Raw genomic sequence first — 54,735 nt, 5'->3', positions numbered from 1 at the left:
CGCCGGGACGTACGCGGTCGCCAGCCACGGCACGGCGGCGCGCGGATCGGCGTCGACCACGGCCGCGGTGTAGAAGCCGGACACGGCGCGCGCCGCCTCCACCTCACGGGTGAAGCGGACCCGGAACAGCTGGTCCTCGGCGAGCTCGGTCCGCACCGTCTTGATCGCCACCCGGCGTCCGGATGCCGACCGCGCGAGATAGACCAGCCCCATGCCGCCGGCGCCGAGCCGTCCCAGCACCTCGAAGGGGCCGATCCGTCTCGGGTCGTGCTGCGTCAGCTGCTCCACCACTCGCCTCACAATCCCCGTACGGGTCCTTGCCGGGCCCGTTCCCACCTGCACGCGCGCCGGCACGGCGGTCGGCCCCGTGCAGCGTCTCACCCCGGGCGCCGCCCGGGGTCGCGCAACCCCGATTCTGTCAGGCCCGCGCCGGGGCCGTGTCGTCACAGTCCTGGCGGGGCGGCCGGAGGTACGGCGGACGGACGACGGACCGCAGACGTACGGGCGGACGACGTACGGCGCCGGGCAGGCCCGCCGCCCCCGCCCGGCGGCCGCTACTGCGTCGGCCCGGTACGGGGCTCCGAGAGCAGCGCGAACACCGCGCCCTGGTTGTCGGCGACGACCGCGATCCGTCCGTACGGCGTGTCGAAGGGGTCGGCGGTGACGCGGCCGCCGAGCCGCTTCACGGTCGCGACGGACTCGTCGCAGTCCGGGACGGCGAAGTACACGAGGAAGTGCGCCGGCATGATCTCCGGGAACGCGTCGGTGATCAGGCTGCGCCCCATCACGGCGGTCTCCGCGCCGGGCCGGCTGCCGGGCGGGGACCACAGGCGGTACTCGACGCCCGTGCCCGCGTCGTCCTGGTCCTCGGGGACGTAGCCGAAGACGTTGGCGTAGAACACGTCGACCGCGTCGCGGGCCCGCGTGTAGAGCTCGCCCCAGCAGTACGTGTACGGCTCCTGCTGGGCCTCGAAGCCGTGGTGGGTGCCGGGCTGCCACAGGCCGAAGACGGCCCCGCCGGGGTCGGCGGCCAGCGCGGCGCCGCCGTACGGGCCCACCGGCTGGGGGTCCATGACCATCTGGCCGCCGGAGGCGCGGATGCGGGCGGCGCACGCGTAGGCGTCGACGGTGTAGAGGTAGATCCCCCAGACGGTGGGCATGCGGCCGTCGGGCTTGGGGGCGAGGGCGGCGACGTTGCGGCCGCGGCTGTAGGCCTGGGTGTAGCCGCCGTACTCGGGGCCGGCGCCGGCGCCGAAGGTCCACCCGAAGAGCTCACCGTAGAAGCGCTTGCCGGCCTCGACGTCCGGAAGCGAGGCGTCCACCCAGCAGGGTGTGCCCTCCGCGAATGCGGCCATGGCCCGTTTCCTTCCGTTGTGCCCTTTGCCCCGTGCCCCTCAGCCATGATCTGCCCGAAAACTTGTCCACAGCCTGTTGACAAGACTAATCGGGGGATACCGAGAGGAAGCGGTCGGGTCACCCGGGCGGGCGTCCGCTCGGATTTCGCACCGGATCCGCCCGGGATCCACCCCCGATCCGCCCGGGACATACCCGGAACCAGCACCTCCTCAGGGCCTCGCCTGCCCGGATTCCGGGCGGATCCCGGCAGGATCCCGGCCGGAAACGACCACCCGGGAGGGCCCGGGGTCCGGACTTCGCCCAGGCCAGGTGTCGCGTAACCCCATTTGCAGGCGGCCGAATCGCGCGCAGATCACCCCTCGGTAAGCTGACGGCATGACAGGACAAGTACGCACCGTCGACGGCCGCGTTGCCGGCCGGCGCGGTCAGGCGACGCGGCAGAAGCTGCTCGACTGCCTCAGCGAGATGCTCAGCTCCTCGCCGTACCGCGACGTCAAGGTGATCGACGTCGCCCGCAAGGCCGGCACCTCCCCCGCGACCTTCTACCAGTACTTCCCGGACGTCGAGGGCGCCGTCCTGGAGATCGCCGAGCAAATGGCCACGGAGGGCGCGCAGTTGACGGCGCTCGTCGAGGGCCGCAACTGGGTCGGCAAGGCCGGCTGGCAGGCCGCCGAGGAGCTCGTCGAGGGATTCCTGGACTTCTGGCGGCGCAACGACGCGATCCTGCGGGTCGTCGACCTCGGCGCGGCCGAGGGCGACAAGCGCTTCTACAAGATCCGCATGAAGATCCTCAACTCCGTCACCAACTCCCTCACGGAGTCGATGAAGGAGCTCCAGGCCAAGGGCAAGGTCGACAAGGACATCAGCCCGGCGGCCATGGCGGGTTCGCTGGTCGCGATGCTGGCCGCGGTGGCCTCGCACCAGAAGGGCTTCCAGACCTGGGGCGTCAAGCAGGCCGAGCTCAAGCCGAACCTGGCACTGCTCGTCCACCTGGGCATCACGGGCAAGAAGCCGACCAAGTAACGGCGGACCCTCACCGGGGTCCGCCGCCCTCCCCGCACGTTCTCCCCCGCCCCTTCTCCTCCCCTACCTCCCCGTTCTCCCCGTTCTCTCCGTTCTCTCCCTCGACTGCCGGCCGTCCGCCCCGATCAGCGACGCTCCAGGCGGAACAGCCGGATCTCGCGCTCGATGCGCGCCTGGTACGTCGCGTACGGCGGCCAGAACCTCAGCACGGCCTGCCACGCCGCCGCGCGCTCCTCGCCCTCCAGCAGCCGGGCCCGTACGGCGATGTCCCGGCCCTTCCAACTCACATCCGCGTCAGGGTGCTTGAGCAGGTTCCCGGTCCACGCCGGGTGCCCGGGGCGGCCGAAGTTGGAGCCGATGAGGAGCCAGCTGACGCCTCCGTCCTCCGGCATGCAGGCGAGCGGCGTGGTGCGCGGTTCGCCCGTCCTGGCGCCCTTGGCGGTCAGGATCACGCCGGGCAGCATCTGCGCGCTGAGCATGACCTTGCCGCGGGTCAGCTTGTGCACCGCCTTGTCCATGGCGGGGATGAAGTGCGGTGCGATCTTGGCGAACAGCATGGTCGAGGAGACCTTCTGCATCAGTTTGACGCCGGCTGCCATGGCCATCAGACGGCCACCTTCTCTTGTGGGGTGGTGAACAGGCCCGCGCGGTGGGCGGCGTGCGCCCGCAGCCGGTGGACCGGGCCGAACAGCAGCTCGTCGGCCGCCGCCCGCTTGAAGTACAGGTGTGCGTCGTGCTCCCAGGTGAAGCCGATGCCGCCGTGCAGCTGGATCGCCTCGCCGGCCGTGACCCGCAGGGCTTCGAGGGCCTGGGCGAGGGCGAGGCCGCCCTGCTGCGGGTCCCAGGCGGCGTAGTAGGCCGCCGAACGGGCCGCCTGTACGTGGACGTAGAGGTCGGCGAGGCGGTGTTTGACCGCCTGGAACGAGCCGACGGGCCGGCCGAACTGCTCGCGCTGGCGTACGTACTCCACCGTGCGGGCCAGCGCCTGCCCGGCCGCTCCGACGGCCTCGGCGGCGAGGACGGCGGCGGCGGTGCGCCCGGTGGCGGCGAGTGCGGCGAGGACGCCGCCGTCGGCGCTGTCTCCGGTATCCGCCCCGAGCAACTCGGCGGGGGTGTCGCGGAGTTGGATGCGGGCCTGCGGCCGGGTCTCGTCCAGGGTGGCCTGCCGCGACCGGACGAGCCCGGGGGCGTCCTCCCGTACGAGGAACAGCAGGGTCCGGCTCCGGGCGAACCCGCCGGTGTGCGCGGCGACCAGCAGCAGGGAGGCGCTGTGCCCGTCGAGCACCTGCGCGACCTCCCCGTACAGCCGCCAGCCGCCGTCCTCGCCGGCCTTGGCCTGGACGCCGCCGGCCCGGCCCCCGCCGGCCCACTCCCCGGGGGTGTTCTCGCCGGTCAGCGCCAGCGCGGTGGACAGCGCCGGGCCGGGGACGGCGAGGGCCGCGGTGAGCCCGCCGGCGGCGAGCGCCGGCAGCAGTGCGCAGTGCTGGGCCGCGGTGCCGAGGGCGGTGATCAGCGGTACGGCGAGCACGGCGGTGGCCAGCAGCGGCGAGGGCAGCAGCACCCGCCCGGTCTCCTCGCAGGCCAGCGCCAGGTCGGCGGGGGTGCAGCCGACGCCCCCGTACTCCTCGGCGACGGCCATGCCCGGCAGACCGAGCTGCGCGGAGAGCTGCCCCCACAGCTCGCGGTCGTGTCCGGCGGCGGTGCGGACGGCGGCTTTGACCTCGTCCGGGCCGCAGCGTTTGCCCAGGATCTCGCGCAGGGTACGGCGCATCTCGTCCTGCTCCGCGGTGAAGGCGGCATCCATCGTCGGGCTCCTCCCCGTATCTGACGGGCCGTCATGTTAGGCCGGGCGGCGACAGATGCACAGGGGGCGGGGGGCTCGGGTGCCGGGCGGACCGGTTTGCGTGGACTAGAAACTGACGGTACGTCAGATGTACGGTCTGATGCATGCCTGGACCCACGCCTGAACCTCGCAACGGACGCCGCCGGGTCGCCGTCGTCGGCGTCGCCCTCTCGGACTGCGGCCGGGTGGACGGCCCCACCCCGTACGCCCTGCACGCACAGGCCGCCCGGCGGGCGCTGGCCGACTCCGGCCTGGACCGCTCCGTCGTCGACGGCTTCGCCTCGGCGGGCCTCGGCATCCTCGCGCCGGTCGAGGTGGCCGAGTACCTGGGACTGCGCCCCACCTGGGTCGACTCCACCTCGGTGGGCGGATCGACCTGGGAGGTCATGGCGGCGCACGCGGCGGACGCGATAGCGGCCGGCCACGCCAACGCCGTGCTGCTGGTCTACGGCTCGACGGCGCGGGCCGACATCAAGGCCCGGCGGCGCACCTCGAACCTCTCGTTCGGGGCGCGGGGGCCGCTGCAGTTCGAGGTCCCGTACGGGCACACGCTGGTCTCCAAGTACGCGATGGCGGCGCGGCGCCACATGCACGAGTACGGGACAACGCTCGAGCAGCTCGCCTCGGTGGCCGTCCAGGCCCGGGCGAACGCGGCGACCAACCCGGACGCGATGTTCCGCGACCCGATCACGGTGGACGACGTCCTGTCCGGCGAGATGATCGCGGACCCCTTCACGAAGCTGCACTGCTGCATCCGCTCGGACGGCGGCTGCGCGGTGCTGCTGGCCGCGGAGGACTACGTACCGGACACCGCCAAGTCCCCGGTGTGGATCCTGGGCACGGGCACGTCCGTCTCCCACACCACGATGTCGGAGTGGGAGGACTTCACCGTCTCCCCGGCGGCGGTCTCGGGCCGCCTGGCGTTCGAGCGGGCGGGCCTCACCCCCGCGGACGTGGACCTCGCGGAGATCTACGACGCCTTCACGTACATGACCCTGGTCACCCTGGAGGACCTCGGCTTCTGTGCGAAGGGCGAGGGCGGGGCCTTCGTGGAGAAGGGCCGCCTCCTACGGGACGGGGAACTGCCGGTCAACACCGACGGCGGCGGCCTCTCGGCCTGCCACCCGGGTATGCGCGGCCTGTTCCTGCTGGTCGAAGCGGTCCGCCAACTCCGGGGCGAGGCAGGCCCGACCCGCCAGGTCACCAAACGGGACGGCCGCCTCCCGGAGGTGGCCCTGGCATCGGGCACGGGCGGCTGGTTCTGCTCGTCGGGGACGGTGCTCCTGGGACGGGGGTAGGGACGCCGCGGTCAGGGACCCCGGGGATACGAAAACGGGCCTGTCCCGCACCGCGCCCCGGGGGTGCGGTGCGGGACAGGCCCGTGGATTCTCAGCCCCGGCCGAAGCCGATGTACTTGGAGGCGCACTGACGCCACTCGTTCTGGAACGTGTTGTTCATGTTGCCCAGGTTCCCGCCGTGCGAGCGCAGGTACCCGAAGAGGCCCTCGCAGTTCTGCGCCGTCGGCTCGAAGTACGACGTGCAGCGGTCACCGGCGCCACCCCCGAGGTCGCAGCTGCCGGCCGCCGCGGGCGAGGCCGTCATCAGACCGAACACCGGCACGGCGATGGTGGCCGCCAGGGCGACGGCGCCGGTCTGCAGCTTGCGCGAAATGTTCATGGTGGTTCTTCCCCTCGTTGTCCACACTGGATCGCCCCCTGCACCGCCGTTTGCATCACCCCTGGTCAGGGGGTAGAGGCGGCGCGGGAACTGGCTTGATCATGGCGACCTGAACCAGCGGGTAACAAGAGAGTTGAGGGAGTTCAGAGCTTTGTCGCCCGCGAGCCGGCCTCGGGCCGGCGGGCCGGTCGCGGGCGCGCGGCACCCGCCGGTCAGTACTGCCAGCGGGGCTGGGCGCCGTCCAGACGGCAGTGGATCAGGCGGCCGTTCTCGGCGTGGGTGGACCTGCCCAGGTCGGCTTTGCGGCAGAACTGGCCCGCTTTGTAGCAGTTCCCGGCGTTCGAAACGATCTCGCACGTGCCGCTCGCGGGCTCGGCCGGTTCCTCCGTCGGCGCCTTCGTGGCGGGCGGCTTCGGCGCGCTGCCGCTGCCCCCGGTGGAGCCGGAGGAGAGCGTACGGGTGGGGGCCGGCTTCGCATCGGGTGTCCGTACGGACGGCTCGGCGGTCGGGGCGGACGGCGTCGGCGTGGCCGTGGGGGTGGCGGACGGCGTCGGTGTCGGCGTTGCGGAGGGGGACGGGGTCGGGGAGGCCGACAGGCTCGGCGGCGGCGATACCGCGGGGCCGCCGCCCCCTGCGGGGCCGCAGGCCACCGCCGTGCAGGCCACCAGGACGGCCACCACCGTGCGCCGGAGCGCACCGCCGCGCCGTCTGCCGCGTATCGCGCTCGTACCGCTCGCTCTGCCGCCGTTGATGTGCATGAGGGGCCCCCACCTCGAGTCGTTGAAGGCTGCACATCATAGGGACGGCGGGGGACGGGATTCCGGCGAACGCCGAAGCTGCCCCATGGTGTTCGATGGGCGGTATGACCCGCGAGATCACGAGCGACGAGATGGACGAGATCGAGGCGTTCCACGCCACCCTGCACTCGCTGCGGGTGTGGGACGGCCCGCTGCCCGGCTTCGACGTCGAGGCCGCGCCGCCCGAGCCGGTGGCGCTGTTCCGGCAGTGGTTCCTGCATGCCGCCCGGGCCGGGCAGCCGGAGCCGCACACGATGAGCCTGGCCACGGTGGACGGCGACGGGCGGCCCGACGTGCGGATCCTGATGCTGCACGGAGCCGACGGGCACGGCTGGCACTTCGCCTCGCACGCCACCAGCGCCAAGGGCCGCCAGCTGGCCGGGCACCCGGACGCGGCGCTCGGGTTCTACTGGCCGGCCGTGGCCCGGCAGGTCCGGATCCGCGGCCGGGTCACCGCCTGCGGACCGCAGGAGAGCCGGGCGGACCTGGCGGTCCGTTCGCGGGGTGCGCTGGCGGCGGCGCTGACGGGGCGCCAGAGCGAGGTGCTCGGCAGCGTGGAGGAGCTGCGGCGCGCCTCCGAGGCCGCCTGGGAGCGGGCGGGCACCGAGCCGGACGCCCCGGCCCCGACCTGGACCCGGTACGTCCTCGACCCGGCCGAAGTCGAGTTCTTCCAGGGCGACGCCTCCCGCCGGCACGTCCGGCTGCGCTACCGCCGCACCGGCGACGGCAGCGGCTGGATCCGCGAGCTGCTCTGGCCGTAGGGAGTGTCCCGCCGATCCCTCGATAGCCTTTCGCCGCATGACACGCATTTGGATCCAGCCGGTGCTGCTGGTGCTCTGCGGCTCGCTCATTGCGGCCGGGCAGTTGTCCAGCGGGGCCCCCGCCGCAGCGGCGGCACTCCTGGTGACGTTCGTGCTGCTCGCGAGCGTGAACTCGCCCCTGGTCTTCCCGAAGTCGATCAGTGCGCCGGAGGCGCGGCGCCGCAGCGCGGCCGACGGCCGACCGGTCGTCTACTGGCGCCCGGGCTGCGGCTACTGTCTGCGGCTGCGCATCCGGCTGGGCCGCGGCGCCCGCCGGGCGCACTGGGTCGACATCTGGCGCGACCCGGCGGGCGCGGCGGCGGTGAGGGCGGCCAACGACGGCAACGAGACCGTGCCGACCGTCGTCGTGGCGGGCCGGCCGCACACCAACCCCGATCCCGCCTGGGTGCGTGAACAGCTCTCCCGCCCCGCCTGATCGGGAACGGCGCCCTACCCGAGGTCCGGCCGGAAGACCGCGACGCTGACGCCCTCCGCCGCCTCGCGGAACGTCACCCGGAGCGGCATCCCGATGCGCAGGTCCGCCGGGGCGCAGTCCACCACCTCGGTCATCATCCGCGGGCCTTCGGCCAGGTCGACCACGGCCGCCGTGTACGGGACGCGCGTGCCGAACGGCGGGAGGTCGTTGCGGTGGATCACGGACCAGGTGTAGAGGGTGGCGCGGCCGCCCGCCGGCTCCCAGGTCACCCGGTCCTCGCCGGCCCAGCAGAACGGGCAGAACTCCCGCGGGTAGTGGTGGGCCCGCCCGCAGTCCGTGCAGCGGCGCAGCAGGAGCCGGCCCTCGGCGGCCGCGTCCCAGTAGGGGCGGGTGAAGTCGTCGGTCTCGGGGAGGTCGTAGCGGGTGGTCACAGGAACAGTCCCGTCGCCGCGTCGAGGGACCAGGTCTGCCAGGCCATCGCGAAGAGGGCGACGAGCGAGATGAGGGCCATCATCGCGTTCTGGCCCTGCTCGGCCCAGTCGTGGATCATCAGGATCAGGTAGAGCAGGTTCAGGAGCAGGCCGCCGACGAGGGCGATCGGCGTGAGGAAGCCGAGGACCAGGCCGAGGCCCAGGGCGAGTTCCGCGTAGACGACGATGTACGCCATCAGGCGCGGGCGCGGCCGGACGATCTTCTCGAAGCCGCCCTTCACGAACGGCCAGCGGTGCTTGCCGGCGACGTCGGCGGCCCAGGCGATGCCGGTGCCGCGTTCGAACCAGCCCTTCTTGTCCTTGTGCCGCCAGCTCTCCAGCCACCACAGGCCGAGGCCTATCCGGAGCACGGCGAGCCATTCGGCCCCACTGAGCCAGACGGTCTGCATCGGGCCCTCCTCCCTTGATCTGACGGTACGTCAGTTCAGCGGATCCGGGGCGATCCCGCAAGGGTCCCGCCCGGGCCCGGAGGCGGTCCGTGATCGATCCGCAATCGATTCCCTCCTTGTCCGAGACCCATCAACGCTGTGTGTCGATACGCTCACTCCTCATGCCCGGAGTCCCCACATCCCCTGACTTGACCACCCAGCCCCGCCCCGTGTACGTGGTCGGCGCCGGCCCCGGCGGCCTCGCCGCAGCCGCCGCGCTGCGCGCCCGCGGGGTCCGCGCGGTGGTCGTCGAGAAGTCCGACGAGGTCGGCACCTCCTGGCGCAGCCACTACGACCGCCTCCACCTGCACACCACGCGCCGGCTCTCCGCCCTCCCCGGGCTGGCCATGCCGCGCCGCTTCGGCCGGTGGGTCTCGCGTGACGACGTGGTGCGGTACCTCGAGAAGTACGCCGAGTTCCACGAGCTGGAGCTCGTCACCGGCGTCGAGGTGACCCGGATCGACCCGGCCCCCGGCGGGGACGGCTGGCTCCTGCACGCCACCGGCGGGCGGGTGCTCGACGCCCGGGCCGTCGTCGTCGCCACCGGGTTCAACCACACGCCCGCACTGCCCGACTGGCCGGGCCTCGACGCGTACGCCGGGCAGCTGCTGCACGCCCGCGACTACCGCAACGCCTCGCCCTTCGAGGGCCGGGACGTGCTCGTCGTCGGCGCCGGGAACACCGGCGCCGAGATAGCCGTCGACCTGGCCGAGGGCGGGGCCGCGCGGGTGCGGCTCGCCGTGCGCACCGCGCCGCACATCGTGCGCCGCTCCACCGCGGGCTGGCCGGCGCAGCGCACCGGGATCCTGGTGCGCCGGCTGCCCGTACGGCTCGTGGACCGGCTCGGCGCGCTCGTCGCCAAGGCGTCCGTCCCCGACCTGACGGCGTACGGGCTCCCCCGCCCCGGCGCCGGCCTGTACAGCAGGGTCAGGGAGGGCGCGATCCCGGTCCAGGACGTCGGCCTGATCGATGCCGTGCGCACGGGCAGGGTCGAACCGGTCGCCGCCGTGGCCTCCTTCGAGGGCGCCGAGGTGGTGCTCGCGGACGGTTCGCGGATCACCCCGGACGTGGTGGTCGCGGCCACCGGATACCGCCGCGGCCTGGAGGGCCTGGTCGGGCATCTGGACGTACTCGACGGGCGCGGGCGCCCCCGTACGCACGGCACCCGCACCCCCGCACAGGCCCCCGGCCTCTACTTCACCGGTTTCACCAACCCCATCAGCGGGATGTTCCGCGAGATGGCCCTGGACGCCGAGAGGATCGCCAAGGCCCTGGCCCGCCGGCTCGGCCCCCGGACCGGCCTGCCGCCGGCCGAGCCCCTCCCGGACACGGGCCTGCGCCCGGTCGACCCGCTCGCGTAGCGGGGGTGCGGGCGGCCGGATCCGCCCTTTTCCGGTCTCCCGAAGAACAGGCCGAATCCGGTCCTGGACCCGTCCCGCCGGGATCTGGGACCGTTCCACGCATCACCTCCACCAGCTTTCCTACGCAGCACTGTTCCTGACGGCACGTCAGTTCAGTAATCTGACTACGCGTCAGTTATTGAGGTTCATCGAGCAGGAGCGGGCGGAACGATGCTTGGATCTACTCACGGCACCCTCACCACCGACTTCCGCGCACGTGTCGAGGCCTGCGGCGAGTCCCCCAGGACGGCCGTCCACTCCACGGCGGCGCCGTCCGCCGCGGACACGGTCGCGGTGGACGTCAGCGGACGGCCCCTGCACGCCGATGTCCCCGACCTGGACCGGTTCTTCCGGCCCGAGTCCGTGGCCGTCATCGGCGCCTCCGACGCCGAGGGCAGACCGAACACCGGCATCACCCGCCAGCTCATCGCCTGGGCGGAGCGCGTCGGCGCCCGGATCCACCCCGTGCACCCCACCCGCCCCTCGGTCTTCGGGCTGGCCTGCCACGCGTCCGTGGCCGACCTGCCCGAGCAGGTGGACCTCGCCGTCCTCCTCGTCGGCGATCCGCTGCCGGTGATCGAGGAACTGGCCGAGGCCAAGGTGAAGTTCGCCGTCGCCTTCGCCTCCGGCTTCGCCGAGACCGGAGACGCCGGCGCCGCCGCCCAGGCCCGGCTCGCCGCCGCGGTCCGGCGGTCGGGCCTGCGCCTCCTCGGCCCCAACACCAACCTCAACGCCTTCGAGAAGTTCCGCGACGACCTCGACGGCCCGGCCATCGCCCTGATCACCCAGTCCGGCCACCAGGGCCGGCCCGTCTACACCCTCCAGGAGCTGGGCATCCGGCTCTCCCACTGGGCTCCCACGGGCAACGAGGCCGACCTCGAGACCTCCGACTTCATCTCCTACTTCGCCGAGCAGCCCGAGGTCGGCGCCATCGCCTGCTACGTCGAGGGCCTCAAGGACGGCCGGTCCTTCCTGCTGGCCGCCGACCGGGCCGCCCGCAACGGCGTCCCCGTCGTCGCCGTCAAGGTCGGCCGCACCGAGACCGGCGCCCGGATGGCCGCCTCCCACACCGGGAAGCTGACCGGCGCCGACACCGTCGTGGACGCCGCGATGCGGCAGTTCGGGGTCATCCGCGTCGACGGGCTGGACGAACTCCAGGACACCGCCGCCCTGCTCGCCCGGGCCCGTAAACCGCTGGCCGACGGGGTCGTCGTGTACTCCATCTCGGGTGGCACGGGCGCCCACTTCTCCGACCTCGCGACCGAGGCGGGACTCAGCCTGCCCACCCTCTCCCAGGCCAGGCAGGACGAGCTCCACCAGTGGATCCCGGAGTACCTGAACGTCGCCAACCCCGTCGACAACGGCGGCCACCCGGTCGGCGACTGGCGCGGCCGGAAGATCATCGACGCGATCCTCGCCGATCCGGCGGTGGGCGTGCTGATCTGTCCGATCACCGGGCCCTTCCCGCCGATGAGCGACAGGCTCGCGCAGGACCTGGTGGACGCGGCGGAGGCCTCGGACAAGCTCATCTGCGTGATCTGGGGTTCCCCGGTCGGCACCGAGGAGGCCTACCGCACCACCCTGCTCGGCTCCTCCCGCGTGGCCACCTTCCGCACGTTCGGCAACTGCATCACCGCCGTCCGCGCCTACCTCGGCCACCACCGGTTCACGGCCGCCTACCGCTCCCCCTTCGAGGACGCGCCGCGGAGCCCGTCCCCCTCGTACCGCAAGGCGCAGGCGCTCATGCGCCCGGGCCAGCAGCTCAGCGAGCACGCGGCGAAGCAGCTGCTGCGGGCGTACGGGATACGGGTCCCCCGCGAGCAGCTCGTGACCAGTGCGGCGGCTGCGGTACGGGCCGCGGGGCTGGTCGGCTATCCGGTGGTGATGAAGGCGTCGGGCCCGCAGCTCGCCCACAAGACGGAACTCGGGCTGGTGAAGATCGGCCTGACCTCGGCGAGCCAGATCCGCGACGCGTACCGGGAGCTGACGGACATCGCCCGCTACGAGGACGTCCCGCTCGACGGCATCCTGGTCTGCCAGATGGTGGAGCGGGGCGTGGAGATGGTCGTCGGCGTCACGCAGGACGACCTCTTCGGCCCGACGGTGACGGTGGGGCTGGGCGGAGTCCTGGTGGAGGTCCTCCACGACGCGGCGGTACGGGTCCCCCCGTTCGGCGAGGACCAGGCGCGGGCGATGCTGACGGAACTGCGCGGGCACGCGCTGCTGGAGGGGGTCCGGGGGGCGCCGCCGGCGGATGTCGACGCGCTGGTGGAGGTCGTCCTGCGGGTGCAGCGGATGGCGCTGGAGCTGGGCGACGTCCTCTCGGAACTGGACATCAACCCGCTGATGGTGCTCCCGCGCGGGCAGGGGGCGGTGGCCCTGGACGCCCTGGCCATCTGCCGCTGACGCCGCGCGCCCCGGGCCCGCCCCGGACCTGACCGGGCCGCCGCTGCGCGGGGAGGAGGCTCCGCGCAGCGGCGACCTGCACCCGCGACCCGCGAATCCGCATCGACGACCCTCACCCCGAACGGGAGTTCAACCGATGACCAGCGCCCCCGCCGACGAAGTCCTCCACCGCATCGAGAGCGGTGTCTCGTGGATCACCCTCAACCGGCCGGAGGCCATGAACGCCGTCACCTGGGACCAGCGGGAACGCGTCATCGCCCTCCTCGCCAAGGCATCGGCCGACCCCGCCGTGCGCGCCGTCGTCGTCACCGCCACCGGCAAGGGCTTCTGTGCGGGCGCCGACCTGCGCGGCGCCCCCGCCGCACCGGGCGAAAGGGTCGCGGGCGACGTGGCCCGCATGATCCGGCTCGGCGCGCAGCGCCTGATCACCGCCGTGCTCGACTGCGAGAAGCCGGTCCTCGCCGCCGTCAACGGCACGGCCGCCGGCATCGGCGCCCACCTCGCCCTTGCCTGCGACCTCGTCATCGCCGCCGAATCGGCCCGCTTCATCGAGGTGTTCGTCCGCCGCGGCCTGGTCCCCGACGGCGGCGGCGCGTACCTGCTCCCGCGCCTGGTCGGCCCGCAGAAGGCCAAGGAGCTGATGTTCTTCGGCGACGCCGTCCCGGCGGCCGAGGCCGAGCGGCTCGGCCTGGTCAACCGGGTCGTTCCGGCCGAGGAGTTGGAGGCCGCCGCCCGGGAGTGGGCGGAGCGTCTCGCGCAGGGCCCGACCCGCGCCCTCGCACTGACGAAGCAGCTGGTCAACGCCTCCCTGGACGGTGGCCGGGCGGCCGCACTGGCCGCTGAGGCCACCGCTCAGGAGATCAACATGACCACCGCCGACGCGAACGAGGGCGTGGCGAGCTTCGTGGAGCGCCGCTCCCCCAAGTACCTCGGGCGCTAGGGGGTGTCGCTCACATCCCGGGGTTGGGCTTCAGCAGGGCGAACACCGCGCCGTACGGGTCCGCCACCCACGCGATCCGGCCGACGTCGGGCACGTCCGCCGCGGGCATGAGCACCGACCCGCCCTTCCCGCTCGCCGCGGAGACGGTGGCGTCGACGTCCGCGACGTTGAAGTACGGAACCCAGCGCGGCTTCTCGACGCCGCCGCCGCCCGCACCGTCACCCATGGGCGCGATCCCGCCGAACGAGGTCTGCTGCTGGTCGCCGTCCTTGAGGCTCAGCACGCGGTAGGTCATCCCGGGGGTCTCCATGTCCTGGCTGCGCCAGCCGAAGACGCCGTTGTAGAAGGAGACGGCCGCGGCCGGGTCGGGTACGTGCAGCTCCGCCCAGACCAGGGTGTTCTCGGCGGAGGCCAGCCCGAACCCGGCGGTCTTCCCGGGCTGCCAGAGGGCGAACTCGGCGCCCTGCGGGTCGGTGGCCTGCGCGAGCCAGCCCTCGCCCATGACGTCCATGGGTTCCATGCGGATCTTCCCGCCGCCGGACTGGACGGCCTCGACGGTGGCCTGGACGTCCGGGCTCATGAAGTGCACCATCCAGGCGGTCTTCGCCCCGTCCTCGGTGAGCGGCCCGAGCGCGGCGACGGTCTTGCCGTCCACCTGGAAGAACCCGTACCCGCCGGCCTCGGGCCCGGCGGAGGTGAACTGCCAGCCGAAGACCGCTCCGTAGAAGGCGGCGGCGCCGTCGGTGTCGGGGCTGCCGAGGTCGAGCCAGACGGGCGATCCGATACGGAAGTCGGTGCCGAGCATGCGGGTCCTCCTGGAAGGCGGGTGGATCGGGCCGGGGGCCACGATGCCGACCTCCCGCGGGGCTGTCCGCCGTACGGCTCCCGGCGGGGCAGTGGATTCACCCGTACGGGCGAACGCCCCGGCCCGCCCCGCGGCTACACGCGGTGCACGGTGACGGCGTGCCGGGGGTGGAGGTCCTGCGTATCGCCCAGTACGGAGAACAGCTCGGGCCGTTCGGCCGTGCCGGCCACCTCCCAGTCGCGCATCGGGCCGCAGCCCTCGATCGAGAGCGTGACGCGGTCCCGCGGGCCGCGGTGGAAGAGGCCACCGGACTCGTGTTCCGGCTCGAACTTCCACGTCCCGGTCCCCGAGCACGTGTCCCACAGCTCCTTCGGCGCGACCAGCGGCATGTTCCCGGCCACCGCCTCGCCGTTCTCGCCCAGCCGCAGGTGGTACGCGCCCCCGCCGCCGATCCAGTCCCCGGCGTACTGCTCCCGCGACAGCCGGGGCGGCTCGTACGCGCCGAGCCCGGTCCGTTCCTGGAGGAACGCGCCGAACGCGCAGACGAGCAGGGCGATCCCGGTGGCGGCGCCGACCCGGGCCGCCATCCCGCTCCAGCCCAGCGACCGGTGGTGCGCGTACGAGGCCGCAACGACCGGGAGCGCCCCGGGGCCCGCGATCCAGAGCGCCGTCCAGCCGTACGGCAGGTCCCAGGCGGAGGCGGCCCACCCCGTGTAGGCCGCGGCGACGGCCGCGGCCCAGAGCGGCGCCCACCACGGGCTTCCCAGCGCTCGCGTCAGCGCCATCACCGGCAGGGTGAACAGCACCCGGTGCAGGTACCCGGCCAGGAGCACCACGAGGAACATCACGGGAATCGCGGCGAAGACGCCGGGGTCGGTGCCGAGGCCGTGGTCGTCGCGCATGCCGGAGGTGGCGAGGAAGACCCCTCCCGCCACGATGGACTGCCCGACGAAGGCCAGCTCCGACCCGGTCGACAGACGTGACCGGCTCCCGGCCTGCGCGGCCGGTCCCGTGTGCACCTCCGGCATCCCCATGCCCCACCCCCACAGCAATTGAACATGTTCAATCAATCGCGACGATACACCCTCCCCATTTCCGAGTCACCCGCCCGCGCCCCTTCCCATCTGACGGGCCGTCAGCTTCAATCGTGAACGTGATGGGACACGCAGGGATGGCGGCCACCGTCGTCCGATACCTCAGGTCAGTCGGCTCCCCCACCTCCGCCCCGTCGGAGCAGGAGCCGGCCCCCGGCCACGTCGATGCGCTGCCGCGCCCCGAGCTGCGGGCCGTCGGCGACGACGAGCGCGCGCCCGTCAGCCCCGCCGAGTTCCGGGCCGTGCTCGGGAACTTCGCCAGCGGTGTCACCGTCATCACCGCCCCGCCCGCCGACGGCGAGGAGGGTCCGGCCGGGTTCGCCTGCCAGTCCTTCGCGTCGCTGTCCCTGGACCCGCCCCTGGTCACGTTCATGGTGGCCCGTACGTCGACCACCTGGCCGCGGATCGCCCGCGCCGGGGTGTTCTGCGTCAACATCCTGGGCGCCGAGCAGGGCGGGCTGTGCCGGGCGTTCGCCGTCAGCGGCGCCGACAAGTTCGCCGGGATCGCCCACACCCCCGCCCCGGTGACCGGGTCACCGCAGCTCGAGGCCGTGCCCGCCTGGATCGACTGCCGGATCCACGCCGTTCACACCGGCGGGGACCACCTGATCGTGGTCGGCCGGGTCGAGGCCATGGGCGCCGCCGGGGAGGACGGCCCGCTCCTCTTCCACAAGGGCCGCTTCGGCCGCCTGGCCGATCCCGCCGACTGAATCCGCCGTCACACGGCAGAGGCCGGGTACCCGCCCACGGCGGGTACCCGGCCTCTGCCGTGACCGGCTCAGAACGTCAGGACTCCCCGTGCCACCCGCCCGTGCTGCGCGTCGTCCACGGCCTTCGCGAAGTCCTCGATCGGGTAGGTCTCGGTGACGAGTTCGTCGAGCAGCAGCTTCCCCTGCCGGTAGAGCTCGGCGTACAGGGCGATGTCCCGCTGCGGGCGGGAGGAGCCGTACCGGCAGCCCATGATGGTCTTGTCCAGGTACATGGACGAGACCTGGAACGAGGCCTCCTCCTTGAAGCCCGGCACCCCGAGCAGGACCGCCTGTCCGTGCCGGTCCAGGAGGTCGACGGCCTGGCGGATCAGCTTGACGTTGCCCACGCACTCGAAGGCGTGGTCGGCGCCCGTCGGGAGGATCTCGCGGACCGCCGCCGAGGAGTCCGCCACGGCCGAGGCGTCGATGAAGTGCGTGGCCCCGAACTGCCGGGCCACCGCCTCCTTCGCCGGGTTCGCGTCCACCGCCACGACGGTGGACGCGCCCGCGATCCGGGCCCCTTGCAGCACGTTGAGCCCGATGCCGCCCGTGCCGATGACGACCACCGATTCGCCGTGGTCCACCCGGGCCCGGTTCAGTACGGCCCCCACGCCGGTCAGGACACCGCAGCCGATGAGCGCCGCCGAGGTCAGCGGGATGTCGGCCGGTATCTTCACCGCCTGGACGGCCTTGACGATCGTCCGCTCGGCGAAGGCCGAATTGGACGCGAACTGGAACAGCGGCTTCCCGCCCCGCGAGAACGGCTGCCCCGGCATCCCGATCGCCTTGCGGCACATGGTCGGCCGTCCCCGGTCGCAGTCCGCGCAGGCCCCGCAGTTCGCCAGGGTCGACAGGGAGACGTGATCGCCCGGCGCCACGTGCGTCACTCCGGACCCGACGGCCTCCACCACTCCCGCGCCCTCGTGCCCGAGCACCACCGGCGGCGGAAACGGGATCGTCCCGTCGATCACCGACAGGTCGCTGTGGCACAGCCCGGCCGCCGCGATCGCGACCAGCACCTCCCCCGGACCCGGGTCGCGGATCTCGAGGTCCTCGACCACCTGGGCCTGCTTGCCGTCGAACACGACGCCTCTCAACTGGGCTCCTTAGGCAGGCCGAGCACGCGCTCGGCGATGATGTTCCGCTGGATCTCGTCCGAGCCGCCGTAGATGGTGTCGGCACGGGTGAACAGGAACAGGCGCTGCTCCTCGTCGAGTCCGCGTTCGTACGGGAGGCCGGGCGCCCACGGCGCCGGCCCGGCGGAGGCCGCGGCTCCGCGGACCGCCACCGCCAGCTCGCCGAGCCGCCGGTGCCAGCCGCCCCACAGCAGCTTGGCCACGCTCGGCGCGCCCGCATCCGCGGTGGTGCCCAGCGTCCGCAGGGCGTTCCAGCGCATCGTGCGCAGCTCGGCCCACTGCCGTACGAGGCGCTCGCGCAGTACGGGATCCCCATCGGCCGCGCCCGGGGCCGCGCCCGCGGCCACGTGGGCCGCGAGCACGCGCTCCAGCTCCGCCGCGAACCCGATCTGCTGGACGAGCGTCGAGACCCCGCGCTCAAGGGCGAGCAGTCCCATGGCCACGGTCCAGCCGTTGCCCTCGCCGCCGACGACCTCCGCCGCCACCGCCCCGTCGAAGAACACCTCGTTGAACTCCGAGGTCCCTGACATCTGGCGGATCGGCCGGACGTCGACCCGCCCCGGCTGGTCCATCCGTACGAGCAGGAAGGACAGCCCGTGGTGGCGCCGGGAGCCGGTCTCGGTGCGGGCCAGCACGAAGCACCAGTCCGCGTCCCGGGCCAGCGAGGTCCAGATCTTCTGCCCGGTGACGCGGAGGGGGCCGCCGGTTCCGGGGCGGGGTTCCCGTACCGCCGTCGTCCGGATCCCCGCGAGGTCGGATCCGGCGCCCGGCTCGCTGTACCCCTGGCACCACAGCTCCTCGCCGCGTGCGATGCCGGGCAGGAAGCGGCCTTGCTGCTCCGGGGACCCGTACGCGATCAGGGTCGGCGCGAGGAGGTTCTCGCCGATGTGGCCGACCCGGCCGGGGGCGCGCAGCGCCGCGTACTCCTCGGCCCAGACGACCTGGCCGGTCAGGGAGAGCCGCCGGTTGCCGTACCCCTCGGCCTCCCAGCCCTGGCCGATCCAGCCGCCGCGGCCCAGCTCGCGCTCCCACGCGCGCCGGGCGCCGACCCCCTCGTGCTCGCTGCCGGGCCCGCCGAGGCCGCGTGCGTCCGCGTACGGGCCCACGAGGTGCTCGGTGAGCCAGGCCCGGGCGCGGGTGCGCAGTTCCTCGTCCTCGGCCCCGAAGCTGAAGTCCATGTCGTCGGGGCTCCCCTACGCGTTGGGGCGGTCCTTGGCGGCCGCCGCCTTGGCCATGGCCTCCAGCTGCGCGAGCATCGGCATCGGGTCGGTGCCCACCGTCCCGGGCAGGAAGTCGGCGATCTTCTCGGGGGTCCAGGAGCCCTCGGCGTAGCCGGCACGCAGCTCGCGCGGCTGCGCCCAGACGGCGATCTTCGGGCCGGCGATCGTGTAGACCTGCCCGGTGATCCTCTCGCCGCCGACGGCGACGGCCTTGTCGGAGAGCAGGTAGGTGACGAGCGCCGCGACGTCCTCGGGCTCGCCGATCTCCTTGAGCTCCATGGGGACGTTGGCCGACATGCGGGTGCGGGCGACGGGTGCGACGGCGTTGGCGGTGACCCCGTACTTGGCCAGCCCGAGCGCGGCGGAGCGGACGAGGGAGATGATCCCGCCCTTGGCGGCGCTGTAGTTGGCCTGGGCGACGGAGCCCTGGTGGTTGCCGCTGGTGAAGCCGATGAGGGTGCCGGAGCCCTGGCGGCGCATGACGGCGGAGGCGGCGCGGAAGACGGTGAAGGTGCCCTTGAGGTGGGTGGCGACGACCGGGTCCCACTCCTCCTCGGACATGTTGAACAGCATCCGCTCGCGCAGGATGCCGGCGACGCACACGACGCCGTCGATGCGGCCGTACCGGGCGAGGGCCGTGTCGACGATGCGCTGGCCGCCCGCCATGGTGGAGATGTCGTCGGCGACGGCGACGGCCTCTCCGCCGGCGGCCTGGATCTCCTTCACCACGCCGTCGGCGATCTCGCTCGTCGGCTCGCCGCCCTCGATGCCGACTCCGTAGTCGTTGACGACGACCTTGGCGCCCTCGGCGGCCGCGGCGAGTGCCACGGCCCGCCCGATGCCCCGGCCCGCGCCGGTGACGGCCACGACCTTGCCTGCCAAGAAGTTCCCCACGCCCGACCCCTTCCCGCGTTTTCTGACGGACCGTTAGATTCTATGGGCAGTCAGACACGAGAGCACAAGCCCCAGTTCGTCTCGCATCCACAGGGAGCTGATGAGATCCATGGGCATGCCCCCCGAGTTCCACGACATCGCCAAGCGCGTCAACAACTGGGGCCGCTGGGGCGCCGACGACGAGATCGGCACCCTGAACCTGATCACCGACGAGGTGGTCCGGTCGGCCGCGGCCGAGGTCCGCTCGGGCCGCCGGATCCCGCTCGCGCTCCCGCTCAAGGAGGACGGGGTCCAGGCCGGCCTGATCCCCGGCCGGATCAACCCGCTGCACACGATGGTGCAGATCAACCAGGAGCTGTTCGGGCCGGGCACGGTGGCGTGCAGCGACGACGCCGTGACCATGGGGCTCCAGGCCGGCACCCACTGGGACGCGCTCACGCACGTCTCGCACTCCGGGAAGATCTACAACGGCCGCCCGGCCGGCACCGTGACGGCGCACGGGCGGGCCGAGTTCAGCGGCATCGACAAGGCCGGGCACATCGTCTCGCGGGGCGTCCTGCTGGACGTGGCCCGCGCGAAGGGCTTGGACCGGCTGCCCGGGGGCCACGCGGTGACCCCCGAGGACCTGGCGGAGGCCGAGGAGTTCGGCGGGCTCACGGTCCGGGCGGGCGACATCGTCCTGGTCCGCACCGGCCAGATCCAGGTCTACCTGGCGGGCGACAAGCACGGCTACGGTTTCCCGTCGCCCGGGCTGTCCGTCCGTACGCCGCAGTGGTTCCACGCACGGGACGTGGCTGCCGTCGCCAATGACACCCTGACCTTCGAGATCTTCCCGCCGGAGATCGACGACCTGTGGCTGCCGGTCCATGCGCTGGACCTGGTCGAGATGGGCATGCACCAGGGCCAGAACTGGAACCTCGAAAAGTTGTCCACAGCCTGTGCAGAAGAAAACCGTTACAGCTTCCTCCTCGCGGCCATGCCGGAGCCCTTCGTCGGAGGCGTCGGCACCCCGGTCGCCCCGGTGGCCGTCCTCTGAGCCCGGCCCGCCCGACGGGTGCGGTTAAGGTGTGCGACCGTGCCCCACCTCGAGATATCCGACCTGATCACCGTCACGGACCCGGCGAACGGAGCGCGTCTGCCGGTCCGCCGGGCCGAGGTGGTCCGCCGGCTGCGCGAGGCGGGCGATCCGCGCGCGGCCCGCATCGTCGCCGCGCTGCCGGCCGACCGCGACGGCGTGCTCGACCCGCACGCCGTGGACCGCCTGATGATCGGCGTGCACACCGAGCTGCAGCGGCTCAGCGAGGAGCTGCGCATCGGCGAGCGCCTCGTCCACGTACTGCGCCCGCTCTTCGCCGCCCTGCGCGCGACCGCCGGGCAGGGCGGGCCCGCGGAGCCGCTGCGCCTGGTCGACATCGGATCCGGCCTCGGCTACCTCGTCCGCTGGCTGGCGGCCACCCGCGCCCTCGGTCCGGGCGTCGAACTCGTCGGCGTCGACCTCGACGCGGCGCTGGTCGGCGAGGCCGACCGGCTGGCCCGAGCGGAACGGCTCGACTGCCGATTCGTCCACGGCAACGCCTTCGACCTGCCGGAAGCCGCCACCGTCTACGTCTCCACCGGCGTCCTGCACCACTTCCGCGGCCCCGCCCTCGCGGAGTTCTTCCGCGCCCAGGCCGCCTCGCCGGCCCTCGCCTTCTGCCATTTCGACATCGCCGCCACCCGGCTGGCCCCCCTCGGCGCCCGCGTCTTCCACCGGGCCCGGATGCGCCACCCCCTCGGCCGCCACGACGGAGTCGCCTCCGCCCTGCGCGCCCACACCGACGAGACGCTGCTGAGCGCCGCGGCCGCCCCGGGCATCCGGCCCCTGCTGTACGAGCCCCGCGGCCTGGCGAACCCCTTCTGCACCACCCTGCGCCCCGTCCTCGGCGTCCGCCCCCACCTGGAGGCGCCGCTGCGCCAGGCCATGGGCCGCGCCTCCCGGCGTCTGGTGGGTCCCGAGCAACTCGCCGGGACGCCGCGGTGAACCCGGCCGTCCCGGCGCTGGCGCTGGGCGCACTCGGCCTGGTCGACGCGGCCTTCAGCGGCTTCCGGGCCTACGCCGGGCGCGATGCCCGGATCCGCAAGCACCGCGCCGTCACCCGGGCGGCGCTGCGGGGCCTGGCCGTCGGCGCCGCCGCGCTGCTCGCGCCCGCGCTCACCGCCGGCTGCGTGCTGCTGGCCGCCGACGACCGGGCCCGCGCGTACGCCGTCCTGGCCGACGGCGCGATCGGCTACCTCGCGCCGCTCGCGCTCTACGCCGCCGCGGTCCTGCTCTCGCTCGCGGCCTACTTCGTCCTGCCGTTCCGGGCGAGCACGCTCGCCGTGGTGGTCGGCCTGGGCCCGCTGACCCTCCTGCGGCCGGTCGTCGTGGGCATCGCCTGCCTCGGCGCGTTCGCGGGCGGCGGGCCCGCCTCCCTGCTGGTCGGCGCGGTCGCGGGGCTCGCCGTCCTGTACGTCGAACCCTTCGTGCACCGCCGCTGGTACGCCGAGGCACTCACGGCCGACCGGAGCCTGCGGCCGCCCCGTCAGCGGTAGCGGGCTGCGGCCGCCGCGAAGGCGGGGGCCTCGGCGGGGGTCAGGGCGGCCACGGCGACCCAGGAGAGGTCGGCGAACTCGATGTTCATACGGCCCTTCTGGAGCAGGCCCGTCGCGTTCGCGCGGACGACGGTGATCGCCGATCGCGGGACCTCCCAGTACTGCCTCATCTCGGGCGTCGACTGCCACAGCGGCGAGACGTCCGTCAGGGCGAACCAGCGCCGGTCCGTCACCACGAGGACGTCCGTCGCCGAGCCGTGCGCGTTGGCGCGACCGATCAGGAACCGGCCGGCCGCGCTCTGCCAGCCGCCCTCCATGCCCGTGCCGTCCGCCGGGCCGGGGATCCGGTCGGCCGGATCCCGGCGTGGATCGTGCGCACGGGCCTTGAAGAGCTGCTGGAGGGAGCGCGGGAGCTTCTCCTCGATCCGCCGGCCGAGCGCCGCCGGCTCCGGCGGCGCGAGCAGGTCCTCCGGAGGGCTCGGCACGCCCGGACCCGGTTCGCAGGCACATACGGCGATCAACTGCTCGTCGGGCTGCAGGAATTCCTCGGCCTGGCGACGCCTGTCCTGATTCAACGCGCTTGCTCCTACTGCTGAGTAACATCGGTGCGTCCCCAATTGTCCTCGAAGCGGAATGCCTCGTTACCACCGGGCCCCACACCCTCCTGCGGGATGCATCCCGCAGGCCGATGCCGGTGCCGCGCACGGTCGTTAGGGTCGCGGCATGAACACCTCATCAGGGCAGACGGACAGGGGCCGGCCCGCCGTCCGGTGGCAGACCGCGGCCCTCTGGGCAGGCGCCGGGCTGGGCACCCTCGCGCTGTCGAACCTCGCGTTCCGCGTACCCCTCGGCGTCGGGGACCGGATCTTCGCAGTGGGGCCGCTCCTCGCGGTCATCGGCGTGGCGACCGGCGCCCTCCTGGTGCGGCGGGCACCGCTCAGCACCCTCGCCCTGATGCTCCTCGGCACCTACCTCATGCTCTTCCTCGGCCGCGCGCCCGCGCTCACCCTCGCCATGGTGCTGCCCGCCGCGGTGGCGCTCGGCATGGTCGCGGCCACCCGGTCGCGCCGGGTGACCCTGTCGGCCGTGGGCATCACCGTCCTGCTGCTGCTCACCGCCCAGTTCGCCCTGCCCGTGACCGGCCCCGCGCGCATCCTCACCCAGAGCCAGCTGCCGATCGTCGTCCTCGCCTGGCTGATGGGGGACTCCGTACGGCGCGCCCGCGAGGCCGCCGCGCAGGCGCAGGCCCGGGCCACCGAGCAGGCCCTCACGGACGAGCGGCTGCGCATCGCCCGCGAGTTGCACGACATGGTCGCCCACAGCATCGGCGTGATCGCCATCCAGGCCGGGGTCGGCAGCCGGGTCATCGAGACGCAGCCCACGCAGGCCCGCGAGGCCCTCCGGGCCATCGAGGCCACCAGCCGCGAGACCCTCGCCGCCCTGCGCCGCACGCTGGTCGCCCTGCGCCGCAGCGATCCGGCGTCGGTGGCGCCCACACCGGGCCTGGACGGCATCGAGCGGCTGGCCGCAACCACCGCGAGCGATACGGGCGTACGCGTGGACGTGGTGTGGGCCGGGGAGCGGCGGCCGCTGCCGGCCGACATCGAGCTGGCCGCGTTCCGCATCGTGCAGGAGGCGCTGACCAACGTGGTCCGGCACGCGCACGCCGACGGCTGCCGGGTGGGCATCGCGTACGGGCACCGGGAACTGGCCCTGGAGATCACCGACGACGGGCGGGGCATCATGCAAGACGGCGCGGCGGGCGCCGGATTCGGCATCACGGGCATGCGGGAGCGCACCGCCCTGCTGAACGGCCGGTTCGAGGCCGGGCCGCGGGCCGAGGGGGGCTTCCGGGTGGCTGCGGTCCTGCCCGTGGAGCAGCCGGAACAGCCGGAACGGCCGGAACAGCCCGTGGTACGGGATCGGGAGGAGAAGCGATGAGCAGCGGCAGCGGCAGCGTCCGCGTACTGCTCGCCGACGACCAGCCCCTGGTGCGCTCGGGACTGCGCGTCCTGATGGCCGACACCCCTGACCTCGAGGTCGTGGGCGAGGCCGCGAACGGCGCCGAGGCGGTCCGGCTGACCGCCGAGCTCGCCCCCGACGTCGTGGTGATGGACATCCGGATGCCGGAGATGGACGGCATCGAGGCCACCCGCCGGCTCACGGCCGGCCCCGGCGCCGCCCGCGTGCTGATCCTGACCACCTTCGACGAGGACGACCACGTGTACGGGGCACTGCGCGCCGGAGCGAGCGGTTTCGCCGTGAAGGACATGGCGCTGGACGACATCCTCACGGCGGTGCGCGTGGTCGCGGCCGGCGACGCCCTCATCGCGCCGGGCGTGACGCGCCGCCTGATAGCCGACTTCGTCGCGGGCCCGGCGCCCACCCCGGAGCGCGCCCCGGCGATCACGAGCCGGGAGCAGGAGGTGCTGACCCTGGTGGGGCGGGGCCGGTCGAACAGCGAGATCGCACAGGACCTCTTCATCACGGTGGCGACGACGAAATCGCACGTGGCGCGGCTGCTGACGAAGCTCGACGCCCGGGACCGGGTGCAACTGGTGATCAAGGCGTACGAGATGGAGCTGGTCACGCCGCCCCGGTGAAGGCGGCGCGGTCCAGCGGGTGGCGGCGCGCGGTCGTGCACGCCCCGAGCGCGGCACGGCAGCCGCCACCCCACGACCCGCACTCGTCAAGGTCTGCCCTTGGCGTCCCCTCGCGACGAATCGCTCAGTACAAGGGTGATCAACAGTTGACGAACCGTCAACACCTCGTTAGAGGTACACGCGCGGTTCCCGCGTCGACCCACACACTCTGTTCGAGCCTTCACCCCGCTCGGACGCACAGTCCGCGGGCTTGTCGGCGCGGTCGATCTCGCACCAGATCCGCTTGCCCGCGCCCTCGCGCTGCCAGCCCCAGCGGTCGGCCAGCCCGTCCACCAGCTCGAGCCCGCGCCCGCCCGTGTCGTCCCCGGCGGCCTGCCGCCGGGCCGGGCCGCGGGAGCTGGCGTCGGCGACCTCGACCCGCACCCCGGGCTCGCCGAACAGCATCCGCAGGACGGCCGGGCAGCCGGTGTGCACGACGGCGTTGGTGACCAGCTCGGAGATCAGCAGGATCAGCGTCTCGGCGAGCGGTTCGTCGTCCCCTATGCCCGACCCGGCCAGCCGGGACCGCGCCCAGCGGCGGGCCCGGCCGACCTCGGCGGGATCCGGTCCTACCTCCAGCTGAACCTGAAGCACCTGCACCGCTCACACCATCCGAACCGGCGGACACTTCGCCTCGCGACAGGATGGGATCACCGAGTGTGATCCCCTTGTGGAGCAGCATGGTTGACATACAGTCACGACAACAAGCGCTTCGGGCATATTCCAGCGCGAAGGAGTAGGCGTGGTGCATACTGCGCGACGCTCGCGCCGCTCAGCCGCTCGCATTCCCGGGAGCGTACCGGAGCAGGCCCCCGACTCCGGGCCGCAATGAGGCGGGCCAAGGACACAAACCGATATCAACTCTCTGTAATCGGACATGCGTCCCGGTCCGTCCCGACCGTGCCCCGTTCCGTGACAGCGAGCTACTGTGCAGCCGTCGGCAACTCCGCTGCGAGGAGCTCCCCGGCGAGCAGTTCCTCCGCCTCCCCCGCCGTCCGCCACTGCTCGGCCCGCACCCACGCCCGCTTGAGGTGCAGATGGACATCGGCCTCCCAAGTGAAGCCCATCCCGCCGTGCACCTGCAGGCAGTCCCGGGCATTGCGTACGGCGGCCTCGTCGGCCAGCAGCTTGGCCCCGGCCACCTCCGCCGGGTCCACCGTCACCGCCGCCGCATAGACCGCCGTACGGGCCACCTCGGCCCGCACCAGCATCTGCGCGCACAGGTGCTTGACCGCCTGGAACGCCCCGATCGGCTGCCCGAACTGCTCGCGCTCCTGCGCGTAGCGCACCGCCAGCTCCACCGTGCGCAGCGCACTGCCCGCCTGGAGGGCGGCCGTCAGCAGCGCGCCCTCGTCGCGGTACGCCGCGGCCGCGCTCCCCGGTCCCGCCACCCGGTGCAGCGGGGTGAGGGGGTCCGCCGAGCGCACCGGCTCGCCCGAAGGGAGCGACGGGGTACCGAGCACCGCGTCCGCGTCCCCGAGGTGGGCCACCAGCCGCCCGCCAAGGCCACCCGGGCCGCCCGGACCGCCCAGGTCGAACGCGGTGACCACCGCGGTCCCCGCCGCCGCCCCCGGGACCGTCCCGGCCGCCAGGTGCGTGGCGACCAGCGGCCCCGGCAGCAGCGCCCGCCCGGCCTCCTCGAAGACGAGGACCGCCTCCGGCAGCCCGAGCCCGACCCCGCCGTCCGCCTCCTGGAGCCGCAGCGCGAAGAACCCGGCCTCGCCGAGCTCCCGCCACAGCCCCCGGTCCAGGGCTCCGCCCGCGTCCACCGAGGCCCGCAGCGCCTCGCGCCCGTACCGGCCCGCGAGCAGGTCCCGTACGCCGGCCCGCAGGTCCTGCTGCTCCTCGGTCAACCGGAAGTCCACGGCCCTCACCGGCCCTTCGGGAGGCCGAGGATCCGCTCGGCGACGATGTTGCGCTGGATCTGCGAGGTGCCCGCCGCGATGGTGTACGACAGGGACGAGAGCCGGTCGAGCACCCATTCCCCGTCCAGCGCGAGGGAGTCCGCTCCCAGGACCTGCGCCGCCGTGTCGTACAGCTCCTGCCGCGCGTGCGAGTAGGCGAGCTTGAAGACGGAGCCGCCGATGCCGGGGACCCCGCCGGTCCCCTCGGACTCGCTGACGTTCCACTGGGTGAGCCGCCACAGGGCGCCGAACTCCCCGTACAGCCGCCCGAGCCGGCGCCGCAGCACCGGATCGTCCCACCGGCCGTTCGCCTTCGCCGTGCGCGCGAGCTCGCCCAGGGTGCGGCGGCAGGCGACGACCTCGCCGACGAAGGCGGTCCCCCGCTCGAAGGAGAGGGTGACCATGGTGACGCGCCAGCCGTCGTTCTGCGCCCCGACCCGGTTCGCGACGGGCACCCGGACCTCGTCGAGGAACATCTCCGCGAACTCCGTGGACCCCGCGAGGGTGCGCAGCGGCCGGACCGTCACCCCGGGGGCGTCCATGGGCATGGCCAGCCAGGAGATCCCGCGGTGCTTCGGGGAGGCCTCGCTGATGGGGGCGGTCCGTACGAGCAGTTCGCACCAGTCGGCGACCTCCGCGTGCGAGGTCCAGATCTTCGAGCCGGTGATCACGTAGTCGTCGCCGTCGCGCACGGCGCGCGTGCGCAGCGAGGCCAGGTCGGAGCCCGCGTCGGGCTCGCTGAACCCCTGGCACCACACCTCGTCCCCGCGCAGTACGGGCGGCAGCCAGCGCGCCCGCTGCGCCGCGGTGCCTTCGGCGGCGATGGTCGGGCCGGCGTGCAGCAGTCCGACGAAGTTGGCGCCGACGTACGGGGCCCCGGCCCGCTCCGTCTCCTCCAGGAAGATCAGGTGCTGGGTCGGGGTGGCCCCGCGCCCGCCCGCGTCGACCGGCCAGTGCAGCCCGGCGTACCCGGCGTCGTACAGCCGGCGCTGCCAGCCGGCGTCGTACGCGCGGCGGCCGGGCCAGTCGTCGGGGGACGGCCTGGCGGGCAGCTCGGGCAGCACCTTGGCGAGCCATGCGCGCAGGCAGGCGCGGAACTCCTGCTCCTCGTCGGTGTACGTCAGGTCCATCAGCGGTTCTCGTCCAGGGACAGGCCCAGCATGCGGATGGCGTTGCCGCGCATCAGCTTGTAGACCGTCTCGTCGTCCAGCCCCTTCACGTGGTCGAGGGCGACCTCCTTGGTGTGCGGGAAGGTCGAGTCCACGTGCGGGTAGTCGGTCTCGAAGGTGGCGTTGTCGCGGCCGACGACGTCGAGCGAGGCGATGCCGTGCTTGTCGCGGAAGAAGCAGCAGAACATCTGCCGGTAGTAGTACGTGGACGGCGGCTCGGGGATCAGGTCGCGGACCCCGCCCCAGGCACGGTGCTCCTGCCACACGTCGTCGGCGCGCTCGAGGGCGTACGGGATCCAGCCCATCTGGCCCTCGCTGTACGCCAGTTTCAGCGTCGGGAACCTCACCAGGACCCCGCTGAACAGGAAGTCCATCATCGAGGCCATGGCGTTGTTGAAGCTGAGCGAGGCCTGGACGGCGGGCGGCGCGTCGGGGGAGGCGGCCGGCATCTGGGAGCTGGACCCGATGTGCATGTTGACGACGGTGCCGGTCTCCTGGCAGACGGCGAAGAAGGGGTCCCAGTAGCCGGAGTGGATGGAGGGGAGCCCGAGGTAGGTGGGGATCTCGGAGAAGGTCACGGCGCGCACCCCGCGGGCTGCGTTGCGGCGGATCTCGGCGACGGCCAGGTCGATGTCCCAGAGCGGGATGATGCACAGCGGGATCAGCCGGCCGCCGCTGTCGCCGCACCACTCCTCGACCATCCAGTCGTTGTACGCGCGCACGCAGGCGAGGGCGACCTCCTTGTCCCGGGCCTCCGCGAAGGTCTGCCCGCAAAAGCGCGGGAACGTCGGGAAGCACAGCGACGCCTCGACGTGGTTGAGGTCCATGTCGGCGAGGCGTGCCTTGGGGTCCCAGCAGCCGCGCCGCATCTCCTCCCTCGTGATCCCCTCGAGGGTCATGTCGTCGCGGTCGAAGCCGACGGCGGCGATGTTGCGCTTGTACGGGAACTTCAGGTCCTCGTAGATCCACCAGTCGGTCGGCGGGCCGTCGGGGTCCATGGAGATCACGTACTTGCCGCCCGTGTACTCGAGCTCGCCGATGCCCGCGGTGAGCGCCTTGGGCCCGCGGTCGCGGTACTTGGCCGGCAGCCAGACGTCGAAGAGGTGCGCGGGTTCGATGACGTGGTCGTCGACGCTGATGATCCGAGGCAGTTCCATGGTTTCCCCTCGCCGCTGGCCGATGGATCCGGATCGGAATCCGAGCCCGAATCCCGGTCCGCACCCCAAGCCAAATCTGATGGATCGTCAGAAACAAGCTAGCTCCGCCACCCCTGGACCGACAAGCGCCGGAGCCCTACGCTCTCCGCTGGATCTGACTCACCGTCAGCTACGGGAGGCTGGGATGGCGGACAGCAGGGACATCGCGATACGGCTCGGCCGGTCCCCCACCCTCTGGGAGCTGGTCGTACGGCGGGCCGAGCTCAGCCCCGGCGCCACGGTGCTGATCGAGGCGGCCGACGACCCCGCCGACGACCGGACGCTCACCTTCGCCGAGCTCCGCGACCGCTCCGAGCAGGTCGCGGCGGGCCTGTACGGGAGGGGTGTACGGCCCGGCACGGTCGTCGCCTGGCAGCTGCCCACCCGGATCGAGACGGTCCTGCTCTCCCTCGCCCTGGCCCGGATCGGCGCCGTCCAGACCCCGGTGATCCCCTTCTACCGGGACCGCGAGGTGGGCTTCGCGCTGCGCGAGTCCAAGGCCGAGTTCTTCGCCGTACCGGGCGTCTGGCGGGGCTTCGACCACACGGCGATGGCCGAGCGGCTCGGCGCGCGCGGCGCCTTCGAGGCGTACGAAGCCCTGCCGACGGGCGATCCGGCCGTACTGCCCCCGCCGCCCGGCAACGGGACGGACGTCCGGTGGATCTACTGGACCTCCGGCACCACCTCGGACCCCAAGGGCGTCCTGCACACCGACCGCTCACTGATCGCGGGCGGCTCCTGCCTGGCCCACGCCCTGCACCTGAGCCCGGCCGACGTCGGCTCGATGGCCTTCCCGTACGCGCACATAGGCGGCCCGGACTACCTGGTGATGCTGCTCCTGTACGGCTTCCCCGCCGTCCTCTTCGAGAAGTTCGCGATGCCGGACGCGCTGGCCGGCTACCGGCGCCACGGGGTCACGGTGGCCGGCGGCTCCACGGCCTTCTACTCGATGTTCCTCACGGAGCAACGCAAGGACCCGCAGGTGCGGCTCATCCCCACCCTGCGCCTGCTCGCGGGCGGCGGCGCCCCGAAGCCGCCGGAGATCTACCACGCGGTCGTCCGCGAACTGGGCTGCCGGCTGACGCACGGCTACGGCATGACCGAGGTCCCGATGATCACCATGGGCGCCCCCGACGACACCCCGGAGCACCTCGCCACGACGGAGGGCCGCCCCCCGGCGGGCATGTCGATCCGCATCACGACCCCGGACGGGGAGGTACTGCCCCCGGAGACGGACGGCGAGGTCCGGCTGCGCGGCGAGGCGGTCTGCCGGGGCTACCTCAACCGGGACACCGCGGCGGACGCCTTCGACGCCGACGGCTACCTGATCACCGGCGACCTCGGCCACCTGACCCGGGACGGCTACCTCGTCCTCACCGGCCGCAGCAAGGACGTGATCATCCGCAAGGGCGAGAACATCTCCGCGAAGGAGATCGAGGACCTCCTGCACCTGCTCCCGGGCGTCGGCGACGTGGCCGTGATCGGCCTCCCGGACCCGGAGCGCGGCGAGCGCGTCTGCGCGGTGGTGGAACAGCAGGCGGGCGCGGCCCCCCTGACCCTGCCGCGGTTGACGGCCCACCTCCGCGCCCAGGGCCTGTCCCCCCACAAACTCCCCGAACAACTGGAACTGGTCGACGCCCTCCCCCGCAACGACGCCCTCCGCAAGGTCCTGAAGTACAAACTCCGCGAACGCTTCGCCTAGCGGGCGTCTTGCCGGTCAGGCCCCGGGGGGCATGCCTTCGGACCGCCGTGCGGCGCACCGGCCGCACGGTGATCCGGGTTCCGGACGTGCGGGCTACGCGTCCGGCGCCTCGACGCCGCAGTAGCCTGCGAAGGCCGACAGGATCTCCTCCTCCGCGATGCGGCCGTCGCCGTCGCCGTCCAGGGCCTGCGAGACCTGGCCGGCCAGTTCGGCCGGGGTGCCCAGGACGCGCAGGACGCGGGCCGCCGCTGCCGGGGTCGGGCCGCGGCCGTCCTCGTCCGCCACCGCGATCACCGCGTGCAGGAACGGCCGCGCGATCTCCGCGAACCGCTGCGGGTTGTCCCGCAGCCGCTTCGCCGCCCCGGTGATGAACTCCTCGCGGGTCACCCGCTGGTCCCCGTCGACGTCGGCGATCCCGGCCATGCCCTGCCAGAACGCCTCCGCACCTGCGAAGAGGGCCTGGCCCTTGTCCGACCGCGCGGTGGTCGCGAATTCGGCCAGCACCGCCTTCGCGGCCGCGCTGAAATCCTCCCGGTCGATATATCCGTTCCCGTCCTGGTCGAAGGTGGCGAATCGGGCGGCGATCTTGCGCTCGTATTCTGCGCTGTCCATATTCGGCGTTCCGCCTTCACATGTGCGGTGGGGTGCAGTTCAAGACAAGGCAGGAGCGTAAGGCCTACGTGGCCTGCCCGTTAAGCGAAGTCGTCAAGCAGGTGGCCGCATCGAACCCGCGCACGGGGAGCGCGGTGGGGCGCGTACACCTGTACCCATGTGTCGTGGGCCGCCCCACCGTTCACACCCCGCGACCCGCCTATCACCCAGGGCACACTTCCAGGGTCCGGTTCCCCCAAAACGGGCGCGAACCCGCCTGTGCCCATTACATTCGATGCGTCGACACACGGCTGGGGGCAGTTATGCCGAAGGACGTACCACCGCGCTGGGACCGCCGCATGCAGCAGCGCCTCGCCCGCGGCGAGGCCGCCGCGCTCGGAGAGCTGTACGACCGCTTCGCCTCGCTCGTGCACAGCCTGGCGCACCGGGTCCTCGGCGACGAGAAGGCCGCGGACCGGATCACCCGCGAAGTGTTCGGCTACATCTGGGAGAACCCCGACGCGTACGACCCCAAGCAGGGCTCGATGCGGTCCTGGGTCGCCCGGATCACCCAGGGCCAGGCCGTGGCCCGGCTGCGCCAGGCCGAACTGGGCCGCGGCTCGCGCGAGGAGCTCGAGCAGAAGGTGCGCAGCGCCAGCGCCGCCGCCCGCGCGGACTACATCGTCACGTCCATGCCCGCACCGCTGCGGGCCGCGCTGGAACTCGCGTACTTCAAACGCCGCGACTACCGGCAGGCCGCCGCCGACCTGCAGATCAGCGAGGACGAGGCCCGGCGCCGGCTGCGCCTCGGGCTGCAGCTGCTGTCGACCGCCAACGCCCTCCCGCAGGAGGACGCCGCATCGCCCGGATACGGCCCGCCCGGATATGGAACGCCCCGATGACCGGCCCCGCCGACCCGCCCGCCGACGGATACGACGAGCAGCGCCGCGCCGGTCCGCCGCGCATACCGGGCCCGCGCGGGGCCGCCGACGACCTCGACCCGCGGTACGCACCGGAGCCGCTGCCGCAGCCGCAGCCGGCGGCTGCGCCACAGCCGCCGCGGTCGCATGCCGTACTGAAGTCCCTGCTCGGCGCGTGGGCGCTCGCGGCGTGCTCCGCCGAGGAGACCCAGGCGGTGGAGGACCACCTCACCGAGTGCGCTCCCTGCGCGGAGGAGGCGCTGCGGCTGCGTGACGCCGTGGGCCTGCTGCACCCGGAGGAGAGCCTCGACCTCAAGCCGCTGCTGCGCTCGCGGGTGCTGGAGGACTGCCTCGGCAAGCGGCCGGCCCGGATCCCGGTGCCGGTGTGGGCGAACCCGTACGACACGGAGACGGCGCGGCTCGACGCGCTGCTGCGGGACTTCGGCGATGCGGAGTGGCAGACCCCGGTACGGCTGAAGTGGTTCGAGGAGGAGCGGCGCCAGTACCGCCGGACGACGGTGGCCGGGGTGATCGGGCACCTGCTCACGGTGGACGGGATGGTCGCGACGGCGCTGGGCCTCGACGATCCGCTGGGCCCGCAGGCGCCGTCGGGCGCGATGGGCCGTACGGAGCACTACTGGAAATCCGCCGCGCAGCCCCTCACCCGGCAGATCCGCGAGCCGTGGCGGGAGCAGGGCCACACGCTGGTGCGGACGGTGTCGTTCGCGGGGCGGGGCGTGGGGCACCTGTCGGTGGACTACGGGGCCTTCGCGCTGCCGCTCGGGGACGCGTTCCTGGAGCGGGCCTTCGAGTGCTGGGTGCATGCGTGGGACATCGCGGAGGCGGTGGACTACCCGTACGACCCGCCGTCGGGGCCGCACCTGAACCGGATGATCGACCTGGCGGCGCGGCTGCTGCCGAGTGCGCTGGCCCACCGGCGCCGGGCGGGCCTGGCGGCCCCGGCCCGCGGCCTGGTCGCGGCGGGCGCCCCGGGCCGGACCCTGCACCTGGAGATCGAGGGCGCGGGCGGCGGCAGCTGGGACATCGCGCTGGACTCCCCGGCGGCGAAGCCGTCGCCGGAGCACACGGTGGCGCAGATCGCACTGGACGGGGCCGAGTTCTGCCAGCTGGCCGCGGGCCACATCTCCCCGGAGGAAGCCGCGGTGGGCCAGCACGGCGACCGCGAAGCCATCCGCGACGTCCTGTTCGCGGCAGCTTCCCTGAGCCGCCTCTAGGCCGTCTCCACAGCCCCGTCGGCGCGCCGACGGGGCTGGATTCGGTTACGCGAAGACGACCGTGCGGGTGCCGTTCAGGAGTACGCGGTGTTCGCTGTGCCACTTCACGGCCCGCGCCAGCGCCTGGCATTCCACGTCCCGCCCGATCGCCACCAGCTGGTCCGGCGTCACCTCGTGGCCCACCCGCTCGACCTCCTGCTCGATGATCGGTCCCTCGTCCAGGTCGGCCGTCACGTAGTGCGCGGTGGCGCCGATCAGCTTCACACCGCGCGCATGCGCCTGGTGGTACGGCTTCGCGCCCTTGAAGCTCGGCAGGAAGGAGTGGTGGATGTTGATGATCCGCCCGCTCAACTCCTTGCACAGGGTGTCCGACAGCACCTGCATGTACCGCGCCAGCACCACGAGCTCCACGTTCTCGGCCCGCACCAGCTCCAGCAGCTGCGTCTCCGCTGCCGCCTTCGTGTCCTTCGTCACCGGGATGTGGTGGAAGGGGACGTCGTACGAGCGGACCAGATCGGCGAAGTCGGTGTGGTTCGAGACCACCGCCGCGATCTCGATCGGCAGCGCGCCGATGCTCGTACGGAACAGCAGGTCGTTCAGGCAGTGCCCGAACTTCGACACCATCAGCACGATCCGCATGCGGTCGTCGGAGCGGTGGAGCTCCCAGTCCATCCGGAACGAGTCCCCGATGGCGGCGAAGCTGGCCCGCAGCTTGTCCAGCGTCACCGGAGCGTCGGCCGAGAAGTGGACCCGCATGAAGAAGAGGCCGGTGTCGTGGTCGCCGAACTGACGGCTGTCCTCGATGTTGCATCCGGTCATGAACAGATAACTGGACACGGCGTGCACGATGCCCTGCTTGTCCGGGCAGGACAGGGTCAGTACGTACTGCTGGGGGGCCTGGGGCTGCGGGTCGTCGCTCATGACCCCACAGCCTTTCACACCGCGCGGGTGAGGATCCTCAGCAGTTCCAGCGACTGCGGCGCGGCGTCCGGTTCGTCCCCGTCCGCGGTCGCGAGCCGTACGTGCGCCTCGCGCGCGGCGCGTACCGCCTCGGGCCAGGCGTGGTGCTCGAGGAAGGCGGAGACGGGGGCGTCGGGCCCGACCTGGTGCAGGATCCGCAGCACCCGCAGCACCGCGAGGTCCACGAGCGCGGCCTCCTGGGAGTCGCGGAAGATCGTGCCGACGTACTTCTCGGCGGACCAGCTGTCGAGCCAGGTGTCCTCGACGAGCCGGTACACGGCGTCGGTGACGTCCCCGTACCCCTCGACACCGGCGAGCCAGGTCCCCTCGTGGAAGACCGGGTCGGAAAGCATGTGAAGCGCCGAGCGCACGTTGCTGCGCCAGCGCCACCACGGCATGTCGTTCAGGGGCATGCCGCCCATGGTGGAGGAGCGGCCGCCGCGGCGGGAAGAGTTCTTCGAACCTTGGGCGAATGTCACGCTTTCGATCGTACGTTCACGGCCGGCGCGATCTTGAGGCGCCTGTGTGCAACCGACCCCCCTGCAATTCACCTTCGCGTCACTCTTTGTTGTGTCCATCTCATTTTCCAGTTACCCGCGGGGCGGAAGGGTGCATGGACATGACCGAATGGCGACGCACGGCATCCTTTTCCCGCACTCTGCTGGCAACGGCGATGGGCTCGTGTCTCGTCACCGGTTGCGGGGTGCTCCCCGGAGGCCCGGGGGGCTCCGGGGACACCATCACGGTCATGACCTTCGCACCGCAGGGCACCCAGGCGACCAACATGCCCGGAATGCCCGGCATGGCCAAGGCCTATGAGGCCTGGGTCAACTCCAAGGGCGGCATCAACGGTCACAAACTGCGCGTACTGACCTGCAACGAGAAGAACACCGCGAACGGCGCCGCCGACTGCGCCCGCAAGGCCATCAGCGAGAAGGCCGTCGCGGTCGTCGGCTCGTACAGCCAGCACGGGCGCGCCTTCATGGCACCCCTGGAGGCCGAGGGCATCCCCTTCATCGGCGGGTACGGGGTCTCCTCCGAGGAGTTCCAGAGCCCCTTCTCCTACCCCGTCAACGGCGGTCAGCCCGTGCTCCTCGCCGGCGCCGGGCACCAGCTGGGCCGGGCCTGCAGCCAGGTGGCCGTCGTCCGCCCGGACACCCTCGCGGGCGACTCCATGCCGCTCCTGCTCAACGCCGGGCTCAAGGCCAACAAGATGCCCGACGCCAACGACATCCGGGCCGCCGAGGACTCCGCGGACTACACGCCGCAGGCCCGCGAGGCGCTCTCCAACTCCTCCGGCGGCAAGGACAAGGGCTGCGTCACGGCCGTCCTCGGCGAGCGCACGGAGACGTTCTTCGACGCCTTCCGCCGCGTCGACGACAAGCACAAGAACCCGCAGATCTCCTCCGTGCTGGGCAGCGTCAGCCAGGCCGTGGTCGACCGCACCGGCGGCAAGGAGAGCCCCTTCGAGGGCGCGTACCTCACCAGCTGGTACCCGGTGTCGACCGATCCGCTGTGGGAGCAGATGCGGAACGTGATCTCCGATCACGCGTTCGGCAACGACGCCGTGGACGCGGACGACAGCGGGACGCAGACCACCTGGATCGCGTACACGGTGCTCAGCGAGACCGTGAAGCGGTTCAAGTCCGGCGAGGACATCACGGCGCGCAAGGTGGCGCGCGCGCTGAACCAGTCGGAGCCGGTGAAGACCGGTGGGCTGACCCCGGACCTGAGCTGGCGCTACAAGGACATGCGCGCCGTCGCCGGCTTCCCGCGCATGGTGAACGGGCGGGTCAACTTCCAGGTCGTCCAGGCGGGCCGACTGGTCGCCCAGCCGGGCGAGCAGTCGATGGACATGACCCAGACCCTGGAGCAGGCCCCCCGCGCCGCCTAGGGGGGTGCTCCGGGCCTCCGTCTAGGGGGCGTGCTCCGGGCCTCCGTCTAGAGCTGCGACTTGTCCCGCTTGGTGAGGCCGTACTTGGCCGCGATCGTGTTCCACAGGGTCGCGGCCGACTCCTTCGCCTTCGTCGCCTCGCCGCTCGCCTTGTTGCCGTCGGCGGCGTTGCCGGTGTTCTTGGCCTGCCCGTCCTTGCAGCCCTTCTTGTCTCCGGCGGCTTCGTCCGCCCAGGCCGCGTAGCTGTTGTCGGCGGCCGCGGAGGACTGCCAGGCCTTGGTGAGCGAGGCGGCCAGCCTCGCGTTGTCCGGGAGCTGGTCCATCTTCAGGTCCTGGAGACGGGTGACGAGCTCCTCGCGCTGGCGGGCGGCGTCGCGCAGATCGGTCGCCGCCTGGCCGAGGTTGCGGCAGCCCTTGATGTCGTCGACGGACCGGATCACTGCGGCGCGGCTGTCGTTGCTGTCCGCGAGGAGCTTGTCCAGCTGGACGGCCTGCGCCCGGGCCGGGTCCACGGGCGCCTCGCCGGCGGCCGCGGCCGAGCTGCCGGCGGTGGGGGTCGCCGCTGCCGCAGCGGGGTCGTTGTTCTGCGCCTTTCCGTCGCTGAGGAGCGCGCCGACGCCGAGCCCGACGACGACCAGGCCGATGACGACGGCGGCGATCACGCCGGCCGGCACGCGCCGGGGCGCCTCCGGCGGGGGCGGGGGCGGCGCGTACTGCGGGTGCTGCTGGGGCTGGCCCTGCGCCGGGGGCGCTGCGGGCCGCTGCCCGCGCGGCGGATAGCCCCGCGGCGGCGGCTGCCGCAGCACCGGCTCCTGTACGGGCGGCAGGTGCTGGGTGTGCCCGGCTTCGGCGCCGTCCCCGCGGAACAGCGCGTCGAACCCGTCGGTGACGGGCGGGATGTACTGGGTCGCCGCCTCATGGTGCGCGGGCGCAGCCGGAACGGGCGGGATGTACTGCGTCGCCGCTTCACCGTGCGCGGGCCCGGCCGGAACGGGCGGAATGTACTGCGTGGCCCCTTCGTCGGCCGCAGGCGCAGCCGGGACCGGCGGGATGTACTGGGTCGCCGCCTCATGGTGCGCGGGCCCGGCCGGGACCGGCGGGATGTACTGCGTGGCCCCTTCATCGGCCGCGGGCGCAGCCGGAACGGGCGGGATGTACTGGGTCGCCGCCTCATGGTGCGCGGGCGCAGCCGGGACCGGCGGGATGTACTGCGTGGCCCCTTCATCGGCCGCGGGCGCAGCCGGAACGGGCGGGATGTACTGCGTCGCCGCCTCGGGCAGCGGCGGGTAGCCGTACCCGTGCGGCTCCCCGGGCCCCTCGTAACCGGGACCCACCACATGCCCGGGCGCGGGCTGCCCCGGCGCAGACGGGTACCCGTACCCGGCCTGCCCCGACTCCTCCGGGCTCTGCGGCTCCCCCGGCTGGGGCTGGCCCGGCTGGGGCCGGCCCGGCGCCGGGGGGTAGCCGTACGCCGGCTCGCCCGGCTGCGGCGTCGGCGGGTAGCCTCCCCCAGCTACCGCTGGGAGGTGCCCCCCTGCCGGCCGGCCCGGGCTCTGCGGCTGCTGCGGGTACGCCGGGTCGGGGCCCCACGGCGCACCGGCCTGCGGGGCCGCCTGTCGGCCGCCGCCCTGTCCGCTCTCCGTCACCGGGACTCCTTCGCCGACTACGCCGGTATTCCGAATCGTCGGCTCACGCTACCCGGTCACCCCCCACCCCCGGCAGGCCCACCCGTCCCGTCCCCTACGCCACCACCTCCAGGCGGGCCGTGAACTCGCGGGCCGCCGGCTCTTCGCGGTACGGGGCGAGCCGGGTGCGGAAGTCGTCCAGGTACTCCGCGCCCCGGTTCGAGCGGAGCCCCGACAGCAGGTCCGCCGCCTTCGCGGCGGTCTGGCAGGCCTGCTCCACCTCCCGCTGCTGCACCTGCGCCGACGCCAGCAGCAGCAGACCGATCGCCCGGCGCCGGGCCTTGCCCGCCGGGAGCCCCCGCAGCGCGTCCTCGGCCTGCCGGGCCGCCGCCTCCGCCTGACCCAGGTCCCGGTGGCAGTGCGCCAGCTCGTCCGCGAGGTACGCCGCGTCGAAGTGCCGGATCCAGACCGGGTCATCGCCCGACTCCGGCTCCGCCCGCTCCAGCGCGGTCACCGCCCGCGAGGACAGCACCGCCGTGGCCCGGGTGTCGCCCAGCAGCGCGTGCCCGCGCGCCTCGGCGGCGTAGAACATCGCCTCCACCCGCGGCGTGACCTGCCCGCGGGTCCCCTCCTGAGCGGCCCGCGCGAGCTGCGCGATCTCCCGCGGATTGCCCAGTTCCGCCGCGAGGTGGCTCATCGACGCCGCGAGCACGTAGCCCCCGTACGCCCGGTCCCCCGCCGCCTGCGCCAGCCGTAGCGCCTGGATGTAGTAGCGCTGCGCCAGGCCCGGCTGCCCGGTGTCCACCGCCATGTAGCCGGCCAGCTCCGTCAGCCGGGCCACGGCCGCGAACAGCGCCCGCCCGACCGGCTCCCGGTACGAGCCGCCGATCAGCCCGGAGACCACGGAGTTGAGGTAGTGCACGACCACGGGCCGCACGTGCCCGCTGCCGAAGCGGTGGTCGAGGTCCTTGAGGGCCTCGGTGGTCGCCCGTACCGCCTCCACGTCCGGCATCCCGACGCGCGAGCCGCCGCTGCGCGCGACCTGCGCGTCGGCGCCGGTGATCAGCCAGTCGCGGCTCGGTTCGACGAGCGCGGACGCGGCCACGCTCGACCCGGACAGGAAGTCGCGGCGGCCGACATCGCTCCGCCACAGCTCGCTGACCTGCTCGATGGCGCCGATGACGGTCGGGGAGAACTGCAGGCCGATGCCGGAGGCGAGGTTCTTGCCGTTGGCCATGCCGATCTCGTCGATGGTGACGGTCCGGCCGAGTTTGCGCCCCAGCGCCTCGGCGATGATGCCGGGTGCCCGGCCACGCGGCTGCTGGCCGCGCAGCCACCGGGCCACGGAAGTCTTGTCGTAGCGGAGATCGAGGCCGTGTTCGGCCCCGCACATGTTGACGCGCCGGGCGAGCCCGGCGTTCGAGCACCCGGCTTCCTGGATGAGCGCCTGTAGCCGTTCATTCGGCTGGCGCGCGACGAGAGGCCTGGCTGCCATGAAAACCCCCAGTAGCCGCGGGTGATCGTTGGAATGATCACTTCCCGCCTGATGTGCGGAGAATCATCCGCTCTGCGTCGTGTCGCTACCCAACTCCGGCGCCCCGACCTCCTACGCGCCCCCGCGCGTGCTCCAGTGCGCCCCGTATGCAGGATCGATGCTCCGCCCACCGGCTGGTTGACGCCCGTAACCCCGGGTGACCCCGGGAGTTGTGATGGGCGTGGAAGAGACCATCACAGTCACGGAGACCGCACCCGTCCCCAAGCAGCGCGGCGAGCAGCTGCTGGACCATGCCGTGCGGTACGCGGAAGAACGGCACTGGGACGTCTTCGCCGGCACCTGGCTGGAGTCCGCGGAAGGGCGGGAGCTGTGCTCCTGCGGGGCGCAGGACTGCCCGGCGCCGGGCGCGCACGCCACGGTGAAGGACTGGGCGGCGCTGGCCACGGGCAGCGCGGTCCAGGTGCGGCGGATCTGGGCGAAGACCCCCGAGGCCTCGATCCTGCTGCCGACCGGCCGGACGTTCGACGCGCTGGACGTGCCGGACTCGGCCGGGTTCCTGGCGCTGGCGCGGCTGGAGCGGATGGAACGCACCCTGGGTCCGGTCGCCCTCACGCCCGACCACCGGATGCTGTTCTTCGTCCTGCCGGGCGCCGGGGCGAAGGTGCCGGACCTGGTGCGCAAGCTCGGCTGGTCACCGGCCTCGATCGACCTCGTCGCGCGGGGCGAGGGCGAGTACGTGGCCGCCCCTCCCACCCGCTTCGGCGGCCGGGGCTCGGTCCAGTGGGCGCGCCGGCCCACCCCGGCGAACCGGTGGCTGCCGGACACGGAGGAGCTGATCGCCGCGCTGGCGTACGCGTGCGGGCGCGAGGCCGCGGCGGACCGGGACCGCCAGGGCGCCTGACCCGCGTTCCGCAAAGACCTCCGGAATGCCGTAGATCACAACAGGGACATTCCTGTACGGAAACTCATGACATAAGTAACTGCCCCGCCTCACCCCGCCCTCCTATCGTGAAGAACGCAGGACCACGGGGAACACAGCGAGAGGCAGGCGCATGCCGGACCAGGCAGATGCGACGGGTGGGACGTACGGACCGGGCGGCGCGCGAACCGCGCCGTCCTCCGGACGGGCGGCGGTACGGGTAGAGGGCCTGTGGAAGCGCTTCGGCGAACAGGTCGCGGTCGCGGGGATCGACCTCGAGCTGCCCGCGGGCCAGTTCATCGGCCTGGTCGGCCCGAACGGCGCGGGCAAGACGACGACGCTGTCGATGGTGACCGGGCTGCTGCGCCCTGACATGGGGCGGGTCTTCGTCGCCGGGCACGACGTCTGGAGCGACCCGGTCGAGGTGAAGTCGCGGATCGGCGTGCTGCCGGAGGGGCTGCGGCTGTTCGAGCGGCTGTCGGGGCGTGAACTGCTCGGCTACATGGGCCGGCTGCGCGGGCTGCCGGGCGAGGAGACCGACAAGCGGGCCACGCAGCTGCTGGAGGTCCTGGACCTCGCGGGCTCGCAGCACAAGCTCGTCGTGGACTACTCGACGGGCATGCGGAAGAAGATCGGCCTGGCCGCCGCCCTGCTGCACAACCCCGAAGTGCTGTTCCTGGACGAGCCGTTCGAGGGCGTGGACCCGGTGTCGGCGCAGACCATCCGCGGAGTGCTGGAACGGTACACCTCGTCCGGCGCCACGGTCGTCTTCTCCTCCCACGTCATGGAGCTGGTCGAGTCGCTGTGCGACTGGGTCGCCGTCATGGCCGCCGGCCGGATCCGCGCCGCGGGCCCGCTGGCCGACGTACGGGGAAACGCGCCCTCGCTGCAGGCCGCGTTCCTGGAGCTGGTCGGCGCGGGCGGCCGCGACGCGGGCGACTCGCTGGACTGGCTCGGCGGGCAGGCCGCCCGATGAGCGCCGCATCCGCCTCCGCTCCGGCGGCCGCCACGGCCGCGGCGCCGACCGCGGCCGGCGCCGCCGACCTGACCGCGGTCTTCGTCCGCCTCAAGCTGTCGCTGCTCCGCAACGGGCTCAAGGGCTCGTCGAAGCGCAAGGCCGCCTACTTCGGCTCGCTGGCGTTCGCGCTGGTCGTGGCCTGCTTCGCGATGCTCGGCCTGGCGGTGCTGCACGGGAACGCGCACGCGGGCACGGTCGTCGTCCTGTTCGCCGCGATCCTGGCGCTGGGCTGGACGTTCATGCCGCTGTTCTTCCCCAGCGGGGACGAGACGCTCGACCCGAGCCGGCTGGTCATGCTGCCGCTGCGCCCGCGACCGCTCGTACGGGCCCTGCTGGCCTCCTCGCTGGTCGGGATCGGCCCGCTGTTCACGGTCTGCCTCGCGGTGGGCTCGGTGGTGGCCGTCGCGCGGGGCGCGGCGGGCATCGTGGCCGCCGTACCGGCCGTACCGCTCCTGGTGCTGGGCTGCGTCACGCTGGCCCGCGCGGTGGCCACGGCCAACGTCCGGCTGCTGACCAGCCGCAAGGGGCGTGACCTCGCGCTGCTCAGCGGCCTGCTGATCGCGGTGGGCGCGCAGCTGGCGAACTTCGCGAGCCAGCGCCTGTTCCAGTCGGGCGGCCTGGCCCAGCTGGAGCCGGTCGAGGCCGTGGTGCGGTGGCTGCCGCCCGCGACGGCCGTCGGCATGGTGGACTCGGCGAGCAAGGGCTCGTACGGCGTGGCGGCGGCGCAGCTGGCCGTCACCGTCCTGGCGCTGGTCCTGCTCCTGTGGTTCTGGGAGCGGAGCCTGACGACCCTGATGGTCACCCCGGACGGCTCGACGATCGCGGCCTCGAAGCCGTCGGCGAAGCGGGAGTCCACGGGCGGCGCCGGCGTCTGGTCGTTCCTGCCGGGCGGGCGGACGGGCGCGGTCATGCAGCGCACGCTGCGGTACGTGGTCCGCGACCCGAAGACGAAGTCGGCGTGGGTGACGGCGCTGGCGATCGGCCTGATCGTCCCGGTCTTCAACGCCCTCCAGGGCACGGGCTCGGTGTACCTGGCCTGCTTCGGCGCGGGCATGCTGGGCGTCCAGATGTACAACCAGTTCGGGCAGGACACTTCGGCGTTCTGGATGGTCGCGCAGACCATTTCGACCCCGCGGGACGCGTTCGCGGAGCTGCGCGCCCGCGCGTACGCCCTGGCCCTGGTCACCGTCCCCTACACGCTGGTGGTCACGGCGGTCACCGCGGCGCTGGTCCACAACTGGGGCGGGTTCCCGGCGGCGCTCGGGGTGGGGCTGGCCCTGCTGGGCTCGATGCTGTGCACGGGGGCGCTGGCCTCGGCCCGGTTCCCGTACTCCATCCCGACGGACGGCGCCTTCAAGAACGTCGCCCCGGGGCAGGCCGGGCTCGCCTGGGCCGGGATCTTCGGCGGCATGCTGGCGTCGGCGCTGATCTGCTCGCCGGTGATCGCGCTGACGGTCTTCCTCAGCGTGACGGACCAGCAGTCGCTGACCTGGATCGTGCTCCCGCTGGGCGCTGCCTGGGGCACCTTCGCGGCCTGGGCGGGGCTGCGCCTGGCGGCCCCGACGGTGGCCAGGACCCTTCCGGAGATCCTGCTGGCGGTCAGCAAGGGCTGAGCGGCGGGTCCCGCGTCCGCACGGGGGACGGACGCGGGACGGAGGGGACGGAGGGGGTGACGGGCGGCTGCCCGCCGCCCCCTCCTTTTCGTACGTGACGTGCGTGGCGTCCGTGGCGTCCGCGGCGCTGTCGGGCGTACGGGGCGCCGGTCAGGTCGCGGCGGCCCTGACCTGGTCCAGGAAGGGCTCCAGGGCGGCGCGCCAGGCCGTCGGATGGTCGTAGTGGAGGTAGTGGCCGGCATCGGGGATCTCGGCGTACTGGCCGGCGGGGAGGACGCGGACCATCTCCTGGGCCTCCGCGCGGCCGAGTTCGCCGTCCAGGCCCCGGACGACGAGGGTCGGGCAGCGGACCTGGGCCAGCTCCTCCCAGTGCGCGTCGTGGACCCAGGTCTCGCGGGCCCTCAGCATCTGGCGGCGGGAGAACAGGGGGCGCCAGCCGTCCGGAGCCTGGTGCATCACCTCGGCGAAGAAGGCGCCGCGGCCGGGGTCGGGGCGTTCCACCCGGGGGTCGTCCTGGCCGAACCAGCGGCGGGCGGCGTCCTGGGTGGGGAAGGGGAGGGGCCAGCGGTGGAACCACTCCTCCCATTCCTGCTGGGAGGCCTCGCCGAGGGCGGAGGCGCGCATGTCGCAGATGACCAGGGCCTCGACCAGGTCGGGGCGGCGGGCCGCCAGCTGCCAGCCGGTGAGGGCGCCCATGGAGTGGCCGATCAGGGTCACGGGCCCCAGGCCGAGCTGCTCGATGACGGTTTCGGCGTCGGCCACGAACGCGTCGCGCCCCAGGCGGGTCGAGGCGCCCGGGCCGGCCGAGGGGCGGTCGCTCTGGCCGTGGCCGCGCTGGTCGAGGGCCACGACGCGGCGGTTCCGGGCGAGCCAGCGGGCGGTGCCCGCCCAGTGGAAGGCGCGGCCCATCAGGCCGTGGAGTAACAGCACCCGGGGCGCGTGGGGATCCGGGGGCGCGGTGGCGGCGGACTCTCGGAACTCCCAGGCGGCCAGGCGCACACCGTCGGCCCCTGTCACATCGATGCGCTGTACCACGGCAGATGCACCCCCTTCGCTCACGGCCAGACTATCGAACCCGTATTCGAAAACGGGGTTCTCGCCTTCAACACCGCTCTTTCGAGTGACCTTGCTCAAGGATTGGCCGCCGCTGCCGATGGAGATCCTTTCAGCAGGGAGGCGGGCCGCTCGGGGAAGACGGTCCGAGGGGATGACCTTGAGAGCTCGGGGCTCCAGGTCAACAAAGGGGAGGACCGGTCCCGGCGCCGCAAGGCGCCGGGACCGCCCACTTCCACCACCCCCGAACGCCGCGTGCGTCCGGTCAGCGCTTGGCCACGAACACGTGCGAGGCGATCTCCGCGTCCAGTTCTGCGGCCTCTCCGCCGCTGCCGACCAGCACACCGCCCGGCGACTCGGTCACGCTGACCACCGAGCCGGGCTGCACGCCCGCCCGCCGCAGCGTGTACATCAGCTGGGCGTCCGTCTGGATCGGCTCCCCGATCCGGCGCACGACCACGGTCTTGCCGTCCGCACCCGGGTCCAGCTCCGACAGGCTGACCATGCCGTCCTCCAGGAACGGGTCCGCCTCGGCCTTCTCGCCCAGCTCCTCCAGCCCCGGGATGGGGTTCCCGTACGGCGACTCGGTCGGGTGGCGCAGCAGCTCCAGCACCCGCCGCTCCACCGCTTCGCTCATCACGTGCTCCCAGCGGCAGGCCTCGGCGTGCACCTGCTCCCACTCCAGGCCGATGACGTCGACGAGCAGGCATTCCGCGAGCCGGTGCTTGCGCATCACGCGCGTCGCCAGCCGCCGGCCCTCCTCCGTCAGCTCCAGGTGACGGTCGCTCGCCACGGCCACCAGGCCGTCCCGCTCCATGCGCGCCACCGTCTGGCTCACCGTCGGGCCGCTCTGGTCGAGCCGCTCGGCGATACGGGCGCGCATGGGGACCACGCCTTCCTCTTCCAGCTCGAGGATGGTGCGGAGATACATCTCCGTGGTATCGATCAGTCCGGACATTCGTGCCCCTCGGATATCGTGCGCTGGCCCTGCCCCCAATTCTGACGCATCCCGCGGACAACCGTCCCGTGCCTGACGTCAAGCCCCGCCCGGGACGTCCATTGACGTTCGTATTGACACGCCCTTGGTCCAGACCGCACGGTGAGCGGCGGACACGGACGAACCCCACATCTGGAAGGGCCATCGGCGTATGAGCGAGAGCAAGCTGGCCGGTCAGTTCCTCGACGCCGCGATCGGACTCCTGCAGCGGGTCCGCGACGAGGAGGCCGCGCACATCGCCGAGGCCGGAGCCGCCGTCGCCGACGCCGTCGCCGCCGGGAACCGGCTCTTCGTCTTCGGCGCCGGCCACTCCTCCCTCCCCGCCCAGGACGTGGTCTACCGGGCCGGCGGACTCGCCCTGATGAACTTCCTCGCCGTCCCCGGCACCGTCGGCATCGACGTCATGCCGGCCACCCTCGGCAGCGCCCTGGAGCGGGTCGACGGCCTCGCCGGCGCCGTCCTCGACAGCAGCCCGGCCGCCGACGGCGACGTCCTCGTGATCATCTCCCTCTCCGGGCGCAACGCCCTGCCGGTCGAGATGGCCATGAACGCCCGCGCCATCGGCCTGAAGGTCATCTGCGTGACCTCCGTGGCGTACGCGACGGAGACCAAGTCGCGGCACGCCTCGGGCACGTTCCTCAAGGACCACTGCGACATCGTCCTCGACAGCAAGATCGCGGTCGGCGACGCCGAGCTGAGCCTCGACGGCATCGACGCGCCCTTCGCGCCCGCCTCCACCGTCGTGACCAGCGCGATCATGCAGGCCGTGATGGCGGCGGCCGCGGGCGAGCTCGCCGCGCGCGGCATGGAGCCCCCGCTGCTGCGCTCGGGCAACGTCGACGGCGGCCACGAATGGAACGGCCGCGTCCTCCAGGAGTACGGCGACCGGATCTTCTTCCGCCACTGAGCGGCGGCGGGCTATTGCCGGGGTAATCCCTCGCCGGGGGTGCGGGGGCAGGCGGCCAGGTCGAGATCGGCCGCGACCCGGGCCGCCACCTCCTCCGCGTACGCCGCGTCCGCCTGTTCGAAGGCGGCCCGCGAAGCGCCCCGTACGAAGGTCAGCGCCCCCAGGGTCCGCCCGCGGCTGCGCAGCACCGTGCACAGCACGTGCGCCGCATCCTCCGGCCACTGCCGGTCCCGCGCCCAGCCCGCGCCCGCCTCCCCCCGCGGGGCGCTGGTGCGCACCGAGCCGATCCGGTCGAGCGCCTGCAGCGCCGGATGCCCGGGCTCGTACCGCGCTTGGCTCGCCCCCGCCCCGGGCAGCAGCGGCGGCGAGGCGGCCACCCGTACCAGGCGCTGCCGGTCCGGGTCGGCCGACTGCTCCAGTACGTCGAGCAGCGCGTGCTCCGCGAAGCCGGCGAGGGCGAAGTCCAGCCGTACGGCGGCGGCCTCGGCCGGGTCCTCGCACTCGGCGGCCGCCCGGCCCGAGCGGTGCAGCTGGCCGGCGCGGAACCGCAGCTGCGCCGTGTCCAGCGAGGCCTGCCGGGCCTCGGTGATGTCCTGGAACAGCCAGCCGACCCCGAGCGGCACCGGCTCCTCCGCCAGCGGGGACCCCAGCCGCAGGAACCCGGACCGCCAGCACCGCCGCCGCACCCCCTCCGGCGTGCGGACGGACACCCACAGCTCCACGGGCGCGGGCGGGGACCCGTCGGCGAGCACGTGCTGGAGCGCTCCCTCCAGCTCCTCGACGCCCTGGACCAGCAGCTCCCCCAGCGGCCGGCCGAGCAGCGCGGTGCGCCCCGATCCGAAGGCGCGGGCGGCGTGCGCGTTGACCACGGCGGGCCGCAGATCCACATCGACGAGGACGACACCCCACGAGGCGTCGTCCATCAGCGCCTCGCTGAGCGCGATGGACCGCTCCAGGTCGATCTGCGCGTGTACCTCACTGAAGGCGCAGTACACGCCGGCGGGCTTCCCGTCCGCCCCGGGCACCCCGGCGGACTGGGTCCGCACAAGCACCCGCCCGCCCTCCTTGGTCAGCAGCGCGAACTCGTGCACCTGCCGACCGGGCACGTCCTGGGCGGCCATGAGCCGCTCCTCGACGTCCTGCGCATCGGCGGCACGCACGGCCCACCCGGCGAACCCCTTGCGCCCGACCGCCTCGGCGGCGGTCCAGCCGAGGATCCGCTCGGCCTCGCGGTTCCAGTGCGTGATCACGCCGTCGGCGTCGAACGCGCACAACGCCGCGTCCATCCCGTCCAACAGCGCTGCGAGCAGATCGTCGGTGGTCTCACTCCGTCCGGAAGCACTCACCTGGCACCCCCTGCAGGTGTTCGCGTGTGCGGCACGTCAGATCATTCAACTGGAACGTGACGCAGCCCACACCGCATTCCCTGAATCGCCCCGAAATAAATCGCTTGAGTACCTCGGGGAGCGGTTCTAGGCTCTGCCGTACACGAGAAGGGAGGTGGTTCCCGAAATGTACGGAAACCGGACGCGTGAGGTGGCTGCGGGCTAAGGGCCCGTCGTCGCACGCACCCAGTGCGGTGCCCGGCGGGTACGCCAGGCGCCAATCCCAAGCAGTCACCCGACCCGCGGGCTCGCCGGTACGTCCGGCCGGCTTCTCGCCTTGTAGGCGAGAAACCCGAGCCCGCGGGTCGTCTGCGTTTTCCAGCCCCGGCCAGTGGTGCGCGGGGCCGCAACGGCCCACCCCCGCCCGGCCCAGCCGGCCCGCCCGGCGCCGCGCGGCTACGGGCAGAGGCGCTCGAGGCGCCACTTGCCGCCCTCGAGGACGTAGCGCAGCCGGTCGTGGAGCCGGTTCTCGTGGCCCTGCCAGAACTCCATCGCGTCGGGGACGACCCGGATGCCGCCCCACTCGGGCGGGACGGGGACCTGCTCGCCCTCGGGGTAGCGCTCGGCGAGCTCCGTGTAACGGCGGTCGAGCTCGGCGCGGGATCCGATCACCCGGGACTGCTCGCTCGCCCAGGCGCCCAGCTGGGAGCCGTGCGGGCGGGAGCGGAAGTACGCCGCCGTCTCGTCGCGGCCGATCCGCGAGGCCGTGCCGGTGACGATGACCTGGCGGGCGATGGGGTGCCAGGGGAAGAGCAGCGCGACGTGCGGGTTCGCGTCGATCTCGCGGCCCTTGCGCGAGCCGTAGTTGGTGTAGAAGGCGAAGCCCCGCTCGTCGAACTGCTTCAGCAGCACCGTGCGGGAGCTGGGGCGGCCGTCGGGGGTCGCCGTCGAGACGACCATCGCGTTCGGTTCGAAGAGGTGCGAGTCGGCGGCCTGCTGGAACCACTCGGCGAACTGCCTCATGGGGTCCTCGGCGAGGCCCTCCTCGTGGACGATCTCCGAGCGGTACTGCTTGCGCATCGTGGCGGGGTCAATGTCCTGGTCGGTCACGCCAGCCATCCTGCCGCAGGAGTGCTTGCAGCAGTGTGCCGTATGTCACGCTTCCGCCTGCCATCCGGAACCGCCAAAATCTTGGGGCCGGTCCGGAGGTCCCCACACGGGTGACCGACGGCCGTGCCGGGCATCAACGGGGATGACCGCGCCGGACCGCGAGTCACGCCGGGAGCCGCGCGTGTTCGCACTATCTGAGGAGCCGCCTGATGTCCGACTTCGTACCCGGGCTCGAAGGGGTCGTCGCGTTCGAGACCGAGATCGCCGAACCGGATAAGGAGGGTGGGTCGCTCCGCTACCGCGGGGTCGACATCGAGGATCTCGTCGGGCACGTCTCGTTCGGCAACGTCTGGGGCCTGCTGGTCGACGGGGCGTTCAACCCCGGCCTGCCCGCCGCCGAGCCCTTCCCGATCCCGGTGCACTCCGGTGACATCCGTGTCGACGTGCAGTCCGCCCTCGCCATGCTCGCCCCCGTGTGGGGTCTGAAACCGCTGCTCGACATCGACGAGCGGACCGCCCGCGACGACCTCGCGCGCGCCGCCGTGATGGCGCTGTCGTACGTCGCCCAGTCCGCGCGCGGGCAGGGCCGGCCGATGGTGCCGCAGAGCGAGATCGACAAGGCCGAGTCCGTGGTCGAGCGGTTCATGATCCGCTGGCGCGGTGAGCCGGACCCGAAGCACGTCAAGGCCGTCGACGCGTACTGGACCTCGGCCGCCGAGCACGGGATGAACGCCTCGACGTTCACCGCGCGGGTGATCGCCTCGACCGGTGCGGACGTGGCCGCGGCCCTCTCGGGCGCCGTCGGCGCCATGTCCGGGCCGCTGCACGGCGGCGCGCCGTCCCGCGTGCTCGGCATGATCGAGGAGATCGAGCGCACCGGCGACGCCGTGGCGTACGTGAAGAAGGCCCTGGACAAGGGCGAGCGGCTGATGGGCTTCGGGCACCGCGTGTACCGGGCCGAAGACCCGCGCGCCCGTGTGCTGCGGCGCACCGCCAAGGAGCTGGACGCGCCGCGCTACGAGGTGGCCGCCGCGCTCGAGAAGGCCGCGCTGGAGGAGCTGCACGCCCGCCGCCCCGACCGGGTGCTGGCGACCAACGTGGAGTTCTGGGCCGCGATCATGCTGGACTTCGCGGAGGTCCCGGCGCACATGTTCACCTCGATGTTCACCTGCGCCCGGACCGCCGGCTGGTCGGCGCACATCCTGGAGCAGAAGCGCACGGGCCGCCTGGTGCGCCCGTCGGCCCGCTACATCGGCCCGGGTCAGCGCAACCCCCGCGAGATCGAGGGGTACGCCGACATCGCCGAGACGGCCTGAGCCCTTCCTTCGCAGGGCGTGAGGGCGCCGCAATCCCGCGGTACGGGGTGCGGCGCCCTCCGCGTCCTCAGCCGAGGGTGTCGTCCAGGATCCGCGACCATTGGGCGACCACGCGGGCGCGGCGGGCCGCGTCGTCGGTGAGGACGTTGGCCAGGCCGAGGCCGCGGGCCATGTCGAGGAGGCCCTGTACGGTCTCGCGCACGCCGGGGACGGACTCGTCCGCGCCGAGGAGCTCCACGGCGATGCGGTGGGTCTCGCGGCCCACGCGGGCCTCCAGTTCGGTGACCTGGGGGCGCAGCTGCTCCTCGTTGGAGGCGGCGACCCACAGCTGGAGGGCGGCGCGGAAGAGGGCTCCGGTGTAGAGGTCGACGAGGGCTTCGACCACGGCGGGGCGGGCGGCGGGTCCGGCGTGGAAGAGGTCGCGCAGGGCGGCGGAGCGTTCCTCGGCGACGTAGGCGACGGCGGCGGTGAACAGGTCCTCGCGCGTCGGGAAGTGGTACTGGGCCGCGCCTCTGGAGACACCGGCGCGTTCGGCGACGACGGCGACGGTGGAGCCGGCCCAGCCCTGTTCGGCGAGGCAGGAGACGGCCGCTTCCAGGAGGTGGCGCCGGGTGACGCGGCTGCGGGCCTGCTTGGGGCCGGGCTGGGTGTCCTGCACGGAGCCGGCGTCGGTCACAGGGCCCATGACGGGTCCCGGCGTTCGAAGCGGGCGCCGATGCCCTCGCGGGCCTCGGCGGAGCCGAAGTGGTGGGCGGACAGCTCGGTGAGGGCGGCGCCGTCGCGGGCGAGGACGGCCCGCACCGGGGCGGTGAGCAGTTCCTTGGTGGCGGCGAGGGCCTGCGGGCCGGCCTTGCGCAGGCCCGCGAGGACGGGGTCGAGGACCTGGTCCACGTCGTCGCCGTGGAGGGTGAGCAGGCCGATCCGGACGGCTTCGGCGGCGTCGAAGGCCTCGGCGGTCAGGAAGTACCGGGCGGCGGCGCGCGGGTCCAGGCGCGGCAGCAGCGGCGCGGAGATCACGGCCGGGACCACGCCCAGGTGGGTCTCGGTGAAGGCGTACGTGGAGGCCGGGCCGGCGGCGGCGATGTCGCAGACGCCGAGGAGGCCGAGGCCGCCCGCCCGGACGTGGCCGGTGACGCGGGCCACGACCGGCTGGGGGAGTTCGGCGATCTCGCGGAGCAGGGCGAGGAAGTCGGCCGGGTCGCAGGGGGACTTCAGGTCGGCGCCGGCGCAGAACGTGGTGCCGGTGTGGGTGAGGACGACGGCCCGTGCCTCCGGGTCCGCCGCCGCGTCGGCGAGGGCCGTGCGCAGCTCGCCGACGAGGTCCGCGGAGAGTGCGTTGCGGTTGGCCGGGGAGTCGAGCGTGAGGGTGGTGACGCCATGCGTTCGCGCGGCGCCGACTGGGCGGGTCATGCCATGTCCTCCGGAGGTTGTGCGGATGCGTGGGGCCGGGCGGCGGGGGCCCGCCGGCGCCCGGCCGACCGGGCGGCCGACCGGGCCGGCCGACCGGGCCGGCCGTGACGCCGGACACCGCTCAGTACGACTTGGGCAGGCCCAAGGTCTGGTGCGAGACGAAGTTGAGGATCATCTCGCGGCTGACGGGGGCGATGCGGGACACCCGGGAGGCGGTGATGAGAGAGGCCAGTCCGTACTCGCGGGTGAGGCCGTTGCCGCCCAGGGTGTGGACCGACTGGTCCACCGCCTTCACGCAGGCCTCGGCGGCAGCGTACTTGGCCATGTTCGCGGCCTCACCGGCGGCCATGTCGTCGCCCGCGTCGTAGAGGTGGGCGGCCTTCTGCATCATCAGGCGGGCGAGTTCGAGGTCGATGTGGGCGGCGGCGAGGGGGTGGGCGATGGCCTGGTGGGCGCCGATCGCCTCCTTCCAGACCTGGCGGGTCTTCGCGTATTCGACGGCCTTGGCGAGGGCGTGGCGGCCCATGCCGATGGCGAAGGCGGCGGTCATGATGCGTTCGGGGTTGAGTCCCGCGAAGAGCTGGAGCAGGCCTGCGTCCTCGTCGCCGACGAGGGCGTCGGCGGGCAGCCGTACCTCGTCGAGGGTAAGCTCGAACTGCTTCTCCGCCGCCTGGAGTTCCATGTCGATGACGGAACGGGAGAAGCCGGGGGTGTCGCGCGGCACGATGAACAGGCAGGGCTTCAGGCTCCCCGTGCGCGCGTCTTCGGTGCGCCCGACGATGAGGGTGGCGTCGGCGATGTCGACGCCGGAGATGAAGACCTTGCGCCCGGTCAGCACCCACTCCTCGCCGTCGCGGCGGGCCGTGGTGGTGATGCGGTGGGAGTTGGAGCCGGCGTCGGGTTCGGTGATGCCGAAGGCCATGGTGCGGCTGCCGTCGGCGAGGCCGGGGAGCCAGGCCTGCTTCTGGGCGTCGGTGCCGAAGCGGGAGATGACCGTGCCGCAGATGGCGGGCGAGACGACCATCATCAGCAGGGGACAGCCGGCGGCGCCCAGTTCCTCGAGGACGATGGAGAGTTCGGCGATGCCGCCGCCCCCGCCGCCGTACTCCTCGGGGAGGTTGACCCCGAGGTAGCCGAGCTTGGCGGCGTCGGCCCACAGCTCGTCGGGGTGGCCGCCCTCGCGGGCGACGCGGGCGAGGTACGCGCGGCCGTAGCGCTGCCCGAGCGCGGCGACGGCGGCGCGCAGGGCCTTGTGTTCTTCGGTCTCGACAACGGCGCTGGTGGCGGGGCTCATGCGGGCTGTTCCTCCTGGACTACGGCGAGCAGGGCGCCGAACTCGACCGTGTGGCCGAGGGTGGCGTGGAGCGCGGTGAGCGTGCCGGAGGCGGGCGAGACGATGCGGTGCTCCATCTTCATGGCCTCCAGCCAGAGCAGGGGCTGCCCGGCCGTGACGGCGGCGCCGGGGGCGAGGCCCTCGGCGACGCGGACGACGGTGCCGGGCATGGGGGCGAGCAGGGAGCCGGGTTCGGTGCGGTCCTGGGGATCGGCGAACCGGGGGACGGGGGTGAGGGTGTGCGCCCCGAGCGTGGGGGTGCCCCCGCCGAAGACCGGGGGCGAGTCGACGTAGGTCTCGGCGGCTCCTGCGCCGTCGGTGTTCGATTTGCGTTTCACGTGGAACATCCGGCGGACGCCCTCGACTTCGAGGGTGACCCGGTCGGACTCGACGGCCAGGACTCGAACACCGGGATGGTCCACGAGCTCCGGGGGCCCGCTGCGGGCGGGCCGGTAACGGACCTCGTACTCGGCGCCCGCCGCGCTGTAGCGGCGGATCTGGGGCTGGGAGCGGAGGTTGCGCCAGCCGCCGAGCCGGGCGGCGAGCGGGCCGTCCGGGGCCGGCGCGGCATCGGCGAGGGCGGCTGCGACCGCGGCCAGGGTGGCGTCCGGGCTGCCTTCGGTGAGGGCTCCGAGGTGCCGCTCGTAGAACCCGGTGTCGAGCCGGGCCTCGGCGAACTCCGGGTGCCGCAGGGAGCGTACGAGGAGCTCGCGGTTGGTGGTGAGCCCGTGGATGCGAGCTCCGGCCAGGGCCTGGGCGAGGGCGCGGACCGCCTCGGCCCGGGTGGGGGCGTGGGCGACGACCTTGGCGAGCATCGGGTCGTAGTGGATGCCGACGGTGTCCCCGTCGGCGAAGCCGGTGTCCACGCGGACCTCACCGGGGACGGCGAGGGTGTGCAGGACTCCGGTCTGGGGGCGCCAGTCCTGGGCGGGGTCCTCGGCGTACAGGCGGGCCTCGACGGCGTGCCCGGCGGGCTCCGGGGGTGTCAGCGGCAGGGCCGCGCCCTCGGCGATGCGCAGTTGCAGGGCGACGAGGTCGAGGCCGAAGACGGCCTCGGTGACGGGGTGTTCCACCTGGAGGCGGGTGTTCATCTCCAGGAAGTACGGGCGTCCGTCGGCGGCGACGAGGAACTCGACCGTGCCCGCGCCCTGGTAGGAGACCGCGCGGGCGGCGGCCACGGCGGCCTCGTGGAGGCCGGCGCGCAGCGCCTCGGGCAGTGCGGGGGCCGGGGCCTCCTCGATGACCTTCTGGTGGCGCCGCTGGAGGGAGCAGTCGCGGGTGCCGAGGGCCCAGACGGTGCCGTGGGAGTCGGCGAGGATCTGGACCTCGACGTGGCGGCCGCGCTCGACGTAGGGCTCGGCGAAGACCTCGCCGTCGCCGAAGGCGGAGCGGGCCTCGGCGCAGGCGCCCTCCAGCTCCTCCTTGAGGGTGTCGAGGTCCCGTACGACGCGCATGCCGCGGCCGCCGCCGCCCGCGGCGGCCTTGAGCAGGAGGGGCAGGTCGGCGGCGGTGGCGTCCGCCGGGTCGACGGGGTCCAGGAGCGGGACCCCGGCGGCGCGCATCAGCTCCTTGGCCCGGGTCTTGGAGGCCATGGCCTCTATGGCCTCGGGCGGCGGGCCGATCCACGTGAGTCCGGCGGCGACGACCTCGCGGGCGAAGCCGGCGTTCTCGGAGAGGAACCCGTAGCCGGGGTGGACGGCGTCCGCGCCGGCGGCGAGGGCGGCCTTGATGACCAGGTCGCCGCGCAGGTAGGTGTCGGCGGGGGCGGCGCCCGGGAGGCGCACGGCCGCGTCGGCCTCCCGTACGTGCAGGGCGTCGGCGTCGGGGTCGGAGTGGACGGCGACGGTGGCCAGGCCCAGGGCGCGGGCGGTGCGGAAGACGCGGACGGCGATCTCACCGCGGTTGGCGACCAGGAGGGAGGTGATCGGGTTCGTCATGTGCGGGCTCACATCCGGAAGACGCCGAAGCCGCCGCGGGCGCCCTCGACGGGGGCGTTGTGGACGGCCGACAGGCACAGGCCGAGGACGGTACGGGTGTCGCGCGGGTCGATGACCCCGTCGTCGTACAGCCGCCCGGACAGGAACATCGGCAGGGACTCGGACTCGATCTGCGCCTCGACGAAGGCGCGCATCCCGGCGTCGGCCTCGTCGTCGTACGGCTGCCCCTTCGCGGCAGCGGACTGGCGGGCCACGATGGACAGCACGCCGGCGAGCTGCTGCGGGCCCATGACGGCGGACTTGGCGCTGGGCCAGGCGAAGAGGAACCGCGGTTCGAAGGCGCGGCCGCACATGCCGTAGTGGCCGGCTCCGTAGCTGGCGCCGATGAGGACGGAGAG

At 73.2% G+C, this 54,735-nt stretch carries 54 protein-coding genes (2 of these 54 cut by a window edge); 22 read left to right on the top strand and 32 right to left on the bottom strand.

The annotated features are described in order from the left end of the window. Together OG299_RS22790 and OG299_RS22785 are read right to left on the bottom strand one after the other, a co-directional pair. On the bottom strand, positions 1–291 hold the 5' portion of the coding sequence (locus OG299_RS22790) for a protein serine/threonine kinase AfsK (protein WP_266628312.1). It extends 2,124 nt beyond the left edge of the window; only the first 291 of its 2,415 coding nucleotides appear in the window; the start codon lies at positions 289–291; its stop codon lies off the left edge, out of view. 263 nt (positions 292–554) lie between these two features. Then, positions 555–1,355 (bottom strand): VOC family protein, encoded by an 801-nt coding sequence (locus OG299_RS22785; protein ID WP_266628311.1) that lies wholly within the window; start codon positions 1,353–1,355, stop codon positions 555–557. A 376-nt stretch (positions 1,356–1,731) separates the two neighbouring features. Between OG299_RS22785 and OG299_RS22780 the strand changes: the two genes are divergently transcribed. Next, the gene (locus OG299_RS22780; RefSeq protein ID WP_266628310.1) at positions 1,732–2,379 is read left to right on the top strand and encodes a TetR family transcriptional regulator; all 648 of its coding nucleotides are present in this window, start codon (positions 1,732–1,734) and stop codon (positions 2,377–2,379) included. A gap of 125 nt (positions 2,380–2,504) precedes the next feature. Here OG299_RS22780 and OG299_RS22775 read toward each other — a convergent pair whose 3' ends face one another. After that, on the bottom strand, positions 2,505–2,978 hold the full coding sequence (locus tag OG299_RS22775) for a nitroreductase family deazaflavin-dependent oxidoreductase (RefSeq protein WP_266633458.1): 474 nt from the start codon (positions 2,976–2,978) through the stop codon (positions 2,505–2,507). A 5-nt stretch (positions 2,979–2,983) separates the two neighbouring features. Then, positions 2,984–4,183 (bottom strand): acyl-CoA dehydrogenase family protein, encoded by a 1,200-nt coding sequence (locus tag OG299_RS22770; protein ID WP_327362438.1) that lies wholly within the window; start codon positions 4,181–4,183, stop codon positions 2,984–2,986. Between the two features lie 143 nt (positions 4,184–4,326). Between OG299_RS22770 and OG299_RS22765 the strand changes: the two genes are divergently transcribed. After that, entirely contained in the window at positions 4,327–5,520 is a 1,194-nt protein-coding gene (locus OG299_RS22765; RefSeq protein ID WP_266628308.1) for a thiolase C-terminal domain-containing protein, read from the top strand. A 91-nt stretch (positions 5,521–5,611) separates the two neighbouring features. Here the strand turns inward: OG299_RS22765 and OG299_RS22760 are convergent, their stop codons facing one another. Further along, on the bottom strand, positions 5,612–5,899 hold the full coding sequence (locus tag OG299_RS22760; RefSeq protein WP_327362437.1) for a hypothetical protein: 288 nt from the start codon (positions 5,897–5,899) through the stop codon (positions 5,612–5,614). Between the two features lie 212 nt (positions 5,900–6,111). Further along, the gene (locus OG299_RS22755) at positions 6,112–6,657 is read right to left on the bottom strand and encodes a hypothetical protein (protein ID WP_327362436.1); all 546 of its coding nucleotides are present in this window, start codon (positions 6,655–6,657) and stop codon (positions 6,112–6,114) included. Between the two features lie 104 nt (positions 6,658–6,761). Between OG299_RS22755 and OG299_RS22750 the strand changes: the two genes are divergently transcribed. Together OG299_RS22750 and OG299_RS22745 are read left to right on the top strand one after the other, a co-directional pair. Beyond that, a complete protein-coding gene (locus OG299_RS22750) occupies positions 6,762–7,457 on the top strand; it encodes a pyridoxine/pyridoxamine 5'-phosphate oxidase (protein ID WP_327362435.1) in 696 nt (231 codons plus the stop codon). 37 nt (positions 7,458–7,494) lie between these two features. After that, positions 7,495–7,932 (top strand): glutaredoxin domain-containing protein, encoded by a 438-nt coding sequence (locus OG299_RS22745; RefSeq protein ID WP_327362434.1) that lies wholly within the window; start codon positions 7,495–7,497, stop codon positions 7,930–7,932. A 14-nt stretch (positions 7,933–7,946) separates the two neighbouring features. Here OG299_RS22745 and OG299_RS22740 read toward each other — a convergent pair whose 3' ends face one another. Both OG299_RS22740 and OG299_RS22735 read right to left on the bottom strand, forming a co-directional pair. After that, positions 7,947–8,363 carry a Zn-ribbon domain-containing OB-fold protein gene (locus tag OG299_RS22740; RefSeq protein ID WP_327362433.1) on the bottom strand — a complete coding sequence of 139 codons (417 nt, stop codon included), beginning with the start codon at positions 8,361–8,363 and terminating at the stop codon, positions 7,947–7,949. Further along, positions 8,360–8,812: a DoxX family membrane protein gene (locus tag OG299_RS22735; protein ID WP_266628296.1), complete on the bottom strand. Its 453-nt coding sequence runs from the start codon at positions 8,810–8,812 to the stop codon at positions 8,360–8,362. Before OG299_RS22735 ends, OG299_RS22740 begins: the two co-directional genes overlap by 4 nt. Before the next feature lie 161 nt (positions 8,813–8,973). Between OG299_RS22735 and OG299_RS22730 the strand changes: the two genes are divergently transcribed. From OG299_RS22730 to OG299_RS22720, 3 genes are all read left to right on the top strand, one after another. Beyond that, positions 8,974–10,212: a flavin-containing monooxygenase gene (locus OG299_RS22730; RefSeq protein ID WP_327362432.1), complete on the top strand. Its 1,239-nt coding sequence runs from the start codon at positions 8,974–8,976 to the stop codon at positions 10,210–10,212. A 210-nt stretch (positions 10,213–10,422) separates the two neighbouring features. Beyond that, positions 10,423–12,657, top strand: a complete 2,235-nt coding sequence (locus OG299_RS22725; RefSeq protein WP_266628292.1) for an acetate--CoA ligase family protein — start codon at positions 10,423–10,425, stop codon at positions 12,655–12,657. Positions 12,658–12,793: 136 nt separating this feature from the next. After that, positions 12,794–13,597, top strand: coding sequence for an enoyl-CoA hydratase/isomerase family protein (locus OG299_RS22720; RefSeq protein WP_266628290.1), 804 nt, complete (start codon positions 12,794–12,796; stop codon positions 13,595–13,597). A gap of 10 nt (positions 13,598–13,607) precedes the next feature. Here the strand turns inward: OG299_RS22720 and OG299_RS22715 are convergent, their stop codons facing one another. Continuing rightward, on the bottom strand, positions 13,608–14,402 hold the full coding sequence (locus OG299_RS22715) for a VOC family protein (protein WP_327362431.1): 795 nt from the start codon (positions 14,400–14,402) through the stop codon (positions 13,608–13,610). Between the two features lie 134 nt (positions 14,403–14,536). Beyond that, positions 14,537–15,436 carry a hypothetical protein gene (locus OG299_RS22710; protein ID WP_266628286.1) on the bottom strand — a complete coding sequence of 300 codons (900 nt, stop codon included), beginning with the start codon at positions 15,434–15,436 and terminating at the stop codon, positions 14,537–14,539. 137 nt (positions 15,437–15,573) lie between these two features. On the opposite strand from OG299_RS22710, the gene OG299_RS22705 reads away from it, so the two are divergent. Beyond that, positions 15,574–16,206, top strand: a complete 633-nt coding sequence (locus OG299_RS22705) for a flavin reductase family protein (RefSeq protein ID WP_327364577.1) — start codon at positions 15,574–15,576, stop codon at positions 16,204–16,206. Positions 16,207–16,274: 68 nt separating this feature from the next. On the opposite strand, the gene OG299_RS22700 is transcribed toward OG299_RS22705, so the two are convergent. The 3 genes from OG299_RS22700 to OG299_RS22690 are packed head-to-tail and all read right to left on the bottom strand — an operon-like array spanning position 16,275 to position 19,495. Beyond that, on the bottom strand, positions 16,275–17,342 hold the full coding sequence (locus OG299_RS22700) for a Zn-dependent alcohol dehydrogenase (RefSeq protein ID WP_266628284.1): 1,068 nt from the start codon (positions 17,340–17,342) through the stop codon (positions 16,275–16,277). Beyond that, positions 17,339–18,559 carry an acyl-CoA dehydrogenase family protein gene (locus OG299_RS22695; protein WP_327362430.1) on the bottom strand — a complete coding sequence of 407 codons (1,221 nt, stop codon included), beginning with the start codon at positions 18,557–18,559 and terminating at the stop codon, positions 17,339–17,341. Before OG299_RS22695 ends, OG299_RS22700 begins: the two co-directional genes overlap by 4 nt. Before the next feature lie 15 nt (positions 18,560–18,574). Next, the gene (locus OG299_RS22690) at positions 18,575–19,495 is read right to left on the bottom strand and encodes an SDR family NAD(P)-dependent oxidoreductase (RefSeq protein ID WP_327362429.1); all 921 of its coding nucleotides are present in this window, start codon (positions 19,493–19,495) and stop codon (positions 18,575–18,577) included. 109 nt (positions 19,496–19,604) lie between these two features. On the opposite strand from OG299_RS22690, the gene OG299_RS22685 reads away from it, so the two are divergent. The 3 genes from OG299_RS22685 to OG299_RS22675 are packed head-to-tail and all read left to right on the top strand — an operon-like array spanning position 19,605 to position 22,066. Beyond that, complete coding sequence (locus tag OG299_RS22685) at positions 19,605–20,531, top strand: cyclase family protein (protein ID WP_266628279.1); 927 nt, start codon at positions 19,605–19,607, stop codon at positions 20,529–20,531. Positions 20,532–20,570: 39 nt separating this feature from the next. Beyond that, the gene (locus OG299_RS22680) at positions 20,571–21,515 is read left to right on the top strand and encodes a class I SAM-dependent methyltransferase (RefSeq protein ID WP_266628277.1); all 945 of its coding nucleotides are present in this window, start codon (positions 20,571–20,573) and stop codon (positions 21,513–21,515) included. After that, positions 21,512–22,066, top strand: a complete 555-nt coding sequence (locus OG299_RS22675) for a hypothetical protein (protein ID WP_266628275.1) — start codon at positions 21,512–21,514, stop codon at positions 22,064–22,066. The genes OG299_RS22680 and OG299_RS22675 overlap by 4 nt, the downstream gene beginning before the upstream one ends. Here OG299_RS22675 and OG299_RS22670 read toward each other — a convergent pair. Beyond that, positions 22,057–22,641 carry a hypothetical protein gene (locus tag OG299_RS22670; protein WP_327362428.1) on the bottom strand — a complete coding sequence of 195 codons (585 nt, stop codon included), beginning with the start codon at positions 22,639–22,641 and terminating at the stop codon, positions 22,057–22,059. The genes OG299_RS22675 and OG299_RS22670 overlap by 10 nt on opposite strands. A gap of 148 nt (positions 22,642–22,789) precedes the next feature. On the opposite strand from OG299_RS22670, the gene OG299_RS22665 reads away from it, so the two are divergent. Next, entirely contained in the window at positions 22,790–24,007 is a 1,218-nt protein-coding gene (locus tag OG299_RS22665; protein WP_327362427.1) for a sensor histidine kinase, read from the top strand. Continuing rightward, positions 24,004–24,669, top strand: a complete 666-nt coding sequence (locus tag OG299_RS22660) for a response regulator (RefSeq protein ID WP_327362426.1) — start codon at positions 24,004–24,006, stop codon at positions 24,667–24,669. Before OG299_RS22665 ends, OG299_RS22660 begins: the two co-directional genes overlap by 4 nt. A 168-nt stretch (positions 24,670–24,837) precedes the next feature. Here OG299_RS22660 and OG299_RS22655 read toward each other — a convergent pair whose 3' ends face one another. From OG299_RS22655 to OG299_RS22640, 4 genes are all read right to left on the bottom strand, one after another. Further along, positions 24,838–25,308, bottom strand: a complete 471-nt coding sequence (locus tag OG299_RS22655) for an ATP-binding protein (RefSeq protein WP_266628267.1) — start codon at positions 25,306–25,308, stop codon at positions 24,838–24,840. A gap of 323 nt (positions 25,309–25,631) precedes the next feature. Beyond that, positions 25,632–26,573 (bottom strand): acyl-CoA dehydrogenase family protein, encoded by a 942-nt coding sequence (locus tag OG299_RS22650; protein WP_266628265.1) that lies wholly within the window; start codon positions 26,571–26,573, stop codon positions 25,632–25,634. Positions 26,574–26,578: 5 nt separating this feature from the next. After that, entirely contained in the window at positions 26,579–27,742 is a 1,164-nt protein-coding gene (locus tag OG299_RS22645; protein ID WP_327362425.1) for an acyl-CoA dehydrogenase family protein, read from the bottom strand. Then, positions 27,742–28,938, bottom strand: coding sequence for an amidohydrolase family protein (locus OG299_RS22640; RefSeq protein WP_327362424.1), 1,197 nt, complete (start codon positions 28,936–28,938; stop codon positions 27,742–27,744). The genes OG299_RS22645 and OG299_RS22640 overlap by 1 nt, the downstream gene beginning before the upstream one ends. A 184-nt stretch (positions 28,939–29,122) precedes the next feature. Between OG299_RS22640 and OG299_RS22635 the strand changes: the two genes are divergently transcribed. Continuing rightward, positions 29,123–30,679 carry a class I adenylate-forming enzyme family protein gene (locus OG299_RS22635; RefSeq protein ID WP_266628259.1) on the top strand — a complete coding sequence of 519 codons (1,557 nt, stop codon included), beginning with the start codon at positions 29,123–29,125 and terminating at the stop codon, positions 30,677–30,679. A gap of 93 nt (positions 30,680–30,772) precedes the next feature. On the opposite strand, the gene OG299_RS22630 is transcribed toward OG299_RS22635, so the two are convergent. Further along, entirely contained in the window at positions 30,773–31,291 is a 519-nt protein-coding gene (locus tag OG299_RS22630) for an EF-hand domain-containing protein (protein ID WP_266628257.1), read from the bottom strand. Between the two features lie 302 nt (positions 31,292–31,593). On the opposite strand from OG299_RS22630, the gene OG299_RS22625 reads away from it, so the two are divergent. Together OG299_RS22625 and OG299_RS22620 are read left to right on the top strand one after the other, a co-directional pair. Beyond that, positions 31,594–32,172 (top strand): sigma-70 family RNA polymerase sigma factor, encoded by a 579-nt coding sequence (locus OG299_RS22625; RefSeq protein WP_266628255.1) that lies wholly within the window; start codon positions 31,594–31,596, stop codon positions 32,170–32,172. Beyond that, entirely contained in the window at positions 32,169–33,425 is a 1,257-nt protein-coding gene (locus tag OG299_RS22620) for a maleylpyruvate isomerase N-terminal domain-containing protein (protein ID WP_327362423.1), read from the top strand. The genes OG299_RS22625 and OG299_RS22620 overlap by 4 nt, the downstream gene beginning before the upstream one ends. A gap of 45 nt (positions 33,426–33,470) precedes the next feature. Here the strand turns inward: OG299_RS22620 and purU are convergent, their stop codons facing one another. Together purU and OG299_RS22610 are read right to left on the bottom strand one after the other, a co-directional pair. After that, a complete protein-coding gene (purU, locus tag OG299_RS22615; RefSeq protein ID WP_266628252.1) occupies positions 33,471–34,346 on the bottom strand; it encodes a formyltetrahydrofolate deformylase in 876 nt (291 codons plus the stop codon). A gap of 14 nt (positions 34,347–34,360) precedes the next feature. Beyond that, the gene (locus tag OG299_RS22610) at positions 34,361–34,807 is read right to left on the bottom strand and encodes an SCO4402 family protein (RefSeq protein WP_266633454.1); all 447 of its coding nucleotides are present in this window, start codon (positions 34,805–34,807) and stop codon (positions 34,361–34,363) included. Positions 34,808–35,004: 197 nt separating this feature from the next. Here OG299_RS22610 and OG299_RS22605 point away from each other — a divergent pair, with 197 nt between their 5' ends. After that, positions 35,005–36,279 (top strand): ABC transporter substrate-binding protein, encoded by a 1,275-nt coding sequence (locus tag OG299_RS22605; protein WP_327362422.1) that lies wholly within the window; start codon positions 35,005–35,007, stop codon positions 36,277–36,279. Positions 36,280–36,326: 47 nt separating this feature from the next. Here OG299_RS22605 and OG299_RS22600 read toward each other — a convergent pair whose 3' ends face one another. Further along, positions 36,327–37,925, bottom strand: a complete 1,599-nt coding sequence (locus OG299_RS22600; protein ID WP_327362421.1) for a hypothetical protein — start codon at positions 37,923–37,925, stop codon at positions 36,327–36,329. Positions 37,926–38,019: 94 nt separating this feature from the next. Further along, the gene (locus OG299_RS22595; protein WP_266628246.1) at positions 38,020–39,399 is read right to left on the bottom strand and encodes an NsdA family TPR-like regulatory protein; all 1,380 of its coding nucleotides are present in this window, start codon (positions 39,397–39,399) and stop codon (positions 38,020–38,022) included. Between the two features lie 220 nt (positions 39,400–39,619). Here OG299_RS22595 and OG299_RS22590 point away from each other — a divergent pair, with 220 nt between their 5' ends. The 3 genes from OG299_RS22590 (at position 39,620) to OG299_RS22580 (ending at position 42,949) form a co-directional block, all read left to right on the top strand. Then, on the top strand, positions 39,620–40,300 hold the full coding sequence (locus OG299_RS22590; protein ID WP_266633452.1) for a bifunctional DNA primase/polymerase: 681 nt from the start codon (positions 39,620–39,622) through the stop codon (positions 40,298–40,300). Positions 40,301–40,451: 151 nt separating this feature from the next. Continuing rightward, entirely contained in the window at positions 40,452–41,294 is an 843-nt protein-coding gene (locus OG299_RS22585; protein WP_266628244.1) for an ABC transporter ATP-binding protein, read from the top strand. Then, the gene (locus tag OG299_RS22580) at positions 41,291–42,949 is read left to right on the top strand and encodes a transporter (RefSeq protein WP_327362420.1); all 1,659 of its coding nucleotides are present in this window, start codon (positions 41,291–41,293) and stop codon (positions 42,947–42,949) included. Before OG299_RS22585 ends, OG299_RS22580 begins: the two co-directional genes overlap by 4 nt. Before the next feature lie 150 nt (positions 42,950–43,099). On the opposite strand, the gene OG299_RS22575 is transcribed toward OG299_RS22580, so the two are convergent. Both OG299_RS22575 and OG299_RS22570 read right to left on the bottom strand, forming a co-directional pair. Next, positions 43,100–43,984, bottom strand: a complete 885-nt coding sequence (locus tag OG299_RS22575) for an alpha/beta fold hydrolase (RefSeq protein WP_266628240.1) — start codon at positions 43,982–43,984, stop codon at positions 43,100–43,102. A 283-nt stretch (positions 43,985–44,267) separates the two neighbouring features. Further along, complete coding sequence (locus OG299_RS22570; protein ID WP_030156851.1) at positions 44,268–44,960, bottom strand: iron-dependent transcriptional repressor DtxR; 693 nt, start codon at positions 44,958–44,960, stop codon at positions 44,268–44,270. Positions 44,961–45,150: 190 nt separating this feature from the next. Between OG299_RS22570 and OG299_RS22565 the strand changes: the two genes are divergently transcribed. After that, a complete protein-coding gene (locus OG299_RS22565) occupies positions 45,151–45,906 on the top strand; it encodes an SIS domain-containing protein (protein WP_327362419.1) in 756 nt (251 codons plus the stop codon). Between the two features lie 11 nt (positions 45,907–45,917). Here the strand turns inward: OG299_RS22565 and OG299_RS22560 are convergent, their stop codons facing one another. Next, entirely contained in the window at positions 45,918–47,252 is a 1,335-nt protein-coding gene (locus OG299_RS22560) for a PAS domain-containing protein (protein ID WP_266628234.1), read from the bottom strand. Positions 47,253–47,687: 435 nt separating this feature from the next. Further along, on the bottom strand, positions 47,688–48,350 hold the full coding sequence (gene pdxH, locus OG299_RS22555; RefSeq protein ID WP_327362418.1) for a pyridoxamine 5'-phosphate oxidase: 663 nt from the start codon (positions 48,348–48,350) through the stop codon (positions 47,688–47,690). A gap of 200 nt (positions 48,351–48,550) precedes the next feature. Between pdxH and OG299_RS22550 the strand changes: the two genes are divergently transcribed. After that, entirely contained in the window at positions 48,551–49,657 is a 1,107-nt protein-coding gene (locus OG299_RS22550; RefSeq protein ID WP_327362417.1) for a citrate synthase 2, read from the top strand. Between the two features lie 67 nt (positions 49,658–49,724). Here the strand turns inward: OG299_RS22550 and OG299_RS22545 are convergent, their stop codons facing one another. From OG299_RS22545 to OG299_RS22525, 5 genes are all read right to left on the bottom strand, one after another. Continuing rightward, a complete protein-coding gene (locus OG299_RS22545; RefSeq protein WP_266628229.1) occupies positions 49,725–50,342 on the bottom strand; it encodes a TetR/AcrR family transcriptional regulator in 618 nt (205 codons plus the stop codon). Then, entirely contained in the window at positions 50,330–51,067 is a 738-nt protein-coding gene (locus tag OG299_RS22540) for an enoyl-CoA hydratase family protein (RefSeq protein ID WP_266628227.1), read from the bottom strand. The genes OG299_RS22545 and OG299_RS22540 overlap by 13 nt, the downstream gene beginning before the upstream one ends. Positions 51,068–51,188: 121 nt before the next feature. Continuing rightward, positions 51,189–52,361: an acyl-CoA dehydrogenase family protein gene (locus OG299_RS22535; protein WP_266628225.1), complete on the bottom strand. Its 1,173-nt coding sequence runs from the start codon at positions 52,359–52,361 to the stop codon at positions 51,189–51,191. Beyond that, entirely contained in the window at positions 52,358–54,337 is a 1,980-nt protein-coding gene (locus tag OG299_RS22530; protein WP_327362416.1) for an ATP-binding protein, read from the bottom strand. The genes OG299_RS22535 and OG299_RS22530 overlap by 4 nt, the downstream gene beginning before the upstream one ends. Before the next feature lie 8 nt (positions 54,338–54,345). Further along, positions 54,346–54,735: the end of an acyl-CoA carboxylase subunit beta gene (locus tag OG299_RS22525; RefSeq protein ID WP_327362415.1), read on the bottom strand. It continues 1,209 nt past the right edge of the window; 390 of the gene's 1,599 nt are visible here — the last part of the coding sequence; its start codon lies off the right edge, out of view; the stop codon is at positions 54,346–54,348.

Origin of the sequence: Streptomyces sp. NBC_01296, assembly GCF_035984415.1 — a bacterium.
Classification (GTDB): domain Bacteria; phylum Actinomycetota; class Actinomycetes; order Streptomycetales; family Streptomycetaceae; genus Streptomyces.
The sequence above is the reverse complement of the archived record's forward strand: the minus strand, read 5'-3'. Positions and strand labels throughout refer to the sequence as shown.

Bases quoted from the DNA above. Each gene is read 5' to 3' on its own strand.
- OG299_RS22785 (WP_266628311.1), bottom strand. From the start codon at position 1,355: ATGGCCGCATTCGCGGAGGGCACACCCTGCTGGGTGGACGCCTCGCTT.
- OG299_RS22780 (WP_266628310.1), top strand. From the start codon at position 1,732: ATGACAGGACAAGTACGCACCGTCGACGGCCGCGTTGCCGGCCGGCGC.
- OG299_RS22775 (WP_266633458.1), bottom strand. From the start codon at position 2,978: ATGGCAGCCGGCGTCAAACTGATGCAGAAGGTCTCCTCGACCATGCTG.
- OG299_RS22770 (WP_327362438.1), bottom strand. From the start codon at position 4,183: ATGGATGCCGCCTTCACCGCGGAGCAGGACGAGATGCGCCGTACCCTG.
- OG299_RS22765 (WP_266628308.1), top strand. From the start codon at position 4,327: ATGCCTGGACCCACGCCTGAACCTCGCAACGGACGCCGCCGGGTCGCC.
- OG299_RS22760 (WP_327362437.1), bottom strand. From the start codon at position 5,899: ATGAACATTTCGCGCAAGCTGCAGACCGGCGCCGTCGCCCTGGCGGCC.
- OG299_RS22755 (WP_327362436.1), bottom strand. From the start codon at position 6,657: ATGCACATCAACGGCGGCAGAGCGAGCGGTACGAGCGCGATACGCGGC.
- OG299_RS22750 (WP_327362435.1), top strand. From the start codon at position 6,762: ATGACCCGCGAGATCACGAGCGACGAGATGGACGAGATCGAGGCGTTC.
- OG299_RS22745 (WP_327362434.1), top strand. From the start codon at position 7,495: ATGACACGCATTTGGATCCAGCCGGTGCTGCTGGTGCTCTGCGGCTCG.
- OG299_RS22735 (WP_266628296.1), bottom strand. From the start codon at position 8,812: ATGCAGACCGTCTGGCTCAGTGGGGCCGAATGGCTCGCCGTGCTCCGG.
- OG299_RS22730 (WP_327362432.1), top strand. From the start codon at position 8,974: ATGCCCGGAGTCCCCACATCCCCTGACTTGACCACCCAGCCCCGCCCC.
- OG299_RS22725 (WP_266628292.1), top strand. From the start codon at position 10,423: ATGCTTGGATCTACTCACGGCACCCTCACCACCGACTTCCGCGCACGT.
- OG299_RS22720 (WP_266628290.1), top strand. From the start codon at position 12,794: ATGACCAGCGCCCCCGCCGACGAAGTCCTCCACCGCATCGAGAGCGGT.
- OG299_RS22715 (WP_327362431.1), bottom strand. From the start codon at position 14,402: ATGCTCGGCACCGACTTCCGTATCGGATCGCCCGTCTGGCTCGACCTC.
- OG299_RS22710 (WP_266628286.1), bottom strand. From the start codon at position 15,436: ATGGGGATGCCGGAGGTGCACACGGGACCGGCCGCGCAGGCCGGGAGC.
- OG299_RS22705 (WP_327364577.1), top strand. From the start codon at position 15,574: ATGGCGGCCACCGTCGTCCGATACCTCAGGTCAGTCGGCTCCCCCACC.
- OG299_RS22695 (WP_327362430.1), bottom strand. From the start codon at position 18,559: ATGGACTTCAGCTTCGGGGCCGAGGACGAGGAACTGCGCACCCGCGCC.
- OG299_RS22685 (WP_266628279.1), top strand. From the start codon at position 19,605: ATGGGCATGCCCCCCGAGTTCCACGACATCGCCAAGCGCGTCAACAAC.
- OG299_RS22665 (WP_327362427.1), top strand. From the start codon at position 22,790: ATGAACACCTCATCAGGGCAGACGGACAGGGGCCGGCCCGCCGTCCGG.
- OG299_RS22660 (WP_327362426.1), top strand. From the start codon at position 24,004: ATGAGCAGCGGCAGCGGCAGCGTCCGCGTACTGCTCGCCGACGACCAG.
- OG299_RS22645 (WP_327362425.1), bottom strand. From the start codon at position 27,742: ATGGACCTGACGTACACCGACGAGGAGCAGGAGTTCCGCGCCTGCCTG.
- OG299_RS22640 (WP_327362424.1), bottom strand. From the start codon at position 28,938: ATGGAACTGCCTCGGATCATCAGCGTCGACGACCACGTCATCGAACCC.
- OG299_RS22635 (WP_266628259.1), top strand. From the start codon at position 29,123: ATGGCGGACAGCAGGGACATCGCGATACGGCTCGGCCGGTCCCCCACC.
- OG299_RS22630 (WP_266628257.1), bottom strand. From the start codon at position 31,291: ATGGACAGCGCAGAATACGAGCGCAAGATCGCCGCCCGATTCGCCACC.
- OG299_RS22625 (WP_266628255.1), top strand. From the start codon at position 31,594: ATGCCGAAGGACGTACCACCGCGCTGGGACCGCCGCATGCAGCAGCGC.
- OG299_RS22620 (WP_327362423.1), top strand. From the start codon at position 32,169: ATGACCGGCCCCGCCGACCCGCCCGCCGACGGATACGACGAGCAGCGC.
- purU (WP_266628252.1), bottom strand. From the start codon at position 34,346: ATGAGCGACGACCCGCAGCCCCAGGCCCCCCAGCAGTACGTACTGACC.
- OG299_RS22610 (WP_266633454.1), bottom strand. From the start codon at position 34,807: ATGGGCGGCATGCCCCTGAACGACATGCCGTGGTGGCGCTGGCGCAGC.
- OG299_RS22605 (WP_327362422.1), top strand. From the start codon at position 35,005: ATGACCGAATGGCGACGCACGGCATCCTTTTCCCGCACTCTGCTGGCA.
- OG299_RS22595 (WP_266628246.1), bottom strand. From the start codon at position 39,399: ATGGCAGCCAGGCCTCTCGTCGCGCGCCAGCCGAATGAACGGCTACAG.
- OG299_RS22585 (WP_266628244.1), top strand. From the start codon at position 40,452: ATGCCGGACCAGGCAGATGCGACGGGTGGGACGTACGGACCGGGCGGC.
- OG299_RS22580 (WP_327362420.1), top strand. From the start codon at position 41,291: ATGAGCGCCGCATCCGCCTCCGCTCCGGCGGCCGCCACGGCCGCGGCG.
- OG299_RS22570 (WP_030156851.1), bottom strand. From the start codon at position 44,960: ATGTCCGGACTGATCGATACCACGGAGATGTATCTCCGCACCATCCTC.
- OG299_RS22565 (WP_327362419.1), top strand. From the start codon at position 45,151: ATGAGCGAGAGCAAGCTGGCCGGTCAGTTCCTCGACGCCGCGATCGGA.
- pdxH (WP_327362418.1), bottom strand. From the start codon at position 48,350: ATGGCTGGCGTGACCGACCAGGACATTGACCCCGCCACGATGCGCAAG.
- OG299_RS22550 (WP_327362417.1), top strand. From the start codon at position 48,551: ATGTCCGACTTCGTACCCGGGCTCGAAGGGGTCGTCGCGTTCGAGACC.
- OG299_RS22545 (WP_266628229.1), bottom strand. From the start codon at position 50,342: ATGGGCCCTGTGACCGACGCCGGCTCCGTGCAGGACACCCAGCCCGGC.
- OG299_RS22540 (WP_266628227.1), bottom strand. From the start codon at position 51,067: ATGACCCGCCCAGTCGGCGCCGCGCGAACGCATGGCGTCACCACCCTC.
- OG299_RS22535 (WP_266628225.1), bottom strand. From the start codon at position 52,361: ATGAGCCCCGCCACCAGCGCCGTTGTCGAGACCGAAGAACACAAGGCC.
- OG299_RS22530 (WP_327362416.1), bottom strand. From the start codon at position 54,337: ATGACGAACCCGATCACCTCCCTCCTGGTCGCCAACCGCGGTGAGATC.